Annotated in this window: 50 protein-coding genes and 1 pseudogene (2 of these 51 cut by a window edge); 46 read left to right on the top strand and 5 right to left on the bottom strand. The window is 65.0% G+C overall.

Annotation, left to right across the window (positions count from 1 at the left end; all coding sequences use genetic code 11):
- The 9 genes from QME70_04420 to QME70_04380 form a co-directional block, all read left to right on the top strand.
- Positions 1-730, top strand: the 3' portion of a protein-coding gene (locus tag QME70_04420) for a PucR family transcriptional regulator ligand-binding domain-containing protein (GenBank protein ID MDI6893849.1). Its footprint begins 533 nt before the window's first position; 730 of the gene's 1,263 nt are visible here — the last part of the coding sequence; the start codon falls outside the window, past its left edge; it ends in the stop codon at positions 728-730.
- A gap of 55 nt (positions 731-785) precedes the next feature.
- A complete protein-coding gene (locus QME70_04415; GenBank protein MDI6893848.1) occupies positions 786-1,796 on the top strand; it encodes an ABC transporter permease in 1,011 nt (336 codons plus the stop codon).
- An 81-nt stretch (positions 1,797-1,877) separates the two neighbouring features.
- Entirely contained in the window at positions 1,878-2,690 is an 813-nt protein-coding gene (locus QME70_04410; GenBank protein ID MDI6893847.1) for an ABC transporter permease, read from the top strand.
- Positions 2,691-2,777: 87 nt separating this feature from the next.
- Entirely contained in the window at positions 2,778-4,355 is a 1,578-nt protein-coding gene (locus QME70_04405) for an ABC transporter substrate-binding protein (protein MDI6893846.1), read from the top strand.
- A 27-nt stretch (positions 4,356-4,382) separates the two neighbouring features.
- Complete coding sequence (locus QME70_04400) at positions 4,383-5,651, top strand: ArgE/DapE family deacylase (GenBank protein ID MDI6893845.1); 1,269 nt, start codon at positions 4,383-4,385, stop codon at positions 5,649-5,651.
- A gap of 34 nt (positions 5,652-5,685) precedes the next feature.
- Positions 5,686-6,879 (top strand): DUF917 family protein, encoded by a 1,194-nt coding sequence (locus tag QME70_04395; GenBank protein MDI6893844.1) that lies wholly within the window; start codon positions 5,686-5,688, stop codon positions 6,877-6,879.
- A gap of 130 nt (positions 6,880-7,009) precedes the next feature.
- Positions 7,010-7,951: a DUF1177 domain-containing protein gene (locus QME70_04390; protein MDI6893843.1), complete on the top strand. Its 942-nt coding sequence runs from the start codon at positions 7,010-7,012 to the stop codon at positions 7,949-7,951.
- Between the two features lie 179 nt (positions 7,952-8,130).
- The gene (locus QME70_04385; GenBank protein ID MDI6893842.1) at positions 8,131-8,802 is read left to right on the top strand and encodes an AroM family protein; all 672 of its coding nucleotides are present in this window, start codon (positions 8,131-8,133) and stop codon (positions 8,800-8,802) included.
- Positions 8,803-8,952: 150 nt separating this feature from the next.
- Entirely contained in the window at positions 8,953-9,912 is a 960-nt protein-coding gene (locus QME70_04380) for an aminopeptidase (GenBank protein MDI6893841.1), read from the top strand.
- A gap of 584 nt (positions 9,913-10,496) precedes the next feature.
- Here the strand turns inward: QME70_04380 and QME70_04375 are convergent.
- The 3 genes from QME70_04375 to QME70_04365 form a co-directional block, all read right to left on the bottom strand.
- Positions 10,497-10,949 carry an RDD family protein gene (locus QME70_04375; GenBank protein MDI6893840.1) on the bottom strand — a complete coding sequence of 151 codons (453 nt, stop codon included), beginning with the start codon at positions 10,947-10,949 and terminating at the stop codon, positions 10,497-10,499.
- A 65-nt stretch (positions 10,950-11,014) separates the two neighbouring features.
- Positions 11,015-11,956 (bottom strand): HD domain-containing protein, encoded by a 942-nt coding sequence (locus QME70_04370; protein MDI6893839.1) that lies wholly within the window; start codon positions 11,954-11,956, stop codon positions 11,015-11,017.
- A gap of 128 nt (positions 11,957-12,084) precedes the next feature.
- Positions 12,085-12,459 (bottom strand): hypothetical protein, encoded by a 375-nt coding sequence (locus QME70_04365; GenBank protein ID MDI6893838.1) that lies wholly within the window; start codon positions 12,457-12,459, stop codon positions 12,085-12,087.
- A gap of 542 nt (positions 12,460-13,001) precedes the next feature.
- Between QME70_04365 and QME70_04360 the strand changes: the two genes are divergently transcribed.
- From QME70_04360 to QME70_04325, 8 genes are all read left to right on the top strand, one after another.
- Entirely contained in the window at positions 13,002-13,205 is a 204-nt protein-coding gene (locus QME70_04360; GenBank protein MDI6893837.1) for a hypothetical protein, read from the top strand.
- Between the two features lie 484 nt (positions 13,206-13,689).
- Positions 13,690-15,645, top strand: coding sequence for a sigma 54-interacting transcriptional regulator (locus QME70_04355; protein MDI6893836.1), 1,956 nt, complete (start codon positions 13,690-13,692; stop codon positions 15,643-15,645).
- Between the two features lie 197 nt (positions 15,646-15,842).
- A complete protein-coding gene (locus tag QME70_04350) occupies positions 15,843-17,039 on the top strand; it encodes a CoA transferase (GenBank protein MDI6893835.1) in 1,197 nt (398 codons plus the stop codon).
- A gap of 34 nt (positions 17,040-17,073) precedes the next feature.
- The gene (locus tag QME70_04345) at positions 17,074-18,012 is read left to right on the top strand and encodes a hydroxymethylglutaryl-CoA lyase (GenBank protein MDI6893834.1); all 939 of its coding nucleotides are present in this window, start codon (positions 17,074-17,076) and stop codon (positions 18,010-18,012) included.
- A 100-nt stretch (positions 18,013-18,112) separates the two neighbouring features.
- Positions 18,113-19,126: a tripartite tricarboxylate transporter substrate-binding protein gene (locus tag QME70_04340; protein MDI6893833.1), complete on the top strand. Its 1,014-nt coding sequence runs from the start codon at positions 18,113-18,115 to the stop codon at positions 19,124-19,126.
- Positions 19,123-19,563: a tripartite tricarboxylate transporter TctB family protein gene (locus QME70_04335; protein ID MDI6893832.1), complete on the top strand. Its 441-nt coding sequence runs from the start codon at positions 19,123-19,125 to the stop codon at positions 19,561-19,563. Before QME70_04340 ends, QME70_04335 begins: the two co-directional genes overlap by 4 nt.
- A gap of 38 nt (positions 19,564-19,601) precedes the next feature.
- Positions 19,602-21,116, top strand: coding sequence for a tripartite tricarboxylate transporter permease (locus QME70_04330; protein MDI6893831.1), 1,515 nt, complete (start codon positions 19,602-19,604; stop codon positions 21,114-21,116).
- Between the two features lie 700 nt (positions 21,117-21,816).
- The gene (locus QME70_04325) at positions 21,817-21,948 is read left to right on the top strand and encodes a hypothetical protein (GenBank protein ID MDI6893830.1); all 132 of its coding nucleotides are present in this window, start codon (positions 21,817-21,819) and stop codon (positions 21,946-21,948) included.
- A 10-nt stretch (positions 21,949-21,958) separates the two neighbouring features.
- Here QME70_04325 and QME70_04320 read toward each other — a convergent pair.
- A pseudogene (locus QME70_04320) lies at positions 21,959-22,324 on the bottom strand (type II toxin-antitoxin system VapC family toxin).
- Between the two features lie 583 nt (positions 22,325-22,907).
- Here QME70_04320 and QME70_04315 point away from each other — a divergent pair.
- The 25 genes from QME70_04315 to QME70_04195 all read left to right on the top strand — a co-directional run bounded on the left by QME70_04315 (position 22,908) and on the right by QME70_04195 (position 51,585).
- Positions 22,908-23,447, top strand: coding sequence for a GNAT family protein (locus QME70_04315; protein ID MDI6893829.1), 540 nt, complete (start codon positions 22,908-22,910; stop codon positions 23,445-23,447).
- A gap of 123 nt (positions 23,448-23,570) precedes the next feature.
- A complete protein-coding gene (locus QME70_04310) occupies positions 23,571-25,085 on the top strand; it encodes a tetratricopeptide repeat protein (GenBank protein ID MDI6893828.1) in 1,515 nt (504 codons plus the stop codon).
- 735 nt (positions 25,086-25,820) lie between these two features.
- Positions 25,821-27,752 (top strand): sigma 54-interacting transcriptional regulator, encoded by a 1,932-nt coding sequence (locus tag QME70_04305; protein ID MDI6893827.1) that lies wholly within the window; start codon positions 25,821-25,823, stop codon positions 27,750-27,752.
- 179 nt (positions 27,753-27,931) lie between these two features.
- Positions 27,932-29,008, top strand: coding sequence for an Ldh family oxidoreductase (locus QME70_04300; GenBank protein ID MDI6893826.1), 1,077 nt, complete (start codon positions 27,932-27,934; stop codon positions 29,006-29,008).
- A gap of 16 nt (positions 29,009-29,024) precedes the next feature.
- Positions 29,025-30,725: an aldehyde ferredoxin oxidoreductase C-terminal domain-containing protein gene (locus tag QME70_04295; GenBank protein MDI6893825.1), complete on the top strand. Its 1,701-nt coding sequence runs from the start codon at positions 29,025-29,027 to the stop codon at positions 30,723-30,725.
- Positions 30,722-31,696 carry a peptidase gene (locus tag QME70_04290; GenBank protein ID MDI6893824.1) on the top strand — a complete coding sequence of 325 codons (975 nt, stop codon included), beginning with the start codon at positions 30,722-30,724 and terminating at the stop codon, positions 31,694-31,696. The genes QME70_04295 and QME70_04290 overlap by 4 nt, the downstream gene beginning before the upstream one ends.
- Positions 31,697-31,708: 12 nt before the next feature.
- Entirely contained in the window at positions 31,709-32,677 is a 969-nt protein-coding gene (iolN, locus tag QME70_04285) for a 3-dehydro-scyllo-inosose hydrolase (GenBank protein ID MDI6893823.1), read from the top strand.
- 60 nt (positions 32,678-32,737) lie between these two features.
- On the top strand, positions 32,738-33,928 hold the full coding sequence (locus QME70_04280) for a nitroreductase family protein (protein MDI6893822.1): 1,191 nt from the start codon (positions 32,738-32,740) through the stop codon (positions 33,926-33,928).
- Positions 33,928-34,851, top strand: coding sequence for a CoA-transferase (locus QME70_04275; protein MDI6893821.1), 924 nt, complete (start codon positions 33,928-33,930; stop codon positions 34,849-34,851). The genes QME70_04280 and QME70_04275 overlap by 1 nt, the downstream gene beginning before the upstream one ends.
- Positions 34,829-35,596: a CoA-transferase gene (locus QME70_04270; GenBank protein MDI6893820.1), complete on the top strand. Its 768-nt coding sequence runs from the start codon at positions 34,829-34,831 to the stop codon at positions 35,594-35,596. The genes QME70_04275 and QME70_04270 overlap by 23 nt, the downstream gene beginning before the upstream one ends.
- A gap of 11 nt (positions 35,597-35,607) precedes the next feature.
- Positions 35,608-36,138, top strand: coding sequence for a cupin domain-containing protein (locus QME70_04265; protein ID MDI6893819.1), 531 nt, complete (start codon positions 35,608-35,610; stop codon positions 36,136-36,138).
- Between the two features lie 24 nt (positions 36,139-36,162).
- Complete coding sequence (gene dapA, locus QME70_04260; protein ID MDI6893818.1) at positions 36,163-37,062, top strand: 4-hydroxy-tetrahydrodipicolinate synthase; 900 nt, start codon at positions 36,163-36,165, stop codon at positions 37,060-37,062.
- A 15-nt stretch (positions 37,063-37,077) separates the two neighbouring features.
- Complete coding sequence (locus QME70_04255; protein MDI6893817.1) at positions 37,078-38,130, top strand: Ldh family oxidoreductase; 1,053 nt, start codon at positions 37,078-37,080, stop codon at positions 38,128-38,130.
- Positions 38,130-39,128 carry a hypothetical protein gene (locus tag QME70_04250; protein MDI6893816.1) on the top strand — a complete coding sequence of 333 codons (999 nt, stop codon included), beginning with the start codon at positions 38,130-38,132 and terminating at the stop codon, positions 39,126-39,128. Before QME70_04255 ends, QME70_04250 begins: the two co-directional genes overlap by 1 nt.
- Positions 39,129-39,271: 143 nt before the next feature.
- Positions 39,272-40,306 (top strand): tripartite tricarboxylate transporter substrate binding protein, encoded by a 1,035-nt coding sequence (locus tag QME70_04245; protein MDI6893815.1) that lies wholly within the window; start codon positions 39,272-39,274, stop codon positions 40,304-40,306.
- Positions 40,307-40,389: 83 nt separating this feature from the next.
- A complete protein-coding gene (locus tag QME70_04240) occupies positions 40,390-40,860 on the top strand; it encodes a tripartite tricarboxylate transporter TctB family protein (protein ID MDI6893814.1) in 471 nt (156 codons plus the stop codon).
- Positions 40,861-40,884: 24 nt separating this feature from the next.
- Positions 40,885-42,396 carry a tripartite tricarboxylate transporter permease gene (locus tag QME70_04235; GenBank protein ID MDI6893813.1) on the top strand — a complete coding sequence of 504 codons (1,512 nt, stop codon included), beginning with the start codon at positions 40,885-40,887 and terminating at the stop codon, positions 42,394-42,396.
- On the top strand, positions 42,393-42,959 hold the full coding sequence (locus QME70_04230; GenBank protein MDI6893812.1) for a 2-oxoacid:acceptor oxidoreductase family protein: 567 nt from the start codon (positions 42,393-42,395) through the stop codon (positions 42,957-42,959). The genes QME70_04235 and QME70_04230 overlap by 4 nt, the downstream gene beginning before the upstream one ends.
- A 3-nt stretch (positions 42,960-42,962) precedes the next feature.
- Positions 42,963-43,235, top strand: coding sequence for a 4Fe-4S binding protein (locus tag QME70_04225; protein ID MDI6893811.1), 273 nt, complete (start codon positions 42,963-42,965; stop codon positions 43,233-43,235).
- Positions 43,236-43,247: 12 nt separating this feature from the next.
- Positions 43,248-44,519: a pyruvate ferredoxin oxidoreductase gene (gene porA, locus QME70_04220; protein MDI6893810.1), complete on the top strand. Its 1,272-nt coding sequence runs from the start codon at positions 43,248-43,250 to the stop codon at positions 44,517-44,519.
- Positions 44,510-45,376: a thiamine pyrophosphate-dependent enzyme gene (locus QME70_04215; GenBank protein ID MDI6893809.1), complete on the top strand. Its 867-nt coding sequence runs from the start codon at positions 44,510-44,512 to the stop codon at positions 45,374-45,376. The genes porA and QME70_04215 overlap by 10 nt, the downstream gene beginning before the upstream one ends.
- 31 nt (positions 45,377-45,407) lie before the next feature.
- A complete protein-coding gene (locus QME70_04210) occupies positions 45,408-46,568 on the top strand; it encodes an acetate--CoA ligase family protein (protein MDI6893808.1) in 1,161 nt (386 codons plus the stop codon).
- 2 nt (positions 46,569-46,570) lie between these two features.
- Complete coding sequence (sucD, locus tag QME70_04205) at positions 46,571-47,437, top strand: succinate--CoA ligase subunit alpha (protein MDI6893807.1); 867 nt, start codon at positions 46,571-46,573, stop codon at positions 47,435-47,437.
- A 46-nt stretch (positions 47,438-47,483) separates the two neighbouring features.
- Positions 47,484-48,929: a CoA-acylating methylmalonate-semialdehyde dehydrogenase gene (locus QME70_04200; GenBank protein ID MDI6893806.1), complete on the top strand. Its 1,446-nt coding sequence runs from the start codon at positions 47,484-47,486 to the stop codon at positions 48,927-48,929.
- Between the two features lie 367 nt (positions 48,930-49,296).
- Positions 49,297-51,585, top strand: coding sequence for an ABC-F family ATP-binding cassette domain-containing protein (locus QME70_04195; protein ID MDI6893805.1), 2,289 nt, complete (start codon positions 49,297-49,299; stop codon positions 51,583-51,585).
- Here the strand turns inward: QME70_04195 and QME70_04190 are convergent.
- Positions 51,546-51,749, bottom strand: a complete 204-nt coding sequence (locus tag QME70_04190) for a hypothetical protein (protein MDI6893804.1) — start codon at positions 51,747-51,749, stop codon at positions 51,546-51,548. The two genes, QME70_04195 and QME70_04190, sit on opposite strands and share 40 nt — an antisense overlap.
- Positions 51,750-51,971: 222 nt before the next feature.
- Between QME70_04190 and QME70_04185 the strand changes: the two genes are divergently transcribed.
- The 4 genes in view from QME70_04185 to QME70_04170 are tightly spaced (at most 18 nt apart) and all read left to right on the top strand, a layout consistent with a single transcriptional unit that may run on beyond the window.
- A complete protein-coding gene (locus tag QME70_04185; protein ID MDI6893803.1) occupies positions 51,972-53,687 on the top strand; it encodes a hypothetical protein in 1,716 nt (571 codons plus the stop codon).
- Positions 53,684-54,373, top strand: coding sequence for an OmpA family protein (locus tag QME70_04180; protein MDI6893802.1), 690 nt, complete (start codon positions 53,684-53,686; stop codon positions 54,371-54,373). The genes QME70_04185 and QME70_04180 overlap by 4 nt, the downstream gene beginning before the upstream one ends.
- A gap of 1 nt (position 54,374) precedes the next feature.
- Positions 54,375-55,556, top strand: coding sequence for an EH signature domain-containing protein (locus tag QME70_04175; protein ID MDI6893801.1), 1,182 nt, complete (start codon positions 54,375-54,377; stop codon positions 55,554-55,556).
- A gap of 18 nt (positions 55,557-55,574) precedes the next feature.
- Positions 55,575-57,671, top strand: the 5' portion of a protein-coding gene (locus QME70_04170; protein ID MDI6893800.1) for a DEAD/DEAH box helicase. It continues 678 nt past the right edge of the window; 2,097 of the gene's 2,775 nt are visible here — the first part of the coding sequence; the start codon lies at positions 55,575-55,577; its stop codon lies off the right edge, out of view.

The raw sequence follows: 57,671 nt of genomic DNA, 5'->3' as shown, positions 1-57,671 counted from the left end.
CGCCGTCCCGGAGGGCGGTTCGAGTGCCGGTCGTGCACCGTTTGCCAACGTGGTGCCGGCTGTGAAGCGGGTGGTGGCCCGCGCGGATCGGGACGGGGTGGTGGAATGGTGCGGCCCGGGTCTGGTCTGCCTGGTGCGGTGCCCCGAGCCCGGGGCGTTGCCGGGCAGGAGATGGCTGGCGGAGCTGGCCCGGGCCCTGGTGAGGGCGGTGGAGTGGTGTTCGCAGGAGGTGACGGTGGGGATCAGCGGGGAGTGCGGGTCGTACGCGGCCCTTCCGGAGGGGTACCGGCAGGCTCGTCGGGCCTGTGTCCTGGGGGAGGCGATGGATGCCACGCGCAGGGTATGGCTTTATGAGGACGTGGCGTGGCTGGACGCCCTGGTCGCGCACCACACCTGGCCCTCGCCTGTTTCATATCTCAGAGAGTACGATCTCCGCCACGGCACGGAGTACTGCCGTACGCTCAGCGCGTTTCTGAGCAGCGGCGGCAACGTGAGGGAAACGTCCCGGCGACTGGGCCTGCACCGCAATACCGTGATGTATCGCCTCGAGAAGGTTGAGCAGATGCTGGGAATGCGCCTGCGGGCCTGGTCCGACCGTCTCGCCTTGGCGGTAGGGCTGATCGCCACGGGTAGCGCCTTCGGGCGGGTGGCCCAGGATAAGGCCACGGGTGGCGGCTTTGTGCAGGTTGCCCAAGGTAAGGCGCCGGGCGTTCGGTCTCCTGGCGGATGACTTCAGTGGTCGCTAGCCCATACAATGTACCCAAGTACCTGACAGGGGGACAACCGTGCGGACTTACGTATTGAGGCGGTTGCTGTACATGCTGCCGATACTGCTCGGGGTAACCCTGGTCGGGTTCGTGCTGGCCCGCGTACTGCCCGGTGACCCCGCCTTGATGGTGGCCGGCGAGCAGGCGCCCGACTATGTCCTGGAACGGATACGAGAACAGATGGGTCTTGATCGGCCCCTGGTGGTCCAGTACCTGGTGTACTTGAAGGACCTGGCGCGCGGAGACCTGGGGTTCGCCTGGCATACCGGTCATCCGGTAGCTCGGGACCTCGCGGTAAGGTTCCCCGCTACTTTCGAGCTCACAGTGCTCAGCCTGCTGTTGGCCACGTCGGTGGCCATTCCGGCGGGGATTGTGTCGGCCACGCACAGGGCCACCACGTTCGACCACGGCAGCAGGTTGGGCGCCCTGGTGGGGTCCAGCATGCCCATATTCTGGCTGGGGCTCATGCTCATCTACCTGTTTTACTTCCTGCTGCGGATCGCTCCGCCCCCGATGGGTCGGCTGGCCGTGGATGTGCCTCCACCTGCGCCCTACACGGGCATGATCCTGCTGGACTCCCTGCTGTCGGGAAACTGGGCGGCCCTGCGCAGTGCGGGCTCCCGCATTGTCTTGCCGGCATTATGCCTCAGCACGGGTTCCATGGCCATCCTGTCGCGCATGGTGCGGTCGTCGATGCTTGAGGTGCTCAGTGAGGACTATGTGCGGACTGCACGGGCTAAAGGCCTCGCCGAGCGAGTTGTGATCTACCGCCACGCCCTCAAGAATGCGCTTATACCCACCCTCACGCTGGTGGGGCTTCAGTTCGGCTACCTGCTGGGGGGTGCCGTCGTTACCGAAACGGTGTTCGCCTGGCCGGGCATGGGGCGGTACGCCACTGAATCCATCCTCTTCACCGATTATGCTCCCATCCAGGGGCTGTGCATGCTGGCGGCCTTTGTTTATGCGGCGACCAATCTCCTGGTGGATGTACTGTATGCTGCCCTGGACCCGCGGATCAGGTACCGGTGAACCCGGGATGGCGGCGGTGAGGGGGGAGGGACGGCGTTGAAGGACGGGAGCGGCGTGAAGGAGGTGGTCCGTAAGCGAAAGCTGAGGGTCACCGGCCTCTCGATCGCGGGTGGGGTGGTGGTAGCTGCGTGGGTGGTGGCCGCCATCCTGGCCCCCGTGCTGGCACCGTATGACCCGTTGTTGCCAGCCATGGACCGGCGGTTGCAGCCGCCCTCCGTGGCTCACCCTTTCGGAACTGACAACTACGGGCGGGACGTTCTGAGCAGGGTGGTATTCGGAGCCCGGCTCTCGCTTCCCATCGGTCTCATAGCTGTGGGCATTGCCGTGATGGTGGGACTGCCCCTGGGGGCGCTGGCCGGGTACTATCGGGGGAGCTCGGAGCAGGTGATCATGAGGACAATGGACGTCATCCTCGCTTTTCCGTCCCTGCTCCTGGCCATGGCGATCTCGACCGCATTGGGCACAGGGCTGATCAGCGCCATGATAGCCGTGGGTACCGTGGGAGTGCCCGAGTTTGCCCGCCTGGTGTATGGGCAGGTGCTCTCGTTGCGGGAAAGGGAGTTCGCGGAGGCGGCGCGGGCACTCGGAAATCCCGATCGCACCGTGCTCTTCTGGCACCTTCTGCCCAACGCGCTCGCGCCCATCGTGGTGCGTGCCACCCTGGGGCTGGGGTTCGCAATCCTCACCGCCGCCAGCCTCAGCTTTCTTGGCCTGGGGGTCCGGCCCCCGCTGGCCGAGTGGGGTGCCATGATTTCCGAGGGACGGGAGTTCATCGTCTCCGGGCAGTGGTGGATGGTCACTTTCCCCGGGCTGGCCATCGCCAGCGCAGTGCTGGGATTCAACCTGCTGGGGGACGGGTTGCGGGACATGCTCGACCCGCGCCTCAGGTTCTGAAGGGGTGAGGAGGGGGTGGTCCCCGGCGGCACGGAGACGCGAGTTCCATCCCGGGAGAGCAGGCAAGTAAGAGAAGGGGGGATTCTCATGAGCGCAAGGGTGATGAGTCTACTGGGTGTGCTGCTGTCCGTGGCGCTGGCTGTCACCGCGGTGGGGGGATGTGCTGGCGGTCAGGCACCGGAGCAGGCGAAGGAAAAGGTGGTGGTACTCGCATACAGCGAGGGCGGCCAGACGCTGGATCCGTCTCTGGCCAATGACCTGACATCGGACACCATGGTGCTGGCCTGCTACGATCAGCTGGTCACGTACGGTAAGAAGGACCTGCCCGATGGCCGGCAGGCGGGCGCCACAGACAAGATCCAGCCCATGCTGGCCGAGAAGTGGGATGTGTCGCCTGACGGCAAGACCTACACCTTCCACCTGCGCAAGGGAGTGAAGTTCCACAGCGGCAACCCGCTGGATGCCGAGGCGGTGAAATTCAGCTTCGAACGGGTGGCCAAGACGGGTGCCGGCCAGTTCCTGGTCAACACTGCCTCGATCGACATGTCGCAGTTCAAGGTCCTGGACCCCAATACCGTGCAAATCACATTGACGCGGCCCAATCCTCTGTTCCTGCAGATTATCGCCATGTACGTGTTTTCCATCGCGGACCCCAAGGTGGTGCAGGAGAAGGGAGACAAGTGGCTGGCCTCGAACACCGCCGGGTCAGGGCCCTTCAAGCTCGAGAGTTGGAATCCGGCTTCCGAGGCCGTGTTGGTGGCTAACAAGGATTACTGGGAGGGCCGGCCCAAGGTCGATCGGATCATCATGAAGTTCATCGCCGAAGCATCCAACCGCATCATGATGCTGAAGAACGGCGATGTGGACCTGGCGGTGGAGATTCCGCCCAAGGACGCGGTGGAGCTCAGGTCGGCTCAGGGTGTGAAGGTGCACTCCGACCCCAGCGTCCGCATCCTGTACTTTGGTATGAACCACAGTGTGAAGCCATTCGACAACGTGAAGGTGCGCCAGGCCATATCTTATGCAGTTCCGTACGAAGACCTGATCCAGAAGGTGATGTACGGGCAGGCCAAGCAACTGAAGAGCCCCTGCCCGAGCGGCATGCCCATGAGCTACCCCGACGCCTGGAACTACCGGCACGACCTGGAAGAGGCCAGGAGGCTGCTCAAGGAAGCGGGGTATGAGAAGGGGTTCGAATTCGACTTCACGCTCGGCTCGGGGTTTGCCGACTGGGAGGAGGACGCCGTTCTCATCCAGGCCGAGCTGGCCAAGATCGGCGTCAAGATGAACATCCAGCGCACGGCCCGCGCGCAGTTCCTGGAGCTCATGAGGCAGCGCAAGCTCACCGCGTATATCTCCAAGTGGACTTCGTTCGTAAACGATCCCGGATACCACCTGGGATTCCTGCTCTATGGTAAGGGGTCGAGCAACTATATCGGCTACAGCAACCCGCGCGTGGACGAGTTGCTGGAGAAGGCCATGGCGGAGACCGATCCCGCTAGGCGAGCTCCGCTGTACCGGGAAGCGCAGGAGATCATTGTGCGGGAAGCGCCCTGGGTATTCCTCTACGAGTACGCCCGTATCGTGGGTGTGAGGGATAACGTAACCGGGTATATGTTCTACCCCGACGAACTGATCAGATTCTATCCCCTCGACAAGAAGTGAGAAACGGCGACGGGGAGGGCTCGTGCTGTGTGGCGCCACGATATCGTTCACAGGGTGAGGGGCACCGTAGCCCAACGGCAGGGTGAGCTGGTAGACCTGGCACAGCGTCTCATCAGGATTCGCAGCGAGAACCCGCCCGGTGATACGACCGAGATATCGACGTTCGTAGTCGACTACCTCAGGGCGCACGACTGGGACCCCCACTGGCACGAGCCCTCTCGCGGCGCGGTGAGCCTGGTGGCAACTACCGCCGGCGGGCAGGGCGGGCACGTCATCTTGTGCGGCCACTCCGACACGGTGCCGGCCGGGGACCCTTCCGGGTGGTCGTTTCCGCCCTTTTGCGGGGATGTGGTGGATGGTGAGGTCCGCGGCCGCGGGGCCAGCGATATGAAGGGCGGCCTGGCAGCCATGCTCTTCGCCAGCACCCTGGTGCGTGAGGTCATCCCGACCCTGCCGGGACCCCTGACGGTGGCCATCGTGGGTGACGAAGAAACGGGCGGGGCGGAGGGTGCAGCCTGGCTCCTTGAGCAAGGCCTCATACGAGGGGACGCCTGTCTTATCGGCGAGCCAAGCCCCCCTCTCAATCCCACAGTTGGGCAGAAGGGTTCGTGCTGGCTGGAGATTACGGTGGCGGGAAAGGCGGCCCACGGTAGCACTGCCCCTCTGGGAGGCGATAATGCCATAGTGACGGCATCCCGGGTGGTCCTGGCCCTGCAGGACGTGTGGCACCTGGAGGTGTGGCTCCCGCCGGATGTGGAACCCCTCGTCCGCTCTTCGGCGGAGTGGATGATGAGGGCCGGCGAGGGGCGGTATGCGCAGCTTCTCGACCACATTTCCGTCAACGTGGGGGTGATCCAGGGCGGGCGCAAGATCAACATGGTGCCAGACCAGTGCGTCCTGCACGTTGACTGTCGCCTGCCCTTCGGCGTTGAGCCCGCTGACCTCCTGCGCAGGGTGCGGGCGCTCCTGGCGGGCCGGGTTCCTGGTGGCGACCGGGTAGAGGTGAGGTTACTGCGGGGAGGAACCGCCAGCTTCACCGCTCCGGAGGAGCTGATCGTGCAGGCCGTGCTGGAGGGGATACGCCTGGTGAAAGGCGCCGAGGCTCAACCCATCCTCCAGTGGGCATCCAGTGACGCCCGGCACTTCCGGCGTTTCGGCATTCCCACCCTGCAGTACGGCCCGGCACACCTCGAGACCATCCACGCCGTGGACGAACGGGTGGCAATTGCAGATCTGGTCGACGCTACCTGCGTGTACGCTACAGCCTTACTGAGATACTGGGAGCTGACCGCGTGAGGCTGCCTGTCGTGAGGTGGGGCATGTGAGCCGGATGCGGCTGGATCGGCATGCGGTAGAGGCAGCCGTCCTGGGAGGAGCGGTGCTGGGGGGAGGAGGCGGCGGCTCCATGGCCGAGGGGCGGCGTAACGCCCTCCTGGCCGTGGACATGGGCGAACCCGAACTGGTGGACGTGGACGACCTTCCACCCCAGGCGGTGCTGGTGACGGCCTCGGCGGTGGGGGCTCCCGCGGCCAGGACGGCGAAGGCCCTGCCGGTACATTACGTGAGAGCGGTGGAGCTCCTGGTCAGGGAGACCACCGTGGAAGGCCTGATCACCAACGAATGCGGGGGCCTGGCGGCCGTGAACGGGTGGCTGCAGGCAGCCGTGCTCGGCATCCCCGTGGTGGACGCGCCCTGTAACGGCCGGGCCCATCCCACCGGGGTGATGGGGTCCATCGGCCTCCACCGGGTACCCGGGTACGTATCCCGGCAGGCGGCCGTGGGCGGCGACCCGCGGGCGGGCACGTACGTGGAGGTGGTGGTGCGGGGAAACCTGGAGCGGGCTGCGGCTCTGGTGCGGCAGGCCTCGGTGCAGGCGGGGGGCATGGTGGCGGTGGCCCGCAACCCCGTGAGCGCCTCCTACGCCCGCGAGCACGCTGCGGTGGGCGCCATCCAGCAGGTGCTGTCCGTGGGCCGGGCCATGCTGCAGGCGCGGGGCCGCGGCCCCATGGCCATGGTGGAGGCCGCCTGCGGGGTCCTGGGGGGTGAGGTGCTGGGCACGGGCCAGGTCACCGACGTGCAGTTGCAGACCACGGGGGGCTTCGACGTGGGCCGGGTGGTCGTCCAGCCCTCAGCCGGTCCGGCCCTGGAACTTTACTTCTGGAACGAGTACGCCGTCTGCGAACGCCTGGCGGGGCGGCGGAGGCAGCACCCGGGCGAGCAGGCAGCGGAGCGCCCGGGTGAGCCGCCCCGCGGGCAAGCGACGGAGCGGGATGGTGAGCCGCCGCGCGGGGCGATGGGCGAGGGGCCAGGCGAGCGGCTGGCGACCTTCCCCGACCTGCTCGCCACCATCGACCTCTCCTCGGGCCTGCCGCTCTCGTCGGCGGAGGTCGCTGTGGGCAAAGAGGTGGCGGTCGTGTGGGTGCCGCGCCAGCGCCTCATCCTGGGGGCCGGGATGCGCGACCCCGAGCTGATGCGGCCCCTCGAGCAGGCTGTCGGTAAGGAGATCGTGAAGTACGTGTTCTAGGGCTGGGCCTGCCCGGGGAGCGCGGGGCTGCTGGCGGGGCTGGCGCGGGGTGCGCGGGGCGGCCGCGGAGCTGCCCGGGGTGCGCGGGGCGGGCCTGCGCGGGCGGGGCGACGACGTGGAGGTGACGAGTATGCCGTGGCGTCAGGTGATCGATGCCTTTGAGTTGCTGGACAGCGCCCGGGTGGACGGCGCCCAGGTGGCGGACTTCCTCCGCGCCCACGGGGTGGAAGATGTCACCGTCACCACCATCCGGGGAGAGAAGGGGAAGACCGACTTCGTGAAGGCGGTGATCCCGGGAACCAGGGGCCGGCGGGCGGGAGGCGACGCGCCCACCCTGGGGATCGTGGGCCGCCTGGGTGGCCTGGGCGCGCGTCCCGAGCGCATCGGGTTTGTCTCCGACGGGGATGGCACCCTGACGGCCGTTTCCTGTGCCCTGAAACTTGGTACTATGCGCCAGAAGGGAGACCTCCTCCCCGGGGACGTGACCGTCTCGACGCACATCTGCCCCGATGCGCCCACCCAGCCCCACGACCCCGTGCCCTTCATGGGGTCACCCGTGGACATGGCCGCGATGAACCGCTACGAGGTGGACCCGGCCATGGAGGCCATCCTCTCCGTGGACACCACCAAGGGTAACCGCATCATCAACGTGCGGGGCTTCGCCATCTCCCCCACGGTGAAGGAGGGCTACATCCTGCGGGTGAGCGAGGACCTGCTGGACATCATGCAGACCGTGACCGGCCGCCTGCCGGCCGTCTTCGCCATCACCACCCAGGACATCACCCCGTACGGTAACGGGGTCTTCCACCTTAACAGCATCATGCAACCCGCCACCGCCACGCCGGCGCCGGTGGTGGGGGTGGCCATCACCACGGAAGTGCCCGTACCGGGCTGCGGAACAGGCGCTTCCCACCTCGACGACGTGGAAAGCGCGGTGCGCTTCTGCCTGGAGGTGGCCAAGGCCTACGGGGCAGGGAAGTGCCGCTTCTACGACCCCGATGAGTTCCGCCGCCTGGTGGACCTGTATGGTCCCCTGACCCATCTCCAGACCATGGGCCGCCACACCCCTTAACGCGGGCGAGTACCGCCCTGGGGGGTGTGCCCTGACAGGCCCTGGCGGCGCTGATGGCGCGGGGGGTGGCGGTGCGGTGCACAGCTTGGCTGGGAACGGAGGGGCCGCAGTGCCGGTGACCGCGGCGCTACGGACGCGCGCGTGAGCCAGGCGGCGGGCGTGCAAGTGAGGTGATGTCTGTGGGTGCCAGGGTAGGGGCCATCACCATAGGGCAGTCACCGCGGACGGACGTGGTCCCCGAGATGGTGCCCCTTATGGGGCCGGACATAGAGATTATCCAGGCGGGAGCGCTGGACGGGCTCTCGGCCGGGGAGATCGCTGCCATGGCGCCGCGTCCCGGTGACTACGTGCTGGTGACCAGGTTGCGCGATGGTACATCGGTGCAGGTGGCCAAGCACCACATCGTGGCCCGCATGCAGGAGCAGATCAACGGGGTGGTGCAGGAGGGCGCGCGCGTGGTCGTCCTCCTGTGCACGGGGGAGTTCCCCGAACTGACCTCTCCCCGGCTGCTGGTAGAACCTCAGCTCGTCCTGCATCACGCCACTGCCGCGCTGGCCGGGGGCAGGCGGCTGGGGGTGCTGGTGCCGGCGGCGGAACAGGTGGACCAGGGCGTGGCGCGCTGGCAGGGACTGGGCGCCGAACTCCGGGTTGAAGCGGCATCGCCCTACGGGGAGGCCGACCGCATCAGGGAGGCGGCGGCGTCCCTGCGTGGTTGGGGCGCCGAGCTGGTGGTGCTGGATTGCATCGGCTTCACCGTGGCCATGAAGAAGGAAGTTCGCGACGTAGCGGGGGCTCCGGTCATCCTGCCGCGCACCCTGCTGGCCCGCACCCTGGCCGAACTGCTGTCCTGACACCGCGCCGGGCCGTGCGCCCGCCCGTGGCCTGCGGGGGACCGGTGCCGGATGCGGGCGCGAGCGGGCCGACCCGGCGCGGGGAGGGCCTCTACGCCGACGCCATCATTGCCCCGCCGGAGGCTGGCCGGGCCGGAGGTACAGGAAGGGATGGTGAGGGGGATGTCGCTGGTCCAGGTAGGTGCGCGACTCCTGCGCACGTGCATGGGATTGCGGGAAGGGGAAGCCCTGCTGGTGGTGACGGACAACCCCACCCGGGAGATCGGTGAGGCGCTGTTCGATGCCGGTGGGCAGGTGGGCGCCCGGGCTCTTCTGCTGCTGATGGCCCCCACGGGCAGGCACGGGGCCGAGCCGCCGGCCCCGGTAGCCGAGGCCATGAAGTGTGCCGACGTGGTGGTGTGTCCCACCCAGTTCTCCCTGACTCACACGCAGGCCAGGCTGGCCGCCAGCCGGGCCGGGGCCAGGATCGCCACCATGCCCGGCATCACCCGGGAGATGTTCTTCACCGGGGCCGTCTCCGCCGACTACGAGGCGGTGGCTGAGCGCAGCCGGCGGGTGGCCAGCATGTTGACGGCGGCCGGCACCGCCCGCGTGGCGGGACCCGGCTGGGAGCTGCGGATGTCTCTCGAAGGCAGGAAGGCGGTGGCCAGCACCGGTCTTTACCGGGAGAAGGGTGAATCGGGCAACCTTCCCTCCGGGGAAGCCTACATTGCCCCGCTGGAGGGGACGGCGGAGGGCGAGGTGGTGGTGGACGGATCCATTGCCGGCATGGGCAAGGTGCAGGAGCCTGTGCGCCTGGTGATCCACAAGGGGATGCTGGCAGCGGCCGAGGGACCGGTGGGTGCCAGGCTGCTGGAACTCCTGGGGAATGCCCCGGAGGCCAGGAACGTAGCCGAGCTGGGCGTGGGTACCAACGACAAAGCCCGGGTGTCCGGCATCGTGCTCGAAGATGAGAAGATCTACGGGACTGTGCACCTGGCCCTCGGCGACAACTCCACCTTCGGGGGGAACACGAAGGCCGGTGTGCACATCGACGTGGTCATGCTCCGCCCCGATCTCTACCTGGATGACCGGCTGGTGGCCTCGGGCGGCCAGCTTCTCCTCTCCTGATACCGGGGCCGGGACCATTCCTCTGCTAGGTTTGGGGCCACTTCCTTCGGCTGGCTCTGGACATTTCTTCGCCGCTTCTCGGGCGAGGAAGTGGTGAAAAGATGTCCAGTGTGGTGGCCCGCCGCCAGGCAAACGGCCCAGACTGCAACATAATCGGGACGGCAGGGGCTTATGTCCACACCGATGCGTCCTGCGCCCGTGTCGGGGGCACCGCTGCTGCATCCGGGTCGAGAATCTGGCAGGAGTTTACGCGTCTGCGTCCAAAGACCTGGCACACTCCGCCGAGGTGGCGAGAAAATCGCCGCTTGATTTGGGCTGGAGCGATGAAATCCTCGCCGCCTGTGGATAACCTGCCCCCACGCTCCTTCTTCCCGAAGGCGCCGGGGCCCGAACTGGTGGGCGGGCGCGTGGGGCTTGCATTGCCGTGCGGGCGTTGCGGTGTCATCGGCCCGGAGCTGCGCGCGTGTATTGGCAAACCGGGCGGGTAGCCGTGATTATCGGTCGCAGTTGGTGTGCTTATCGGGCGCGGCCGCGCGCGACGGCATCAGCCATCACAGCCGGTGCGCGCGGCGTCATGGGCGGCGTCATGGCTGGCATGATGGGTAACATTGGGCGTCGGCCTTCTCGGTGAGGACCACCACGGTGTCGGCCAGCCTGTCGTGCCAGCACTGCTTCTTGGCGTCCCAGAGCATCCACAGATAGCCGAGCAACAGGATCAGGCCTGACAGGAACTTCCCGATCACCTCGCGCAGGAAAGCCCGTCCGATGCCGGGCGGCCCGCCGCCGGGGCCCACCACCTTGATGCCCAGGGCCATCTTCCCGGGCGTCTGGCCGAGAAGCCCGGTGAACAGGGTTGCATAGGTGAGACCCAGGAGTAAGCCGATGATGGCCGTCGTCTGCTTGATGCTTTCGGGTGAGGCCCCTCCGGCAAGGCCCACACCTGCCAGAACAGAGGCCACGATGACCAGGGCTACATCGACGATGATGCCGTCGAGGATGTAGGCCACCAGCCTGCGACCAAAGGACGCGTATTTCACGGTATACCCCCCTTAGTCCCGAGATGCGGGGCCGCGGTAGAACTCACCTGGGGCCGCGGCGGAACTCAACTAGGGCCGCGGTACACCCAGCGGTCGAGGCGATCCACCCACTCCCAGCCTTCTTCGGGCGAGACCGCCGTGGGGACGAACTTATGGGCCTCGCCGTCCAGGAGATCGAGGTGGTGCACCAGGCAGGCCTCCAGGAACTTGGGCCGCTTGGGAGACTGCCACTCGTACCTGCCGTGGTGGCTGGTAATAATGTGGAGCAGCCTGTCGCGCAGCGTCTGCGGGAACCCGGGGATGGCCTCCATGCGGCGGCTCACGGCCTCCAGCCCCAGCACGATGTGACCCAGCAGGCGGCCCCGGTCGCTTACCCCGATGAAGCGATCCCAGGTGTATTCCTCGATCTTCCCCACGTCGTGCAGGATGACTCCGGTCAGGAGCAGGTCGCGGTCGGCCTGGGGGTAGTTCTGCACCAGCACGGGAACGGCCCGCGCCAGGTTCGCGGTGTGCTCGAGCAGGCCACCGATGTACGCGTGGTGGTTCATCTTCGCCGCCGGCGCGGTAGTGAAGGCGGCCACCCATGTCCCGTCCGAGAAGAAGGAATCCAGCAGGGCGGCAAGATGGGGGTTCTCCACCGTTGCCGCCGCGGCCCGGATCTCGACGAGCAGGGCCGTCCGATCACGGGGCGTAACCGGCAGATAGTCGGCGGGGTCGGCCTCTTCCCAGGGGACGGCGGCAAAGCCCTGGATGTGCAGCTCCAGGGCCTCCTGGTACGTGGTGACCTGCCCCACCACACTGATCAGATCGCCCACCGCCGGGACGGACTGCTTCTGCCAGTTGAAGTCCCAGAGCCGGGCTTCGATCTCGCCGGTACGGTCTCCCAGGCGCAGCCGCAGGAAGGCGCCGTCCCGGTTGCGGTAGGCCTGTACCGCCACCCGGCGCACCTGCATCACGGCCTCGACGGCGTCCCCATCCCGCAGCTGGTTCACAAACGTTCTGCTCAATCGTCCGCACCCCCGCACTGCACACTATCGCGGCGGCCGCCATCCCGGCGCGCTGCACGGACATGGTATCACACCTGTCCCGTCATCAGCCGTCGGCGAACGCCGCCGCTGGCGCATTGTTCTTGCGGTCAGCGACCGAAATAGTCCACAAGTCTGGCATACAGGACCGTGCAAACCGGCCACAGCAATGCCCCCGCTGTCGGATAGACCGCCCAGGTGATGCGGCCTTCCTCCCAGTAGTTCACGAGCAGCACGGTGGCGGAGATCACCGCCCAGCCGATCACTGACAGCAGCACGGGAGGCCTGGATGAGGGCTGGGACGTGATCTGACGCCGGTAGAAGACCAGGCTCAGGGGCCATAGCGCGACCGCTACAATCACCGGCACCAGGTAGAGGGGTGAGAGAGTGAGCTTCCAGATTACGACCCCCATGACGACTACGATCAGGACTCCGCTCACCACCGCGGTAAGGACCTGAGCCTTGAACTCGGCCTCCGGCCTCATGGACCATCTCTCCCTTTCCCGGGCAGGTGCGGCGGCTGGCGGTGGCCAGACTCGGCCGCACCGCGCAGTCGGCGCGGGGGGCTCGGTTCTCCCGGTGGTGCTTCTCGGGGCGAACCGTAACCTTCACTTCCTCCCGCTGACATGGTAAGCGCTGGCGCGTCCACGTGTCAACGACGCGTCCCGGCGGTGCGACGCGTCCCGGCGGCGTCCCGGCGCCCGGTCCACCTCAGAGGACGCCGTGTCCGGCCGGCCTCTTCTGCTACCCCTGTGGCCCGTCTTGGGAGGCTCTAACCCGGAGACAAGTTGTCTCGAACGGAACCAGTCGCGGGTGCCGGGTGAGCAGGGTCACCCACCTTTTGGCGTCCTGGTAGTTCTCCCCCAAGTGAGAGATAAGCGACAGACGTTGGTAGCCATGCTACGTGCCGTGGGCGACCTTCCGGTGCCAGTCGACGTCATTCCGACTGATCCGGACGAAATCAGGCGACGGGGGCATCTGGTGGGGTCGGTACTGCGAGCGGCCTTACGGGAAGGGAAGGTCGTATATGAGCGACGCTGAACACCTGGCAGAGGTGCGCAGGTGGCTCAGGTACGCAGAGGATGATCGCGTGCGGGGCGAAGCTTGGCCCGGGACCAGGGTGTGCCCCCACGTCAGGCCTGCTGGCTTGCTCAGCAAGCGGCAGAGAAGGCCGGATTCGAGCGTGTTACATTGGGGCGCCAGGAAGCTGCGCGACCCCCTCGTGAAGTAGCCGGACCCCCGCCTGCCTCCAGAAGATAGGACGAAGGAATGTAGGCCCCAGACGGGACCCAGCGAGACATGATAGGGTAGTTGGAGGCAAACGTGGCGGGGAGCCGCCCAAGGCTGCCAACCGGGGCCACAGGGACTCGAGAACCCGAGGGAGAGCGAGCAAGCACGGGCAATCCGCCAAAACACTGAGATGGGAGCACCTGGAACTGGCGAAGAAACACTTCCCCGAGCCGGATGCCATCAAGAACTACCTGGTCAGCCGCGGCGTCAAGGTCGAGGAACTGGCCTCGGGAGTTTAGCTGTTATCCTTCCTGCGGCCATTCGAGGCTGCTGTGCGGACGAAATGCAGACCCCGCATTTGTTGCGCGAATGTGGGGATTGCGTAGTGCGGTCACAAAGGAGAACGGGACGCCTGCGAAGAACCTCTCCCCCAACCCTGAGGGTGCGGCTGCCCATGCAGGACGAGTGAGGAGGACGCGTTGACGATGGTGGTCAGGGTGGCTGCCATGGGTTACCGCGAACTGGCGGATCTTTTCCGCAACGTCACGCCCGCAGCAGATCTGGGGGCTCAGGTGCAGGTGCGCGTCTACGATGCACGCCTGAATCGAGCTGTTGAGATCGCCCGGGATCTCGAGGACCGGGGCGAGGCGGACGTGTTCGTCAGCGGGGGAGCGAACGTCCGCCTGTTGAGACGGCACGTGCAGTTGCCCGTGGTGGGCATCCCGGTCAGCGCCTTTGACCTGATGCGTGCGATCAAGCGGGCTTCTTCCGCGGGCGGTAGCGTTGCTGTGGTCAGCTTCGAGCAGCCCATAGAAGGGCTTGCCGACGTGCTGGACCTGGTGCCTGTGCCAGTGGAAGAGGTGGTATACTGTGATCCCCGCGAACTGCACGAGAAACTGGCTGCGGCCCGCAGCAAGGGGTGTGCCACTGTCGTGGGATCCAGTTATCCGTGCGAAGTCGGCCGGGAATACGGCATGCGATGTTCCCTGATCTACTGTGGGGAAAGTATCCGGCTCGCCGTGAGGACCGCCGTAGAGGTCGCCCTTTCGCGTTATCGCGAACTGGCGAAAACCGAAGAATTACGGACTGTGCTCAACTTCACGTTTGGCGGTATCTTGGCCACTGACAAGGAAGGGGTCATCACCCATTTCAACCCCGCAGCGGAGCGCATTCTGGGCCTGCGTGCGACGGAGGTGATTGGACGCAAGGCCTCTCACGTTATAGACAATAGTCGTATGGATCGTGTTCTGACAACCGGCGAGGCCGAGATTAATCAGGTCCAGCAGGTTGGTTCCGTGACGATAGTTACCAATCGAGTGCCGGTAGTGGTGAGCGGCCAGCTCGCGGGTGCGGTGGCCACCTTCCTTGAAGCTTCCACTGTGGAACGGGCGACCGAGGAACTCAGGCGGTTGCACCGACGGAAGGGATTCGTGGCTCGCATTAGCCTGTCAGATATCGTTTACGAAAGCCAGATAATGCGGAAGGTTATTCGGATGGCATCTCAGTTCGCGGCGTGCGACCTGACCGTCCTGATAACCGGCGAAAGCGGTGTGGGGAAAGAACTTCTGGCCCAGGGGATTCACAACGCCAGCTGTCGAGCGGGCGGTCCGTTCGTTGCCATCAACTGCGCTGCCTTACCAGAAAACCTGTTGGAAAGTGAGCTGTTCGGATATGAAGAAGGAGCGTTTAGCGGAGCACGCCGGGGCGGTAAGGAGGGCCTCTTTGAGATGGCCCACCGAGGGACGATTTTCCTTGACGAGATCAGCGAGTTATCCCCCTCCCTGCAAGCGAAATTGCTGAGGGTTCTCCAAGAGCGAGAAGTGATGCGGGTGGGAGGGACCAGCCTTGTACCGGTGGACGTACGCGTCATTGCGGCCACAAACCAGGACCTCAAGCGCCGGGTACAGGGAGGGGCTTTTCGTGAGGACCTCTTCTATCGACTGGCGGTACTGCGCGTTCACGTACCGCCCCTGCGCGAGCGAATGGAGGACCTGCAACCTCTCATTGGACACCTTTTGTCCAAACGGCCGTCGGCTAGCACTGAACTCCTTGAGGCGGCTAGGCTTCAGGCGATCGCTTGCCCGTTGCGTGCGTACAGGTGGCCTGGTAACGTACGAGAGCTTGAGAATTTCGTCGACAACCTGGTCGTCATTCTTGATGGCAGGGTTCCGTCACCCCGCGACCTGGTATCCATCGTAACAGACCTGGCCGCGCAGCTGGGCATGGTTGCGTCGGGAGAGGGAGCAGGTAACAGGTACCCTCCCGGCGACCTCGACCGCCCCCGCAGCTTCGACCAGGCCGACTTGCGTAGGCTCAGGGATGCGTACTTGAGACAGGTTGCCGAGGAGGCGCTAGCCGCCGCGGGAGGCAATCGGCGGGTGGCTGCCCGCATGTTAGGGGTGAGCCGCACGACCCTGTGGAGGAGGCTCAAGGGACCCTAGTTTCATTACTGAAATGTTTCAGCTATGTGTGTTAACCGCCTGCAACATGGCGGTGCGGACGTCCATCTGTCGGACTTCTTAAACTGGTGCCGGCCAGGTGCGAACGGTACTGGCTGGGCGGCTCCGGCCGGCACGCTTCTTGCGCCAACCCGCAGCGGACGGAAGATCCGCCTGGGGCTGCTCAAGGAGGGTTCATCGTGGGTCCGCTCAACGGCGTGCGTGTGATTGAACTGGGTAGCTTCATCGCTGGACCGTACTGCGGGATGCTGTTAGCCGACTTCGGGGCAGAGGTTATCAAGATTGAACCTCCGCAGGCAGGGGACCCGATGCGCCAGTGGGGCCTCCCCAGCGGGGTTCCAGGACGGTCCTACTGGTGGTCCGTTATCGGGCGTAACAAGAAGTCGGTTACGATAGACCTCAGGCATCCGCGCGGGGTGGAATTGGTCCGGACGCTGGCGGGTGCCAGCGATGTTCTGGTCGAGAACTTTCGGCCCGGCACTCTCGAGAAATGGGGGCTTGGCTACGCTGAGGTTAGAGACTTGAACCCGGGCCTGATCGTGGTCCGCATCTCGGGATTCGGGCAAACGGGTCCCTATCGAGCCCACGCGGGCTTTGCAAGCGTGGCAGAGGCCATGGCCGGTCTGCGGTACATCGCCGGGTACCCGGACCGCCCGCCGGTCCGCGTCGGCGTGAGCATAGGGGACACCCTGGCCGGACTCTTCGGAGCACTGGGTGCGGTCCTGGCGCTCAAGACGAGGTCTGACCGGAAAGGGCAGGGTCAGGTTGTGGACGTGGGGTTGACGGATGCGGTGCTGGCCGTGATGGAAGGTATTCTGGTGGAGTGCTCCGCGCTAGGCGTCGTCCGGGAGAGGACGGGAGGGGTAACCGCGGGGATTGCTCCCTCCAACATTTACCCCACTGCCGATCAGAGTTGGGTGGTGATTGGAGCTAACGCAGATACAGTGTTCAGGCGGCTAGCGCAAGTCACGGGGCGGCCTGAGCTGTCGGACGATCCCCGGTTCGCGACCCACGTTGCCAGGGGCCAGCATCAGGCGGAGCTGGATGCCCTGATCGCCAGCTGGACCTCGTCTCACTACAGGGATGAGATTGTCGAGACGTTGCGGAACGCCGGTGTACCCGCCGGCCCGGTAAACTCGGCACGCGACGTCATTGAGGAGCCGCACTTTCGCGATCGGGGTATTATCGCGTGTGTGGATGATCCTGAGCTTGGCAGGCTGACGATGCAGGGAGTCGTTCCGTTTTTGAGCCTGACACCCGGACAGATCCGCTGGGCCGGTCCTACGCTGGGTCAGCACACAGACGAGGTGTTACGTGAAATTGTTGGGCTGGGTGTCTCGGAAATCGAGGACCTGAGGGTACAGGGCGTGATCTGAGTTGCCCGGGGCGATTGGCGTGGGGGGAGCCAGTATGGTGCTAAACTTACCCGGCCAGGCTGAGGTGATAGAGGTAGGGCCCCGCGACGGCCTCCAGAACGAGAAAACCCTGTTGGACCTGCCCAGCAAGGTGCGGCTGGTGAGTACGTTGTCGCGCTGCGGCTTTCGCAAGATCGAAGTTGGCTCGTTCGTGCACCCGGATCTGGTTCCGCAAATGGCAGACACGGACCGGGTCTTTGAAGTCATTGAGCGGCATCCGTCGGTGGGGTACGTGGGATTAGTAGCCAACGCCAGGGGCGCACAAAGGGCGGCCCGGGCCGGGGTTGACGAGGTTAACTTCGTAATCGCTGCTAGCGAGACGTTCAACCAGCAAAATGTACGCAAGTCGGTGGCACGGTCCCTAGCCGAACTCGGAGAGGTAGCGGGGTTTTGCAAGTCCCAGGGCATTTCCGTTTGGTGCAGTGTCGCCACGGCATTCGGCTGCCCCTTTGAAGGCCACGTGCCAGAGCAGCGTGTGCTGGCCCTGGTGGAATCAGCACTCTCGCTGGGCGTTGCGGGCATTACTCTCGCCGACACAACTGGGATGGCCAACCCGGTCCAGGTGGCTAACCTCGTGTCCAGCGTGAAACGGTGTGCGAGTGGACTGCCCCTGGCTTTACACTTCCATAACACCCGCGGCATGGGTGTGGCGAACATCCTTGCTGGCCTCCAAGCAGGTTGCATGTCGTTTGATGCCTCCATCGGAGGGTTGGGCGGGTGTCCCTTTGCTCCGGGTGCAACTGGCAACGTGTGCACGGAAGACGTGGTCCACATGCTCGAAGAGATGGGAGTCCAAACCGGGATCGACCTGGACATTCTCATCGCAGTGGCACGTGACCTGGAATCCATGGTGGGCCATCCCTTACCCGGTCAGGTCATGAAGGCGGGGAAGCGGTCACAACTCCAACGCGTCCCCTCCGCCTCCGGGAGGTGAGAGCAGACTCGAGCGGAAGCGGGTTCTCGGGAGGCGTGGGATACGGTAGCTCTTTGGTCGCGAAGTCACTTCCGTGCGGCATCACAAGGGAGGGTTTGGCATGAGAGAGCACAGAGGCCTTTTGCTGGTTGCCTGCGTGATACTTGCCATCGGCGTGTTGGGTTCGTCGTGCTCGCCCCAAAAGACCGAGGAGGCCAAGAAGCCTGCATATCCCGATCAGCCGCTCACGTTTATCGCACCCGCCAACCCCGGCGGAGGTTGGGACCTGACCTGTCGCGCTACCGCCAAAGTGCTCCAGGACACTGGCCTGGTCAAGGTCCCGATCACCGTCACCAACCAACCGGGCGGGTTCGGGGCGACTGCCATGGCGGATATCGTCAACAACCGCCGCAAGGACAACTACGTTTTGGTCGCCTTCTCGACCGTCTTGACGAGCCGGATGGCGTTGGGGGACTATCCGTTCTCGTACAAGGACATTACCCCCGTGGCGGCCCTGTTCGTCGACTACGGCACGATCGGTGTGAAAGCAGACGCGCCGTACCGCGGCATGGCTGACCTTCTGGAAGCGCTGCGAAAGTCACCGGACTCGATTTCCTTTGCGGGTAGCTCGCCGCCGGGGGGGCTCGACCACGTGCGGGTGGCCCGGTTGGGCAAGTTGGTAGGGATTGACCCGAAGAAGGTGCGCTATGTTGCCTTCCAGGGTGGCGCGGATGCGATAGCCGCTGTCATGGGTGGACACGCGACCGCCTTTGTGGGTGACGCTGGGGAGATTGCTGGGTACACGGAAGCGCACGCCCTCCGTCCTCTTGTCGTCCTCGGGAAGGAACGGTTGTCCGGTATCTATGCGGATACCCCGAGCAGTTCGGAGGCGGGGATTGATCTTATTTCCGGCAACTGGCGCGGTTTCTATGCCCCTCCGGAGGTGTCCCAGGATGTGCTGCAATATTGGGTGACTATGTTGCACCAGATGGTGGAGACCAGCGCGTGGAAGGAAGCCCTCCAGAAGTACAGTTGGCAGCCGTTTCTGCTGACCGGAGATAAACTCAAGGCCTTCCTGGAGGATGAACTGAACACGTACCGAAATACGTTGAAGGAACTGGGGCTGGGCAAATGAGTCCAGAGCGCTTGTGGGGGGCGGCCTTTCTCCTGGCGAGCGGGGGATACCTCTGGCTGGCGTTCCACATACGGTCGTTTTGGTCCGGCGACCCCCTGGGACCTCGCGCATTTCCAATTGTGCTGGGGGTCGCGCTCGCGGCCGGAGGACTGGGGTTATTGTGCGCGCCGCCTCGGACGGAGGGAACCAGTTCCCGGAGACTCGCCGCTCCTTTGGCGCTTTGGGTCCTGCTTGTCGCATACTGCTTGCTACTGCCCAGGATAGGTTACCCCGTAGCGACCACGTTGTTTCTCATCGTGGCGGCGTACCTGGCGGGAGAGAGATCGCCGGTGCGGTTGCTCTGCCTGTCAGTGCTCGTCGCGACCGGGTTGTTCCTCCTGTTCACTAGGGTGCTGGACATTTACCTGCCGCCGGGCGTCGCGCGGTTCCTCGGGTGAGATGTGGCCGCGTCGGGCCTTGAGGAGGGTCGGGGACCTTGATTCCGCACCTGCTGCACGGATTCCAGATCGCGCTCATGCCCCAACATATGCTGTACGCATTTCTCGGTGCGCTGGCTGGTACACTGGTGGGGATTCTCCCGGGACTCGGGCCAGCAGGGGCGATGGCGCTTCTCATTCCCGTCACCTGGGGTCGTGACCCAACGGCCGCCATGATCATGCTGGCCGGGATATACTACGGAGCGATGTACGGCGGCTCGACCACCGCCATCCTGTTAAACGTGCCGGGGGAAGCCGCTTCCGTGGTAACTACTCTGGATGGTTATGAGATGGCACGCCGGGGGAGAGCGGGGCCGGCCCTGTGTATAGCAGCCCTGGGATCGTTCATCGCCGGGACGCTAAGCGTGGTTCTCCTGATGGCGGCCGGGCCCCCACTAGCCTCATTTGCTCTCCGCTTTGGCCCCGCGGAAAACTTTGCCCTTATGGCGTTCGGACTCAGCACTGTGGCCGGTCTCACCGGCAAGTCGCTGCTGAAAGGGATTGCCGCGACCGTGATCGGGCTGATGCTCGCCACAGTAGGAATGGATCTTCCGAGCGGCGCACCGCGGTTCACCCTCGGCATCCCGAAGCTGATGGACGGAATCGACATCGTGGTTGCGGCCATCGGATTGTTCGCGGTTTCCGAGGTGATGCTAGCTTACGAGGAAGTGGTCACAGGAGCGCTCGAGCGCGCAAGGGTCTCCAGAATATGGATTTCCATGCAGGAGTTCATGCGCAGCCTGGGCTCCATACTTAGGGCGACGTTCCTGGGCTTCTTCGTAGGAGCAGTCCCCGGAGCCGGTCATGTCACGGCACCCTTTATCGCTTACACCGTCGAGAAACGAATCGCGCGTGACCCGGACAGTTTCGGCCGCGGGGATATCCGGGGGGTGGCAGCCCCCGAGTCCGCAAACAACGCTGCTGCTTCGGGGGCTCTGCTTCCCCTGCTCACGCTGGGTCTGCCAGCCTCGACCGTCACAGCGGTCACGTACGGCGCTCTCCTGATGCTCGGGATTCGGCCGAGTCCGCTGCTGTTTGCGAGGCACGCCGACATGGTTTGGGGCCTCATTGCCAGCATGTACATCGGAAACGTGATCTTGCTCATCCTGAACCTACCGTTGGTCGGAATCTGGGTGCGGATTCTCAGCGTTCCGCCCCGCTGGCTGCTACCGATCGTTCTCGCGGTTTCCTATGTGGGCGTGTACAGCGTGGACAACTCTCCGTTTGACCTGGTCGTGGCTAGCCTCCTGGGGATGCTGGGTTACCTCATGCGCAAGTCGGACTTCCCGCTCGCCCCCGTGATACTTGGGTTGGTCCTGGGCGGATTGATGGAGCAATCCTTGAGGCAAACCCTCATGATCACCGGAGGAAGCCTTAAGGTGTTCACGGGCTCGCCCATCGCACTTACCCTGTTCGGGATGGCCGCGGCGTTGCTGGTTGGCCCCACTGCCTTCCGGCAAATCCGAGCTCGGATCGGGAGGTGTCGCGCAGGCACTGTGCGAGGCGCTGTTTAGTGGGGTGCCATCTCGCTGCGGGCCCCGGTGGCAGGTCCTGCCCCCAGGGCTGCGCCGCTGCGGTCAATCCGGTCCGAGGTACACCCGGCGGTGGAGGCGATCCACCTACTCCCAGCCCCGCGGGGGAGGTCGGCGCGTAGGCCCTCGGAACCCGGATCTCTTGGGAGACTGCGATTCGTACCTGCCTCGTGGCTGGCGATGGTGTGCGGGAGCCTGTAAAGCAGCGTCTGCGGGAATCCCGGGATGGTCTTCGTGCGGCGGCTGACGGCCTTGAGTCCCAGCAACCGAATGGGTCGACAGGTGGTTGAGGACGGACATCTTCGAGTTCTTACCATTCGCTGGTACCACTTCCATGACCCCCTCCCCTCGACCACCGAAGAGCAGCCCCGGCCAGGAAGTTTCTTTCGCGGGTTTTGTCTGGGGTCATCCGACTGAAACCACTTTGCGCCATCGACCCGCAAGGGTTCTACCTTTGCTAGATCCTTTCGGGCAAGGCGGCGATCGCGCTCGCGTCCCCCCATTTGATGTGCTGTTGGTTGATGTGCGCGGGTTTCCACTTCCTTGCCAGCAGCCAGGTTGGCCGTCTCACACGTCAATCCGTACTTTGTCTGCTAAGCCCAGGTCAACCAGGATGTGGTGGAGACCTGCCAACAGGGTTCTACTGAGGCGGGCATCCACGACGACCGAGAAATCGAGACCGATGCGGAGGTCGGAGCCCGACCTCAACTTCGGTAAGACCCTCGTGCCCAGGCGATTCCGCATTTCCGGGGGAAGTGGCCCCAGCGGCCTGTATGACACCGAGACCGGCGAGCTGGTCCCGGAGGAACGCTGATTTCTTTTCCTCACCCGGGCCCGGACACCGGGTGAACAAGTGCATAGCCCTTGCCCTGAGCGTTGCGCAGGAACCGCTCGTCGAGCGTGAACAACTGACATCCGGCGTGGATGGCCAGGGCCAGATACGCTGTGTCACGAGCGCGCGAAGCCCCCAACTGACGGGTCAGGCGCAGGGCCTCCAGGTGCAGGCCGGGTGGCGTCCACAGCCGGACGCGGAGTATGAGGGCCTCCCTCAGAGCGCTTTCTGCCGTCTCCTGGGTGATTGCACCGGCGAATTCGAGGTGTCTGATAGTCATGGCCACCTCAAAGGGCATAAGGTGGGGTGCGTAGAGCTCCCGGATGGACTTGAGCCAGTTGCGCACCTGGGCATGATGTGTCTGGCCGGAGCCGAACGAGCACGGACGCGTCCAGGACGGCCTTCATCGCTCGTCCCCGAGGATGACACGAGTCCGCTCTTCGTCCGCCTTATCTGCACGTATGATCTCACCGTGTCGAGAGAGACGCCCCTGGCAATCAGTTGCGCCATCAGGGGTTCGGTTGCCTCCACCCCTGCGCGTGGTGAAAGCGTCCCTTCGCCCTCTCTTGCTTCCTCGAGAAACCGGCGGACCGCCTCGCGGACCACGGCGCTGGCGCTGGGAGGGATGCTGAAGCTCTGGCGATACTCGTCCAGGGCGCGGTACAGCTCCTCGCCCAGGTACAGCGTTGCTTCAGCCCTCCGCTTCACGACCGCCATCACCTCCACCCCGTTGTACCGTACGTGTGGTATACGTGGTAGCTGATGCCTTCCGGCGGTGCGGGAGGCGGGCGGAAGGGTTCGGTTGCCGGGGGAAGGGAAGTGGGGCGAGGGGAAGTGGGCGGGAAGGGAAGCGGCGGGAAGGCGAAGAACAGAACACGAGATTCTTCCGGTGAAGGTGGCCGGTGCCTCCGGGTGGGAAGCCGGCTGCGCGTGACGGGCGGATGGGGGGAGATGGCGTTGTTGGTGGGAGAGAAGGTGGTGCTCAGGCCTCCCGAAATGGAGGATCTGGACACGCTCCTGCGCTGGATCAACGACCGCGGGGTGGGCCGGTACCTGATGCCCCACTTCCCCTATTCGCGTGCCCAGGAGCGCGACTGGCTGGAGCGGGTTTCCCGCAGCGAGAGCGACCGCGTTTCATCATCCAGACGCGCGACGGAAGGCCCATCGGCGTCATGGGTCTGCACCGCATTGACCAGGTTCACCGGGAGGCCGAACTGGGGATCTTCATCGGCGAGAAGGATTGCTGGGGGCGAGGGTATGGCACCGACGCCATCCGTACGCTGCTGGGTTTCGCCTTTGAGGAGATGAACTTCCACCGCACCTACCTGCGAGTCAACGCGGACAACTTGAGGGCCCAGCGTTGCTACGAGAAGTGCGGCTTCGTGCGGGAGGGCACGTTGCGCCAGGCCGTGTTCGCGGATGGAGGCTGGCGCGACCAGCACCTCATGGCCGCGCTGGCCGACGAGTTCCGGCAAAACTGAACCGCCACCGCCTGGCGGCTCAGTCCTGACAGGCGCGGTCTTGCGGCGCCAGAAAGCCATCTGGGGCGAGAAGTGCATGGTGGGCCCGGACAGGCGCGAAAGGTGGCGAGCCCTGTGCGTGGGATGGGGCGACAAGGGTCAGGCGAAGCAGCGAGAACCGGGGACGAGGCCCGGGCATGGGCCCTCGCCGAACAGGCCAGGGCCTGCCTGGGTCAGAGGAAGCTGGCGGAAGCGGAAAAGCTTCTGCGCCAGTCCCTGGAGGTGGCCTTCACCCGCGCGGCCGCCAACAACCTCGCTCTCTGCCGGTACGAGCAGGGTGACGCCGAGGGCGCTCTGGAGACCCTGGAGCAGGTGTTTCAGGGCGACGAGCTGTCTCCCTACGCCCATGCCCTGGCCTCTCTGGCCTGGTCCCGGCTGGGTGACACGGAGGCGGCCAGGAATCACGTCCGCCAGGCAGTCGCCGAGTTCGACTCCGGCCTGCGCGCCCTGCGCAACGGGCCACCCGAATCGGTGCAGTCCTGGCGGGAATACACGGTGCTGATCAAACGTGCGGCGGCCGCCCTGGAGGATCACCGTCTGGTGTACGACCTTTACCGCCGCTGGGAGAATCTCCATGAGCAGCCCGAAGACCACTTCCTGGGAGGCGTGGCCGCCTTCAACCTGGGCAAGTACCGGCAGGCAGCACGTATCTGGCGACGGGTGCGCGATCCCCAGTGGGAGTTCGTGCGCGCGTATGTGGCCGCGGCAGACGCGGTGGCCGACGGAGTAGTGCCGCCCTTTCCCATGGAGTACGACTACGGGTATGACGAAGAGGCTTTCCGGGAGGACGTGCGGGTCCTCTCAGACCTGAGGGAGGCAGACCCGAAGCAGGCGGAAGCGTACCTGCACGACAGGATGCAGCAGGCCCGCCTGCGGGTGCGGTTCCTGGGGCTGGCCTTGGCGGATCAGGGGGAAAGCAGCCGGCAGGCGCTGGAGCAACTGGTGCACTACGGAGGAGAGTGGGGCATTGCCCTGGCGAAGCAGGTTTGCAGGGCGCCCACCCTCCCCGTGGACCTCAAGATGGCTGCCGTGGAGGCTCTGGTGAAGCTGGGCGTGCAGCCGTCCGACCAGCCGGCCGAGATCGTCCACGACGGCAAGCCGGTGCAGGTCCAGTTGAAGCAGATGGAGCTCATCATGGGGGAGGACCCCGAGCTCGCGCGCCTCACCCAGAAGGCGATGGAGCTGCGGGACGCCGGCCGCCGGGACGAGGCCAGGGAGATCCTGGAGTCGATGTTCGCAGGTGGTCAGGCCTATCCTCCCGCCATGCTCGCGCTGGCCAACCTGTACCGCAGCGAAGGGGACCTGGACCTGGCACAGCCCCTGCTGGAGATCCTGGGCCGGGCCTTCCCCAGCCACCCCATCGTACAGTTCAACGTGGCCGGGTTCTGGCTGCAAAAGGGCGACCCCGGGAGGGCGCTCTCCTACTTCCGCCGGGTGGATCGCACCGCCCTTCCCGCCGAAGCCCGGCCCAGGTACGACGCCCTTGCCGCCCACCTGCGCGAATGCTCCCACCTCGACCCCCGTCCGGCGGGCCGCCACACCCGCGCCAGAAAGAAGCGCAGAAGTAACGCCCCGCGCCGGGGGGAGTGGCCGTGCTGAATGAATACCCGATCGATTTCCCGGCCTGACTTGCACGACCAACAAGAGATCGTCGTCGCCGAGGGCCCCGTTGACGCAGCTTTCGACCCGGTGCAACTCAATGAAATGATTCCCGGTTACGAGGCTACCGGCCAGGTCAGGCAAGAGCCGGAGCAATTCACCCCGCGCCCGGTCATCCAGCCGAGACAACCCTTTGTCCGGAACGGGCCGCACCTGTGGGCGAGATCCGAAAACGCCCAGGGGCTCGAAGGGGGTTCTTCAACGTCATGTCCCATGGGCGGTGAACCGCCGCCACCCCGCGGCGGTCATGGCCCTTGTCGCCCACCCCAAGGCTGCGCACCACGCGAGCCCTATGCCCAGAGAGGCCCCCAGGTCCCCGGGGGCTTGAGGCTGTGTCAGGGCTTGCACTGGGACGTAAAGGGTGTACCCGAAAGGCAGATACCTGAGAGCGGAGGAGAACCAGCCCGGGAAGAGGAAGAGCGGCAGGATGGCCCCAGACAACAGCCGCTCCACCAATCTGAACAGCCGGATGGTTCCCATGTTCTCCCCGGATAGCCCGAGGGAGCTCGGGATTGGGGGCAGGAAGCCCTAACAGTCCAATCCAAGAACCGCGCCGTGAGTGGCCGGCGGGGCCGGCGGGGCCGGCGGAGGAAACGGCCGACCCAATGCAGAAATGTGAAATCAATGCTTTGCGCGTCCCACCCCGTGTAAGCAGTACGGGGCAGGTGACCGAACGTGGGTGTATCGTTGATCGCCCCGAACAAAGGGCTGGCCAGTCTCGCCCGCCAGGTTGCTTCCGAGCTGGGCAGGGATGTCCGCGTCGTGCAAGGTCTGTTGGACGAGGCGGTGGCGGTTGCCCGCGCCGAGGTTGCCCGCGGGGCGGAGGTGCTTGTCAGCCGCGGGGGAACGGCCACTCGAATCCGAGCGGCGGATCTGGGTGTCCCGGTAGTCGAAGTCTCGGTGACCGCCCACGACGTTTTGCAGGCGGTGAAGAACGCCCGGGGGCTGGGCTCCGATATAATCTTGGTTGGTTTCGCGACCATCGCCACGGCTGCGGAGGGTTTCGCCCAGGTGTTCACCGAGTTGACCGGCATCCGCCTGCGGGTGGTGCGGGTAGACGATGAAGCCTCCTTTCTTGAGGAAATGGTGATCGCAGCCCGGGCGGCAGCTGCCGGGCCGGTGTTCGTGGGCGGACACCGGGTGATCGAGCTGGCGGGCAGAATAGGAGCACCGGCGGTGCTCCTGGAATCATCTCATGAGGGTGTTCGCCAGGCTCTCCTGGAGGCGCTCAGGGTTCGCGACGCTATCCGGGCGGAGAAGCGCCGGGCCAACGAGCTAAAGGCCATTCTGGATTTCATCTGGGATGGGGTCGTAGCCGTCGACAGGGACAACCGGGTGACGCTTTTTAACCCGGTGGCCGAATCGATCATGGGGATTCCGACGCGGGAGGTAATAGGTCAGGATGTCCGCCGGGTGATCCCCGACACCAGGCTGCCGGAAGTGGTGGCCAGCGGTCGCCCCCAACTGGGAGAGCTTCAGGAGGTTGGGCGAGGGGTTACCATAGTGACCAACCGCGTGCCCATACTGGTGGACGGCCAGATCATGGGGGCGGTAGCCACCTTTCAGGAAGTCAACAAGCTGCAGAAGCTGGAGCAAAACGTCCGCATTCGTTTGACCCAGGGTCAGAGGGGTCTGGTGGCCAAGCACGCGCTCGAGGATGTGTTGGGCGTCAGCGCGAACTTCCGGGCCACCGTGGAGGCGGCGCGCAAGTTCTCGCAGTCGGACGCGTGTGTCCTCATCACGGGCGAGAGCGGCACCGGTAAGGAGATCCTGGCTCAGGGGATTCACCTGGCGAGCAAGCGAGCCGCCGGTCCCTTTGTAGCCGTGAACTGCGGTGCCCTGCCCGAGAACCTCCTGGAGAGCGAGCTATTTGGCTACGTGGAGGGGTCGTTCACCGGGGCCAGGAAAGGCGGTAAGCCTGGCCTGTTCGAGCTGGCCCACGGGGGCACCATATTCCTGGACGAGGTTTCGGAGGTGAGTCCCTCCCTACAATCGCGGTTTCTCAGGGTGATCCAGGAGAAGGAGGTCATGCGCCTGGGGGATACCAGGGTTGTGCCCGTTGACGTCCGGGTGATCGCCGCCACCAACCGGCCTCTGGAGGATCTGGTGGAAAGGGGCGAGTTTCGGCGCGATCTGTATTACCGGTTGAACGTCTTGCGGATCAAAGTCCCGCCGTTGCGGGAGAGACCTGAGGATGTTCCCCTGCTGCTGGAACACTTTCTGCGCAGGAAGGCGGAGATGGTGGGCGCCAGGCCCAAGAGACTGCGCCCGGATGCGGTTTCCCTCCTTATGACTTACCGCTGGCCCGGGAACATCCGCCAGCTGGAGAACCTGGCCGAGCGCTTGTGCCTGCTGGTGGATTCCGAGCTCGTCGGAGTGGAGGACCTTGCCCGGGCGGCGGACGACGAGTTGCAGCGGCAGGTAAGCCCATCGCTTTCGTCGCGGGGCCTTCTGGCGCAGACCGAGGAACTGGCCATCATGCAGGTATTGCGGGAAGTGGGTTGGAACCGAGCGAAAGCGGCGGAACGGCTGGGAATCAGCACCACCACGCTGTGGCGTCGCTTGAAGAGGCTACAGTTGCACCCTGAAACGAGGGAATGCCCCTAGTAATTCAATGTGAAATCCCAGCGGTGTTGCGGACACCGGTTTCCGGCGGCGTACACGCCGGATGACGGCCCCGTGCCCGGCCAATGCCAGCCCTTTGCGCGATCTACGTGTCTGTCTGGGTGGCCGGTGCGGCGGGTGGCACGCCTCTTGCACCAGTTGCTGTGCAGGAGGCGGCTGGTGTGCCGGGTGAGGTCGGGGTCCGGGTAGATCCCGGAGAACTGGAAGAGTTCGGGCGGCGTGTGCTCGCGGCGGTAGGGCTACCCGAGCCACACGCGGGTCTGGCTTCGCGGGCCATCGTGGCTGCCGACTTACGGGGCGTGTATTCCCACGGCGTTTCCCGGCTGCCGGCGTATGTGGCCAGGATTCAGAGGGATCTGGTATCCCGGCGTCCCTCCATCCGGTTGGTGAAGAAGGGGGGTGCGGTCGGGCTTATTGACGCCGGCAATGCCCTGGGCCACGTGGCGGCCTCCCTCGCCATGATGATCGCCACCGGTTTGGCAGCAAGACACGGGGCCGGAGTGGTGGGAGTCCGGAGCAGCAACCACTTCGGGATGGCCGCCTATTACGCCATGATGGCGGCCCAGCGCGGCTTCATCGGGATAGCCCTGTCCAATTCCGCCCCTGCCATGGCTCCCCTGGGAGGGACGGTGCCCATGTTGGGTACTAACCCCATGAGCGTGGCGCTGCCCGCCGGAAATCACGGTATGGTGGTGCTGGACATGTCCACCTCGGTGGTGGCCCGCGGGAAAGTGCGGGTGGCAGCTCTCGCCGGCCGCAGGATCCCCCTGGGCTGGGGTCTCGATCGCCAGGGGCAGCCCACCGACGATCCCACGCAGGTCTTGCTGGGCAGCTTGCTACCGGCAGCGGGGGCCAAGGGTTACGCCCTGGCGGTGGTGATCGACCTGCTTTCCGGGGTGCTCACGGGTTCGTCGTACGGTTCTGAGGTCCGGGAGAGCACCGACCTGTCCGGTCCCGCCGGAGTCGGACACCTGTGTGCGGCGTTGAAAGTTGAATCCTTCAGTCGTTATGACGAGTTCATCGAGCGGATGGAGCAGTACGCCAGGAGCCTGAAGAACTGTCCCCGTGCTCCCGGCATAGAGCGTATCTACCTGCCGGGTGAGATAGAAGCGGAAACGGCCGCCGCTCAGCTCCAGGGTGGGATTCTCGTGGGGAGCGAAGTCTGGGAGCAACTCGGTGAGATTGCTGCCGAATGCCGGATTCCTCTCCCGCGGTGCTGTGTGGAAAAGCCCGCTTAGGAGGAGGTCTCGTGCGGTGCCCTACGTGGTGCGGGTAGACATGACCGGCAAACGCGTTTGGACTGAGTCCTGTCCGCAGGATTGGGCCCAGTTGGGCGGGCGAGCCCTCACCTCTACCATCGTGGCAACCGAAGTTCCCCCGGGGGCCGACCCCCTGGGTCCCTCCAATCGCCTGGTGCTGGCCCCTGGCCTGTTGGCCGGTACTGCTCTTTCCAGTTCGGGCCGCCTCTCCGTGGGAGGCAAGAGTCCCCTCACCGCCGGCATTAAGGAAGCGAATGCGGGAGGGACGGCCGGGCACAAACTGGCCCAGCAAGGGATCAAAGCCGTGGTGGTGGAAGGGGCGGCCGAACCCGGCGAGTGCTGGGTGCTGGTGGTGGGCGACGAAGCGCGGTTGCAGCCAGCTCCCCAACTTGCCGGGCTGGGGGTGTATGAGACCCTGAGCACGCTCCGGGACACCTTCGGCGAGCGCTCGGCCGCGGTCTGTATCGGGCCGGCAGGGGAGCTGCGCATGCGAGGAGCCGCCGTGGCCGTTTCAGACCTGGGGTTCCGACCCCGGTTTGCTGCCCGGGGTGGCCTGGGTGCCCTCATGGGTAGCCGGGGTCTGAAAGCGGTGGTGGTGCTGGACGGATCCGGCGACGCTCACGGTGGTGGCAGTCAGGAGTTCGCGCAGTTGGCGCGTTCGTTCAACCAGGCGCTCCTGTCAGATCCCAAGACCGGTCAGGTGTATCCCAAGTACGGGACGGCTTCCATCGTGCGGGCAGTCGATGCCTGCGGTGCTCTCCCCACCAACAACTTCTCTCGAGGTCAATGCGAAGCGGTAGAGGAATTGAGCGGGGAACGAATGGCAGACTTGATCGCCGAGAGGGGTGGCGAGGGGAAGACGGGCATCCCGTGCATGCCCCGATGCGTGATTCGCTGCGGCAACGTGTTCCCCGATGGCAGGGGTCGGATGCTGGTCAGCAACCTCCAGTACGAAACCATCGCCCTGCTGGGATCCAACTGCGGGATGGGGAACCTGGATGCCGTGGCCAGACTCAACTACCTGTGTAATGACCTCGGCCTGGACACCATCGAGACCGGAGCGGCACTGGCTGTCGTCATGGAAGCGGGCGCGTTGCCCTTCGGCCACGTCCAGGAGGCCGCTGCGCTCATCGGGGGCCTGGCCCGCGGGGAAGCGGCTGCCCGCCTGGTGGCCTCTGGCGCCGCCGTGGCCGGTGCCGCCTACGGGGTGGCGCGGGTGCCCGTGGCCAGGGGGCAGGCCATGCCCGGGTACGACCCCCGGGCCATGAAGGGAAACGGGGTCACCTACGCGACGTCGCCCATGGGCGCTGACCACACGGCGGGGAACGCTTTCGGGTCGCGCGGCAGAGTCAATCAACTTCTGGCCGAAGGGCAGGTGGAGCTCAGCCGCGACCTGCAGATAACGGCCATGATAATCGATACCCTGGGTCTCTGCCTGTTCGCACGGCCGCCTCTGGTGGCCAATCCGGGGCTTGCCGCTGATTTGCTCCGGGCCCTGTACCGCTGGCAGGTTACCCCGGAGGAACTGGGGGATCTGGCTCTTTCCGTGCTGCGTCTCGAGCGGGGATTCAACGAGCGCGCGGAGCCGGGTGTCCAATGGGACCGGCTGCCCGAGTATTTCTACCGCGAGGCGTTGCCGCCCTACGGGGTGGTGTTCGACATAGACGAAAGTGCGATGGCGGAGGTATGGCGATGAACTGCACCGCCCGGGGGTGCGGCTGGCGGGAAATGGACGCGCGACGGGAGGTAGGGGAGATGTTCGAGAAAACCAGAGAGATGATGCAGCAACTGGGCTTGCCCAAGGGCGACCTGCACGACCTGCCCACCTCGGGGCAGACGTTCCCGGATGGCGCCCACTACCGACTGGAGATACCCACTGTGAACTCGGCCGCGGCCCTGAAGGCCCTCTTGGAAACCGCCCGCGAGCTGGGGGTGGTGATCAACCGGGTGGACGAGACTTACGGGGCCTTTCGGCACACCTTTTCAGAGGTGAAAGAATACGCCGCCATGTGTCGCGACTACGGAGTCGAACTGAACATGTCTGTTGGGCCGCGGGCCACGTATGACACCAGCGCCACCCGGCTGTCCACCCAGGGTGTGCGCATCGGATATCGTCTCCGGGGTATGGAACAGGTGGTGCGGGCAGTGGAGGACGTGTTCCGCATCCTGGAAGCGGGCATCCGCGGCATCCTGGTGTACGACGAGGGGCTCCTCTGGGTTCTCAACGAGCTGCGGTCGGCGGGCAAGCTGCCGGGGGAAGTCAAGTTCAAGGTGTCCGCCCACTGCGGACACGGCAACCCGGCCTCCTTCAAGGTTCTGGAGCGCATGGGGGCCGACAGCATCAACCCGGTGCGGGATCTCAGCCTGCCCATGGTGGCAGCCCTGAGGGGGGCGGTATCAGTCCCTCTTGATGTCCATACTGACAATCCACCCGCTTCGGGAGGGTTCATCCGCACCTACGAAGCCCCCGAGATGGTCCGCATAGGTTCGCCCATCCACCTGAAGTGCGGCAACTCCGCCCTTTCCGCGCACGGGGAGATCACAGGACCGGCGGAAGGGGCGGCCATGGCCAGGCAGGCGGCCATCGTGGCCGAGTTCATGCGGCGGTACTTCCCGGAGGCCAGGCAGAGCGAGTCGGCTCCCGACATGGCCATACCCGTGAAGTAAAGGAGGTAGAGGATGGGGCGCTGGAAGATCCCCCCCGAGGGGGGGCACATGGACCGGGCCACAGGCGTGTACTTCCAGAATATGACCGGACGCCAGGTGGCAGATCGGTTGCGGAAGAACGACCTCATCATCGTCCCCATCGGCAGCACGGAAAACCACGGTGCGGGAGGACCATACGGGGAAGACACCTTCCTGGTGACGCGCATGGCCGAGGCGGTTGCCCTGGAGACTGGTTGCACGGTGGCCCAGCCCATCTGGTACGGTTCCCATCCGGCCCAGCACCTGGGCATGCCGGGGACGGTGGTCATCCCCGAGGACGTGTTCTGCGCTTACTTGCGGGCGGTGGCAGCGGGCCTCTGGAACGCCGGTTTCCGGAAGCAAGTCTGGATCAACGGGCACGGCCAGGAATACGTGATCCCCGTCGCCATTCACCAGTTTGCTAAGAAGTACCAGGTACCGGCCATCATCGTGTTGCTCAACTGGCCTACCGCCATAGTGCCCCATCTCAAGGATCGGGCTCACGGGGGTCCGTTCGAGACGCCATTCCGACACGCGGACGAGGCGGAAACGTCGTTGTCCGTGGCGCTGTTCCCGGAGATGGTCAGGGTGGAGGACGCCGTGGACACGCAGCCGCGGGGGTTCGTTTCCGAGGGGCACGTGGACAAGGGCGGCGACATCTACCAGTATCCCATCCCGGGTCATTGCCAGGTGGGTCTTTCCGGGCTTGAGGTGCTGGTGTATCCCGAGGGCGTAATCGGACGTCCCACGCTGGCCGACGGCGAAAAGGCCCGCCCCGGGTTGGAGGCGCTTTTTGACTACATGGTGAAGTTCATCGGCGAGATCATGGAGCGCTTCCCTCCCGGGCAACTACCCCCGATCGAGCTGGTGACCCAACGGCCGCGCGAAGAAGTGGAGGCGGTGCTGAAAGGGCCGCTGGCTCCGGGAGGTCGCCACCTGTACACTCTGGGCTACCCGCCCTGATGGCGGAGGCAGAGCGCTCCAGTGGTCGACCGAATCTTGGGTCGCGCGGGAGGTGCGGGGATGGACAGCAGGCAGGCGACCGACTTAGGCCAAGCCGCCATGGACATCGTGCTGCTGAGGAGGAGCGTGCGCAGGTACCTTCCGGATCCCGTTCCAGAGGAGGTCTTGCGCACCGTGCTGGAAGCGGGAAGACAGGCCCCTTCCGGTGAAGACGCGCAGCCGTGGCGGTTCATCGTGGTGCGCGACAAGGCTACGATAGCGGAGCTGGGGCGGATCTCGGGGAGGGGCAGCGGTCGCCGGTTCACAGGTGAGTACGTGACCAAGGAGATGGACAAGCGGTTCGCCGGGCTGCAGGATCCCGAGAAGCGCCGGGCCGTCTTCCAGAAGCTGACCTCGGGGGCGGTTTCCGCCTTCGTGGCGGAAGCCCCGGTGGTCATCGTCGTGTGCGGCCGAAAGGAGGTTTGGGACCTACCCTACGATTGCTCCGCCGCCATCGAGAACATGCTGTTCGTTATCGCCGGGATGGGCCTGGGGGCGTGCTGGGTGATCGCACCCTGCATAGACATCCGGGACGAACTCAAGCTCAAGGAGATGCTGGGAGTGCCGCCCGGGTATAAGGTGATAAGCATAATTCCCATGGGGTACACGGATCGCATCCCCAAGCCCCGCCCCCGCATTGCCCTGGAAGAGCTGTGCTTCTCGGGGCGATTCGGAAATCCGCTGTTCCCGCCCGGACCCGTCACAGTGACCCCCGGCACCGGGGAGGCGGTTCCCACGGCGCTACCCTCTCCGCCGGCGGGGAGCTTCATGGAGGCGGTGGTACACGATCTGGAGGCGGCTTTCTGGGACGAGCGGGGGATGGGGGCCCGATATCGCACCACCCTGGTCGGCACAGAATACCTGCGGCGGCGTCACCCCGCCCTGGCGGATGCCTGCGACCCGGAAGGCGCGCTGGCTGCAGCGGCAAGGGCACTGGGACAGGAGGGGGTGGCGGACGAGGTTTCCTGGGTATCGGATGAAGACAATGTGCTCAGGATCTCCGTACGGGGCTGCTGCCTCTTGCGAGCCCACCTGGCGCTGAGCCAGAGTGGCCGGCACGTCTATTGCTGTCCTTGCGGAAACGTGATCATGACGGCCATCGACCAGGTGGCGGGTTCCGTCAGCGAGCTGGCCCGGATAGAGGCCGGCGAGTCCGGTTGTCGGCTGGTGGTGGTGCCGTATGGTCCGGGCTCCCAGGGGGTGGCAGGCTGATGAAGGTCACCACCCTCCCGGAGGCAGTGGCGTCGATCCCCGACGGAGGTCACCTGGCGCTGGGCGGGTTCGCCATCGCCCGCAACCCGATTGCCTTCGTGCGCGAGTTGATCCGTCAGGGGAAGAAGGATCTCACCATTTCCCAACCCATCGCCGGCATGGATACGGACTTGCTTGTGGCGGCCGGCGCAGTCAGGCGCCTGCTATATGGGGGTGGGTCGCTGGACAGGTTCGGGCCTAGCTGGAACGTCAACAGGGCCATCGAACGGGGCGGGGTGGAAGTCCAAGAATACAGCGGGCTGGCCATCACCTTCCGTTTCCTGGCCGGTTCCCTGGGCATCCCTTACCTGCCCGCCCAGACCATGCTGGGATCCGAGATACTGGAGAGGCTCTGTCAGTCCCATCCGGACCAGGTACTCATGGGGACTTGTCCCTTCAGTGGGAGCCGGGTGATGTTGCTGCGAGCTCTACAGCCCGATGTGGCGGTGGTGGTGGCGCAGCTGGCGGACCCCGACGGGAACTCATGGGTTTTCGGTCCCCGGTGGGACGAACAGCAGGTGCTGGCCAGCGAACGGGTGATAGTGCTGGCGGAGGAGCTGGTATCTACTGAGTGGACGGAGCAACACGTGGACACCGTGGTCATCCCGGGCTTCCGGGTGTCCGCCGTGGTGCCCATCCCGTTTGCCGCCCATCCCACTTCGGTGTACAGGTGCTACGACTACGACGCCCAACACCTGAAGCTGTACGCCGAGTATGCGCGGCGGGGAGAAACCCGAAGATACCTCGACGAGTACGTTTTGGGGTGCGATCACTGGGGTTATCTGGAGAGAGTGGGCGGGCTGAAGCGGATGGCGGCTCTGCGCGCCGACCGGGCGCTCGGCTATGCCGGGGGTGAAAACGGTGGCACGGTACTCGAGGGCTGAACTGATGGCGGTCGCGGCGGCCCACGAGCTGAGAGACGGCCAGGTGGTGGTCGTGGGTCTGGGGCTTCCCCAGGTAGCGGCGGTACTGGCTAAGATGACCCACGCACCCCGGTTGACCATCGTGCTGGAAATCGGCGTGGTCGATCCCAGGCCGATTCATCCTTCCGTGGGCATTGCCGACCCCCGTCTCTGGTACGGGGCCACCTGCTTCACCTCCGGCTTTATCGGCACCCTTGCCTCTATCCTGCACCGGGGTCTGGTGGACGTAGGTTTCCTGGGCGGGCTGGAGGTGGACCAGTACGGCAACGTCAACACCACGGCTGTTCCCTTGCCCGAAGGGGGAATCAGGCATTTCACCGGCAGCGGTGGAGCCAATGATATTGCCTCCCTAGCCCGGGCTACCCTGATCGTCATGCGCCACGAGAAACGAAAGTTCCCGGCCCGCGTGAGTTACCTCACCTCGCCCGGGTTCCTGAGGGGGGGAAGGGAGAGGGAAGAGGCGGGGTTGAGAGGGGGTGGGCCGTCCAGGGTGATCACCGATCTGGGGACGCTGGGTTTCGACCCGGTTTCGCGCCGGATGCGGGTGGTTGCCCTGCACCCGGGGGTCACGTGGGAGGAAGTACAGGCCAATACGGGGTTCTCCCTGGGGGAGCCGGAGCCGGTGCCGCGCACCCCCGAGCCGACGGAAGAGGAGTTGCGGCTCTTACGGGACGTGATTGACCCAGTGCGAGCCTACATCCGATAGGAGGTCATCCGGTGTACCGAGTGGACCCGAGCAAGTGCATAGGGTGCGGAGTCTGCGTTGCTTCGTGCAGCCAGGGTGCACCCCGGCTTGAGGGCGACACGGCGGTGATCGACCCTGGCCTGTGCATCGAGTGCGGGACCTGCGCCACTTTGTGCCCGCAGGAAGCCATAGGGGAGGGAGATGCAGAGATGGAGGTGGTAGTTCACGAGAGCCAGGTGCAGGGGGTGCACAAGACCCCGCCTCGTACCTCGAAGCTGCTCATCTCGGGAAAGAATGCTGGCGCTCAACATCTTTCCCTGGGGCTGAACGAGACGGCGGTGGGGAGCCGCATCCCCGAGCACGTGCATCCCGAGCAAGAGGAGGCCATGTTCATCGTGTCCGGTCGCGGCAAGTTCAGGATTTCGGGGAGCGAGTATGACGTTGGGCCGGAGACGGCGCTATTTGCACCGCCCGGTGTTCCCCACGAGTTGGTGAATACGGGAGATGAACCCATCCGTCTGGTCTGGTGCTATGCGCCGCCTTTGCCCGAGCACCGGTCATGATGACCGGACCGAGGAGGAGTTAACGTGCAACCGGAAGAGTTGAGAAAGCGTTTGCAGGGCGTGTTTACGGTAGTGGTCACTCCCTTCCGTCCCGACTACGAGCTGGACACGGAAGGCCTTAAGCGCAACCTCGATTTCCTAATTGCTAACGGTGTGCACGGGCTGATCATCGGGGGCAGTCTGGGGGAGTTCTCCTCCCTCTCTATGGAGGAACGGAGGCTCCTTTTCCGCACGGCCGTGGACCACGTGGCCGGCCGCCTGCCGGTCGTGGTCTGCACCTCCCACAGCAACACCCGAGAGGCGGTCGAACTGACGTCCTACGCCCATTCCATCGGGGCGGACGGGGTAATGGTTACTGCGCCCTATTACGCGCACCGGCCGGAGGAGGGCATAGTCCGCCACTACAGGGCGGTGGCCGATGCGGCAGACATCGGCATCCTGGTTTACAACACTTCCCGCGCCGGAGTGAACCTGAGCCCCAAGCTCATATCGCGCCTGGCGGAGATACCCCGGGTGGTCGGCGTCAAGCAGGGTACCCGGGACATCTCCGAACAAGACGCCACCGTGCGGCTGGTGGGCCATAAGATCAGGGTGTTCTCGGGGTCGGAGGTCATGATGCTTCCGTGCTTCGCCCTGGGAGCGGTAGGGACCACGTCGGTGAGTTCCTCCTTCATGCCTCAGGTAATGCTGGAGTGCTATAACGCGGCCATGGAGGGGGATCTATGCCGGGCGGTCCGGGCGTTCGATGGCTGGGCGGAGTATCGCCTTTTCGCGTCAGCTCACGGTCAACCCGCCACGGTAAAGGCGGCCATGCAGATGGTGGGCCTGGCGGCGGGGCCTGTTCGCCTTCCCATGCTCGACCTGCCGGAAGAGGCTCGCGGGCAACTCAGGTCGATCCTGCGGAATATGGGGCTGATCCCGTAGACGGGAGTGCTGGGCATGGTCGTTTCCACATCGGAGCCCGGAAACGCCGGCGTGCGCGTGAGGTGGGAAGAGCTGGAGGCCGCCGTGGCGGCTGCCCTGGTTGCCCGCCGGGTTCCTGCCGCCAGCGCCCGCCTGGTGGCGGAGTCCCTGGTGCTTGCCGATCTGCGCGGGGTAACCTCGCATGGGGTGCGGCGTCTGCCGGTGCTCCTCAGGAAGCTAGACCTGGGGGTCATAGACCCGCAGGCGGGGCCGGTGGTGAAGGAGCTGGCCCCGGCTGCGGTGGCCGTCGATGCCCGGGATGGTCTGGGGCAGGTGGCGGCGGTCCGCGCTATGGAAGCCTGTGTTTCCAGGGCCCGCCACCTGGGCCTGGCGTGCGCGGTGGTGCATCGTTCCTCCCACTTCGGCATAGCGGCGTATCCCGCCCTGGTTGCTGCCCGGCAGGATATGATGGGGGTGGCCCTTTCCAACGCGGAAGCGGCCGTGGCGCCCTGGGGCGGCAGGCGGCCTGTGCTGGGTACCAACCCGCTGGCAGTGGCCATCCCCTGTCCCGGCCGGGACCCTGTGGTGCTGGATATGGCGACCAGCGTGGCGGGCAGGAGCCGCATAAGGCAGGCAGCGCAGAGGGGCGAGGCCATTCCACCGGGGTGGGCCCTGGACGAGGAGGGCCGGCCGGCCACAGACCCCGTGCGAGCCCTCCGCGGGGTGCTGCTACCGTTTGGGGGCGCCAAAGGCTATGGACTCTCCCTCGTGGTGGAGGTCCTGTGCGGGGTCTTGTCGGGAGCGAGGTTGTCTCACCGGGTCCGGGGCCTGGAGGACACCACGGGGCCGGGCGGAGTAGGGCATTTCCTCATGGCCCTCGACGTGGCCACCTTCGTGCCCGTGGAGGAATTCCGGCAGCGAATGGAGGAGCTGGTGGGCCTCATCAAGGCCTGCCCTGCTCTCCCCGGGGTGGAGGAGGTCTACCTGCCGGGAGAAATCGAGTCTCAGGCTGAGCGAAAACACCGGACCGAGGGAATTTCCGTACCAGCCGAGCTGTGGCAGCAGATTCTTGCCGGGAGGTGCTTGTGATGAAGGAATTGACGGTTAGGTTGGCGGGCCTCGTACTCAAGAACCCTCTCGTACTCGGGTCGTCCGACCTGACGGTGTCCGAGCAGGGCATGCTCACTTTCGCGCGGGCGGGATTCGGAGCCATAGTCAGCAAGACTACCACCATCGAACCGTTGGAGGGGAACCCCAAGCCCCACCTGTATTTCGAGAAGGACAGGTACCTGCTTGTATCCGGCGGACTCCCCAACCCGGGCTACAAGGTTATGGCGGAGAGGATAAGCGCGGTCAAAGATGCTGTGCACGGCGAGGGGTGCCTCATAATCGCCAGCCTGGCCGGCCGGTCGCCGGAGGAACATGCGGTGATCGCCCGCGAGCTGGAGCAGGCGGGGGCCGACGCCATTCAGGCGAACATCTACTGCCCGCACCGGGGACCCCTGGTGGGGCAGGACGAGCCCATCGGCAGGTATTGGGCGCTGGACCCGGACCGGGCGGCGGAGGTTACCAGGGCAGTGAAGGCGGCAGTGCGGATTCCCGTGTTCATGAAATACCCGGGGGAGTACGTTTGGGATTCTCCTCGCCTGGGGCTGGCCATAGAGCGGGCGGGGGCCGACGGGCAGGTCATCCCGCCTCACCCGGGTGGGATGCTCATCGATCCCGCCACGGCCAGGCCGCGGATCGGCAATCCCGAAGGGACGGGCGCCGTGTGTGGAGAGGTATTCAAGCCCATGGGCATCAAGTGTGCCGCTGACATGGTCCGGGTGTTGAAGACGCCGGTGGTGGGTTCGGGAGGGGTCACCCGTGGTTTGGATGTGGTGGAGTACCTCATGGTGGGAGCGAGGGCTGTGGAGCTTTGCACCGCCATGTACTGGTACGGGCCTGGCTCGCTTCCCGAGATGCTACGGGAGTTGCAGGCTTTTCTCGATCAATCGGCCTACTCCTCGCTGGAAGATATGATAGGCGCTGCCTTGCCCAATCTGCCCCGCATCCCGTATGCCTGCAGGAAGCTCGGCCTGGCTTAGGGGGTTAGCTTGAGTGCGCAGCGGAAAGGGGGGTGAACAAGAAGTGGCCTTCCGCCAGTTGCGAGCGCGGTGAGGCCGGCAGAACTGTCAGAATGGCAGCCGCACGCCCATGAGCATGAAAATTAGGAAAGTGGGGGGTGGACATGAACAAGAGGATCGGGTTCTTGCTGACGGCGGCGGTGCTGGCGGTGGCGATGCTGGTCGGGGCGCTGGGCTCAGGTTGCGCTTCCAAACAGGAGCCGAAATGGCCGCAGAACCCGGTGAAGGTGGTGGTTGGCTGGCCGCCAGGTGGCATTACCGACGTGCAGGCCAGGGTCATCGTTCCCCTCATGGAGAAGTACCTGGGCGGCACCTGGGTGGTTTCCAACCAGGCTGGCGCTGCCGGTTCCGTGGGCGCTTCGGATGTGGCAAAGGCGCCCAAAGACGGGTACACCCTGCTGTTCGGCTCGGAAACCATGTCGGTGTGGCAGGTCATGGATGTTGTGAATCTTAGCCCCACCAAGGACTTCGAGCCCATCGGTATCGCTGCGGAAGGGATAGTGGGGCTGGCGGTGCCTGCCAACAGCCGCTTCACCAGTGTGGAGCAGTTCGTTAACGAAGCAAAGGCCAACCCGGGCAAGATCCAGGTTTCCACCGCGGGACCCGCGGCCATGGCCCACGTCAGCGGTCTGGTCATGGAAAAGTACCTGGGCACCAAATTCACTTACGTCCCCTTCCAGGGCGGGGCGCCGGCCGTGATGGCCGCCATCGGAGGACAGGTGGACGCAACCATGGAATCGGTGACCAACGTGATCGAGCACCACAAGGGGGGCACCCTGAAGCTTTTGGCCATACTCGATAACCAGCGTCATCCCGACCTACCCAACGTGCCGGCCCTTGGGGAAGTGTTCCCGGAGATGAAGCCCTATCTGCCCTACGGGCCCTATTTCGGCCTGTTCGCCCCTGCGGGAGTGCCCCGTGACGTCAATAAGGCACTGCTGGACGGTATCAACAAAGCGTTTGCCGACGAGGAGTGGGCTAAGAAGGCCAAGACGATGTTCCTGCGCCCGGTGAACAAGGTGGGCGACGACGCCCGCAAGTACCTGGACGGCTGGACTAGCAGGGCTGCCTGGCTTCTCCAGGACGCTGGTGTGGCCAAGAAGTCGCCTGAGACCTTTGGTATCCCGAGGCCCAAGTAGAACGGGTCTGCCCTTTCTCCGGCCGGGGGTCGGTGCCGCACCCCCGGCCGGGGTGGGCAGTCCGGTTGGACGGGGGGCTGGGCATGGAGGCCTTGGTTTTCTTGGGCGGGTTACTGCTCGGTATCGGGGTCTACGGATTGAGTGCTGCCCGGCTTGACCTGGGCAACGTCTCTCACCCGGGTACCGGCTTCTTCCCTCTCCTGGTGGCCGTTGCGGCCGGCGTGCTCGCGCTGCTGTGCTTCGGGCAGGCTTGGGGCGAATGGAAGGCGGCTGGCGCTCGAACGCCGGGGAAGGAGCCGGTCCCGTCGCCGGAGGCCAGCCGGGGTGTGCGCCGCGTTTTGGTTTTTGCTGCGGCCTGCGGGGCATACATTCCCCTTATGTCCCGCTTTGGCTATGTGGGGCCCACCGCGCTCCTGGGGGTCGGGCTCCTCAAGCTCACGGGGGTCGGTACGGGGCGTGCCCTGGTAATCGGCGTCCTGGTGTCGGCGTCACTGTGGCTGGTGCTGGGCTGGTGGTTGCGCGTCCCAGTTCCATTGGGGCCGTGGGGATTCTGAGCGGATCGGGAGGTCGTCTTTGACATGCTGGGACACCTTCTGGCGGGATTCAGTCTGGCGCTTGCTCCCCACAACCTGGTGGCTTGCTTCGTAGGAGTGCTGGTGGGCACTCTGACCGGGGTGTTGCCCGGTTTTGGCACCCCCACGGCCATGGCAGTGCTGTTGGCCCTTACCTTCGGAATGGACCCCACCACCGGCATAATCATGCTGGCCGGGATCTATTATGGCGCCATGTACGGCGGCTCGACCACAGCCATCCTTGTCAACATGCCGGGCGAGGAGCCCGCCATCGTTACCACCCTCGACGGCTACCAGATGGCCAGGAGAGGTAGGGCCGGAGCGGCCCTGGCCGTGTCCGCCCTGGGTTCGTGGGTGGCAGGCACCCTGGCCGTGGTGGGCCTGATGCTTTTCGCCCCCCCTCTTGCCCGGCTGGCCGTGAGCTTTGGGCCTCCCGAGTACTTCGCCATAGCCGTGTTCGGCCTGGTGGTCCTCAGTACTATCACCAGCGGGGCTCCCTCCCGTTCATTCCTGATGATTCTCGCGGGGCTGATGATGGGAACGGTGGGCATGGACACCGTGAGCGGGGGTATCCGTTTCACCTTCGGCATTTCCGGCCTGGCAAAGGGCCTGGAGTTCGTGGTGGTGGCCATCGGACTGCTGGGACTGGGAGAAGTGTTCTCCGTGGTATGTTCCCCTTACCAGGTGGGACAGGTTCCCAGAGTTCGCTATCGCGATCTCTACCCCACCCGGCGAGAGCTGGGGAGGTCGGCAGGTGCGTGGTTGCGGGGCGCTCTGGTGGGTTTTGTGACCGGGCTGATCCCGGGCCCGGCCGGCACCATGGCCACCCTGGGTTCGTACGCCCTGGAGAAGGGGATATCCCGGCGGAAGGAGGAGTTCGGCAAGGGTGCCATCGAGGGCGTGGCGGGTCCGGAGGCGGCCAACAACGCGGCCGGCACGGCTGCATTCATCCCCCTTCTTTCCCTGGGGATACCTTTCTCGCCTCCGGTGGCCGTCCTGCTCAGCGGGCTCATGATCCACGGTATCACGCCCGGTCCGCTGCTCATTCCCAACCACCCCCAGATTTTCTGGGGTGTGGTGGCCAGCATGTACATCGGTAACGTCATGCTCTTGATCCTGAACCTGCCCCTGGTGGGGGTGTTCGCCTCCCTGCTCAGGGTTTCGCCCCGCATCTTGATGCCGGTGGTGGCGGTAGTGGCCCTGGTGGGGGCGTACAGCATCAACAACAGCTTCTTCGACGTATGGGTCTGCCTGTTTTTCGGGTTGCTGGGTTTTGTCATGAAGCGGTGCGGGTTCGAGCCCATACCTATGGTAATCGGACTGGTGCTGGGGCCCATCGTGGAGCAGTCCTTCCGCCAGGCCCTCATCATGGGCCGGGGCAATCCCCTCTTCTTGCTCAGCCGTCCCGTGTCAGCCGCCTTCCTGATCGTATCCGCCGGTGTCATAGCGATCCGGGTCTGGTACGGCCTGCGCAGCGCCGTCACCATACGGCAGCATCAGGAAGGAGAGGTCCTGTGATCCAGGTCAAGCTTTACGGTCTGGGCGGTCAAGGAGTGGTCACGGGCGCCCGGGTGCTCGCCGCAGCCATTGCCCTGTATGAGGGTAAGTATGCGGTGGCCATACCCGCTTACGGCCACGAGCGGCGAGGGGCGCCAGTATCGGCCGACGTGATGGCGGATGAGGTGCCTGTCCTGAGCAGGTGCTTTGTCTACCGCCCGGACTTCGTGCTGGTGTTCGACCTGGCCCTCAGCCGGCACGGCGTTAAGGTGGATGCGGGCGCGACTACCGGCACCCTCTTTGTGGTGAACGGTTCTCCTGAATCGTGTGCCTCGGCAATGGGATGCTGGCCGGGCGCCCGCCGCCTGGTCTGCGCCGACGCCTCCGCTATAGCGCGAGAGGTTTTGGGCCGCGATATCCCCAACTCCCCCATGCTGGGACTGCTTGCGGCTACGGGCGGGGTGAGTCTGGAGGCGGTGGTCGCAGCCCTCATGGACGCATTCCCGGGCCCGCGAGGAGAGGCCAACGCGGAGGCCGCCCGGCGGTGCTACGAGGCGGCGCGCCCTCTGGCGAGGGAGGGTTGACCCATGTCATGCTCCACCCCGAGGTTGCTCGGTCCGGTGGCGGTGAGCTTCAACAACTGGGAAACGGGGGCCTGGCGTAGCACTCGCCCCAGCATCGAACCGGCTGAGTGCGCCGGTTGCCTGCTGTGCGCCAAGTACTGTCCGCCCGGGGTGGTAACGGTGGCCGAGAGCGGGGGGACATACGAAGTGGGGGTCGATCTCCGTTACTGCAACGGCTGTGGGATTTGCGCCCGTGTCTGCCCGCGGCGCTGCATCGCCATGATACCGGAGCGGTGAGAGGTAAGGAGCATGGTGCAGGTCAGGAAGATGCTTGACGGGAACGGCGCGGCTGCCGAAGCCCTGCGCCTGGCGCGGGTGCGGGTCGTGGCTGCCTACCCGATCACCCCGCAGAGTCCCATCGCCGAATCGCTGGCAGGCTGGGTTCTGGAGGGGTCTCTCGAAGCTAGGTACGTAAGGGTGGAGTCTGAGCACAGCGCCCTTTCCTGTGTCATCGGGACTCAGCTCACCGGGGTCAGAGCCGCAACGGCCACGTCTTCCGTGGGCCTGGCATACATGCACGAGGTGCTAGGGGTCGCGGCCGGGTGCCGTCTGCCCATCGTCATGCCGGTGGTCAATCGCGCTCTGGTTTCGCCGTGGAGTCTGTGGTGTGACCACGGAGACGCCATGTCCGTGCGGGAGGCGGGTTGGGTACAACTGTACGCGACCAACGCCCAGGAATGCCTCGATTTAGTCGTCTTGGCCTATCGGGTCTGCGAGGATGAACGGGTTCTGTTGCCAGCGATGGTATGTATGGACGGGTTCTTCGTTTCCCACGCCACCGAGCCCGTGCTTGTCCCCGACCAGGCTGCAGTCGACCGCTTCGTGGGGAGCTATCTTCCCCGCAACCTGGTGTTGGACGTGGACCGCCCCATGTTCGTGAACGACCTTACTCCTCCAGAGGACTTCACCGAGATGAGGTTTCAGCAGAAGTGCGCTCTGGAGGCCGTGACATCCGTCTGGCCGGAGGTGGCGGGCGAGTTCGCCCGCCTGTTCGGAAGGAGCTACGGGTTGATCGAGGCAGACGGAGTGGAAGGCGCCCGCGCAGTGCTGGTGGTCCTGGGCTCTGCGGCGGGAACGGCGCGCCAGGTGGCCGGCGGCCTGCGCCGGCAGGGGAAACCGGTCGGTGTGCTCAGGATTTGCTGCTTTCGGCCCTTTCCTTTCCGGGCTCTGCGCGAAGCTCTTGCGGACGTGCCCGTCATCGGGGTGCTCGACCGCAGCGCCGGCTTGGGGGCTGAGGGTGGACCCGTGCTGGTAGAGACCAGAAGTGCCCTTGCTCCTCAGGGGGGTACTGGCGGGGGGCGGCCGCAGACCGTGGTGGGGTTTGTGGCGGGTCTGGGAGGCCGTGACATCACACCAGCCACCCTGGAGAGGGCCCTTTCGTCCCTTCTCGAGGTGGCGGAAGGCGCCCTGCCCTGGGAAGGTTCGCGGTGGATGGACTTGGGACCCGATCCCTTCGCCATCCGTGTCTTTCCGCCGGGCGGTACCGGGGGCCGTGAGGGAGGTGGGAGCCAGTGTCTGTGACGGCGGTGGGGAGCCTGGTCGCCCACGGGGTGGGAACCTGCCCGGGGTGCGGGCTGGAGATCGCCTTTCGGAGCGTCGTGAACGCCCTGGGACGACGGACCATAGTCGTGATCCCGCCGGGGTGTGCCGCAGTGTTCTCGGGGTATGGCAGGCAAACCGCGGTACGCATCCCGGGGTTCCAGGGCAACCTGGGGAGCACAGCGGCCTACGCGTCCGGAATCCGGGCCGGTCTGGATGCGCAGGGGAAACACGATGTTACAGTCCTGGGCTTCGCCGGCGACGGGGCAACGGTTGACATAGGGTGGCAGGCCCTCTCGGGGGCTCTCGAGCGCGGGGACCGCATCATGTACGTCTGTTATGACAACGAGGGATACATGAACACCGGGGGCCAGGCCAGTGGCTCCACCACCAGCGGAGCTGTCACTACCACCACCCCCGGTGGCAAGATGGGCGGCGGCAAAGACATGCTCAGGCTGGTGGCTGCCCACGGAATACCTTACGCTGCCACCGCATCCGTGGGCTACGTGGACGATCTGGTCCTGAAGGCTAACAGGGCCAGGGATTGCGGGGGCCCAGCATACCTTCACGTCCACACCCCGTGCCCCACGGGGTGGGGGTTCGGCCCCGACCTGACGGTCGAAATGGCGCGGCTGGCAGTGCGTTCCCTCAGCTTCAACCTGGTCGAGGTAGACCGCGGTCGATGGCGCCTGACGTTCCGGGTGCGCGATCGGGTACCGGTTTCCGAGTACATCTGTCGCCAGCGGCGGTTCAGGCACCTGCCTGACGAGGAAGTGGAAAGGATGCAGGCCGGCGTAACCGCGGCGTACGCGGCGCTCGAGAAGATGTGCGCGGGGTAGTAGCCGCCATCCTGCGCGGGAAGGTGATGGCTTGACGTCACTTGAGCACGAGGGAAAGACCCTGCTCGCCCGGGCTGGTTTGGCGGTGCCTCGCGGGGGAGTTGCTTTCACCCCCGCCCAGGCGGGCGCCATAGCCACCGAGCTGGGCGGCGCGGCTGTGGTGAAGGCGCAGGTACCCTTCGGTGGACGCGGCCGGGCAGGGGGAGTCGTAGTGGCAGAGTCCCCGGATGATGCCGAGAAGGCGTGCGCTCGGCTCCTGACAGGATTCGGCGGCAGTGCCGTACGGGCGGTCCTCGTCGAGGAAAAGATCGCGGTGGAGAGGGAGTCATACTTGGCGGTGACCGTGGACGGCGGGGTCGGGGGGGCGGTGCTCATGTTCGCCCCCCGGGGTGGAGTCGATGTGGAGGAAGCGGTAACTTCCGATCCGGGTGGGCTCGGGGGCTCCCCCGGGGAATCGGGCATACTCACGCTACCCCTTGTCCCCGTCGACCGAGTACGCGAGCACCAGGTGAGGAGCTTCCTGTGGGGGGCCGGGTTGGGCGGGAAGGTCCTGGCAGAAGTGGCCCGGTTTGGTTGGGGCCTGTACCGGCTTATGCTGGAGTTTGACCTCACCCTCTTGGAGATCAACCCCCTCGGGCTGACACCTGACGGCCGGGCCATTGCCCTGGACGCAAAGGTGGTGGCCGACGACGCGGCCGCGTACAGGAGGCCCGCCTGGCCTGCCCGCGAAAGCGAGCCAGCCGATCCGTGGGAGCTGGAAGCGCGAAAGCTGGGCTTGCGTTACGTGCGCCTGGACGGAAACGTGGGCATTGTGGCGTCCGGTGCCGGGTTGGGCATGTGCACTATGGACCTGGTCCGTGATCGTGGCCTGAAGCCGGCCAACTTCCTGGAGACGGGCGGAGGCATAACCCGCCAGCTCATGGCCGGCGCGGTTCGCCTGGTGGCCGGACAACCCGGTGTGCGCGGGATCATAGTCAACGTGTACGGGGGCGTCAACTCCCTGGTGGCCGCTGCGGAGGGTGTCGTGGATGTCCTGGGTTCGCTGCCCGGGGATGTTCCCGTGGTAGTGAAGGCCCTGGGAAACGAGCAGGAAGCGGCGTGGGCCATGCTGCGTGCGTGCGGGGCCCATGTGGTGGAATCGGTTCACACGGAAGCGGCCGTCGACTGTCTGGCCGATCTGATGGGGGGCTAGGAGTGGCGGTATTCCTCACCCAAGACACCAGGGCCATCGTTCAGGGCATTACCGGCCGTGTCGCCCGCGTGCAGACCCGCTGGATGCTGGAATGCGGGTCGCCCGTCGTGGCGGGCGTGACCCCGGGCAAGGGCGGTGACCGCGTACATGGGCTTCCCGTCCATGACGTGGTAGCTGAGGCGGTGGAAAAATACGGAGCAAACGCCAGCGTGATTTTCGTTCCGGCCGCCCGTGCCCTGGCAGCTGCAGAAGAAGCTGTTGACGCGGGGCTACGGCTGATAGTGCTCATATCGGAAAACGTCCCCATTCTCGACGCGGTGAGGGCCCGGGAACGTGCGCGGGCAAAGGGGGCGACTCTGATCGGGCCCAATACCCCCGGCCTTATGTCCCCGGGCATCGGCAAGCTGGGGCTCATGCCGGTGAGCCTCTTCTCTCTGGGTCCCGTGGGCATAGTCTCCCGCTCGGGTACGCTCGCGTACGAGGTTGCGGGCCGGCTGACCGAGGCACGGTTGGGCCAGAGCACCGTGATCGGCATAGGGGGCGACCCTGTGGTTGGTCTCGACCTGGGGGAAGTCCTCGGGGCGTTTGAAGATGACTCTCAGACGGAGGCGGTGGTCATAGTCGGTGAGATAGGTGGGGTTCAGGAGGAAATGGCTGCTCGCGTTGTGGCCGCAATGGCCAAGCCGGTTGTGGCGTACGTGGCGGGACGTACTGCTCCGCCGGGAAGGCGTATGGGGCATGCCGGAGCCATTATAGCGCGTGATCGAGGCACAGTGGAAAGCAAGGCCCGCGCGCTTTCGGAAGCGGGAGCCCGCGTGGTGAGTTCGCCGGCAGAAATCGTGCCCGCCCTGGCGGCGGCCCTCAGATGAGGGGCTTTCCCGGCTGACGATGGGAGGTTGGGAGGCATTGGACCTGATTGGGAAGGTGCTGAGAAACTACATCGCAGGGGAGTGGCGTCCTTCCGCGGCGACCCACAGTCTCCCCGTGCCCAACCCTGCGACGGAGGAGTTGCTCGCCCGCGTACCCCTTTCGCCGGCAGAGGAGGTGGACGCAGCAGTGGTAGCTGCCGCCCGGGCTTTCCAGGCATGGCGGGAAACGCCAGTGGTGGAGCGCGGGCGCAAACTGATGCGGTACAAGCGGGTGCTGGAGGACCATCTGGAGGAGCTCGCGCGGCTCACGGTGCACGAAGCGGGCAAGGCACTGGAAGAGGCCAGGGGTGACATCCGGCGGGGGATAGAAGCGGTTGAGTTTGCGGCCGGGATGCCCACCCTGATGATGGGCCGGGTGGTGGAGGATGCCGCCCGGGGCGTGGACCAGGAGCTATTCCGGGCTCCGCTGGGGGTGGTGGCGGGCATATGCCCGTTCAACTTCCCGGCCATGTTTCCCCTGTGGCTGATGTCCATTGCCGTCGCGTGCGGTAATACCTTCGTACTCAAGCCGTCGGAGCGCTGCCCCCTTTCTGCTGTTCGCCTAGTGGAGTTGCTGAGGGAAGTTGATCTCCCTGCCGGGGTGGTTAACCTGGTGCACGGGGAGAAGGAGGCGGTGGACGCCATCCTCGCTCACCCGGCGGTGAGGGCTGTCTCCTTCGTGGGGACGGAGCGGGTAGGACGCTACGTGTATTCCCAGGCGGCGGCGAACGGTAAGCGGGTTCAGTGCCTGGTGGGAGCAAAAAACCACCTGATCGTGATGCCGGATGCGGTGCCCAAGCAAACGGTGGGCGCCATCCTGTCCTCGGCCTTCGGCAACGCGGGTCAGCGGTGTCTGGCGGGCTCGGTCCTGGTGGCCGTGGGAGAGGCGGGGGAAGTCATTCTGCCCCTGCTGGTGGGGGAGGCAGGCTGCCTGCGGGTAGGTAACGGGATAGAACCCGACGTGCGGGTGGGCGCGCTCATCAGGCGGGAGCATAAGGAGAGAGTCGAGGCTTGGATCGAGCAAGCCGTGGCTGAAGGGGCCAGGCTCCTCCTCGACGGCCGCCGGGCGGACGTGCCTCCCCACGGCTACTTCGTCGGTCCTACCATATTGGATGGCGTGAACCCGGACATGGCCATTGCCCAGGAAGAGATATTCGGGCCGGTGCTGGTGGTCATGAGGGCGGAAACTCTGGAGGAGGCCATCGACCTCGCCAACCGGTCCCGCTACGGTAATGCGGCGGTCATCTTCACCCAAAGCGGTGCCGCTGCCCGGACATTCCGGTATCGCATCCAGGCCGGCATGCTCGGCGTAAACGTGGGGGTGCCCGCCCCCATGGCCTTCTTCCCTTTCACGGGCTGGAAGGCCTCCTTTTTCGGAGACCTGCACGCTACCGGTATGGATGCCGTGGAGTTCTATACGGAGAAGAAGGTGGTCACCATCAGGTGGTGGTGAAGCCAGCGACGTAAGGGTGGGGCCACCCGTCATACGGCCTGGTCTGGGATGGAGATGGCCAGCAGGTGGCGTTCCCTGCTCCAGATACGTACGAGAGGCAGGACATTCAGTGCGGCACCGGTCTCCACCCGTCGCCCGCGTTGCGTGGGTGAAGCCATGGGGCGAAAGACGACGGGCGCCGGAAAGCAGCCACTTGCGCGCGCAGGGTGAGACGCGATATAGTTCCGTGCGGCACCCAGGTGCCGGGGAAAGGGGGTCTTCCTCAGTGATCGAGCGTTCGAACGGAGTGGTCATGCAGAGCCGCGCTTAAGCTGCCGGCGCTGATTGTGCCCTTCCTATCGAACACCTGATCGAGGGGGACTCAAAGGTGACCATCCTGATTGTGAGTGATCTGGGCAAGTACTTCGGTGCCGGCCCGGTTTTCAGGTTCGTTTCCTTCACCGTCAGCCAGGGAGAGAAGGTCTGCGTGGTCGGACGGAATGGCCAGGGTAAGACGACGCTTCTTCGCATTATCGCAGGCGAACTGGAACCTGACGAGGGCCGGTTTGCCGTAGTCGGGAAGAAGGGCATTGGGTACCTTTCGCAGGACCCGCCCGCTTTCCAGGGCACCGTGCTTGAGGAGGTCCTGGCCTCCAGGCGGGACATCCTGGAGCTGGCAGCACGCATGGGGGCCATCGAGCAGAAGATGGCCCACCTCCACGACGACGCAAGACGCCGCGCGGGCGAGGGCGAGGACTCCTCGGTGGAGGGCGAGGACCTCGCGGGCGGGGGCCAGGATCTCGCGGCGGAGGATGGGGACAGCGCGGGCCTTCATGCGGGAGAACGCCTTATGGAGGAGTACGCGCGGGTGACGGCCAGGTTCGAGGCGGCGGACGGCTACCGCCTTGAGCATCGGGCGAAAGCGATCCTGGGGGGCGTGGGCTTCACCCCCGATGCCTTCCACAAGGTGCCCGACGTGCTCTCGGGCGGCGAAAGGATGCGCCTGGCGCTGGCCAAGCTACTCCTCGCGCAGCCCGACCTGCTGCTCCTGGACGAACCGTCGGATCACCTGGACGTGAAAGGCGTGGAATGGCTGGAGGCTTTCCTCAAGGATTACCCCGGCGCCGTCCTCATGGTGAGCCACGACAGGTACTTCATCGACCGCGTGGCCGACAAGGTCCTGGAACTGGAGGGGGGAGAGGGGAAGCTCTACCCCGGCAACTACTCCGCCTACCTCGCGCGGCGGGAGGAGGAGCGGCGGACGCAAGGTGAGGCGTACCGGCGCCAGCAGGAACTCATCGCCCGCACCCGGGCTTTCATCCAGAAGTGGAAGGCCACGCCCACCCGGAAGGCACAGGCCCAGAGCCGCGAGAAGATGCTGGAACGGCTGGTGACGGTGGAGAAACCCAGGCGGGCTAAACGGGCCATGGGCATCAGGTTCGACCTCGGGCGGGAGTCGGGGGAAGAGGTGCTCCAGGTGACCGGACTGGGCAAGAGCTTCCCACTCCCCGGATCACCCGGTGACGGGGCGGGGCCGGACGCTGACCATGGCGGGGAAGATCCTCGCGCGAGAGTCCTGTTCCGCGGCTTCACCTGGCAGGTGCGCAGGGGCGACCGCGTCGCCCTCGTTGGCCCCAACGGGTGTGGCAAGACGACCCTCCTCCGGTGCCTGTCTGGCATCGACCGGGAGTTCGACGGGGAAGTCCGTATCGGTCACCATGTCGTCACCGCCTACTTCTCTCAGGGACTGGACGATCTGGACGACGAGAGCACGGTCCTTGAGGAAGTCACAGCCCTCGGCCTCACCAACCAGGAGGCCAGGGATCTCCTGGGCCGGTTCCTGTTCTCGGGCGAGGTCGTGGAGAAGAAGGTTTGTGTCCTCTCCGGGGGCGAGAGGAACCGGCTCATGCTCGCCAAGCTGGTGGTGAGCAGGGCCAACCTCATCTTCCTTGACGAGCCCACAAACCACCTGGACATGGCCTCGCGCGAGGCCCTTGAAGACGCGGCCAGGGATTTCCCGGGCACTCTCATATTCGCGTCCCACGACCGCTTCTTCATCGACCGCCTGGCCACCCACCTCTGGCTTTTCCAGGACGGCAGGATCAGGGTTTTCCGGGGCAACTACTCGGACTACCGCAGGAAGGTCGAAGCCGGCGAGGCGGTTGTCTTCGAGGACGACCTACCCTCGTTTGCCCTCAGGACGGACAAGGCAGGAGCTGCGGGCGGGGCAGTGGCCAGGACGCGGCCGGACCCGTCCCCAGGCCCCCGGAGCGAGCGAGGCGGCCAGGGCAGACCGCGCGCGCCCGGCGTCGATCCGCCGAGGGAAGGCGGCCAGGGCAGGGCGCGCATGGCCGCGGGCGCTCCACCGGAGGACGCACAGCGCAGAGCGTTACAGGCCGAGATCCTGCGGCTCGAGGACGAGATTGAGGCCCTGGAAAAGAGGAGGGGCGAACTGCTGGAACTCTTCAAGGACCCCGCCTCGTATGAGAACCCCGAGACTCTCCCGTCGAAGGAATTCGGCCGGGTGGAGAAGGACCTTGCCGCGCTCTACGAGAGGTGGGAGTCCATGGTGCGGCTCGCCACAGAAGCGGAGGACACCGCGGTCGACCGCAGAAACGGGGGACAACGCGGTCGCTCTCAAACTGCAGCCGGCCCGGCCGATCGCGAGGGGAGATAGGCCCACGTTTCCCTGAGCCGTTCTCCCCTCTCGTCATACTCAGTGATCACAACACGGGTGGCAACCGACTTGTCCACCACGTTCTCCTCGTCGTCCATGTACACGGCCACTGCATAGGCCCCGCCGGCCGGCGTCGGCCCGTCTTTACGCTCGACCTTAACCATAGCCCAGACGCCTCCTGACGAATGGGGTTTCGTGACACGCATGTGGAGAATGTGTGGGGCCGCCGAGAACTAGCCTTGTGGCGGAACGGGCCATGCCCAAGCTGGATTATAATCCTTAGGTCCGACAGTAGGTGGCGGACCAGGAAGACGAATGTTGCGCGTCGTACGAACACTATGACATTGTTTATCTCCCGTAGGAACCTTCCGCGGAGGTGGAAGCGCGTGGGCCTCATGGATTGGTTCTTCCGCCTGCTTCAGTCGGTTGGGCTAAGCAAGGTTACGTCCATCTGGGTATACGTCACACTGGGCGGGGCCGGGGTTGCAGCGCTCTGTTTCTGGAACCCGCTATGGCGGCTGAGGCGGCAGATCAAGGCCTTTCTCGACCACACCAAAGATTTGGCCCCTCGCTCGCCCGCCAATGCGGAAGCCCTCGATCAGTACTTCGCGAGCGACCAGGGAAACCTGGCCACGTGCTGGGCGTCGTATCGCCAGGCGCGGAACGACCCGCTCCTTCAGTGGACTGACAGTCGCTATCCCGACGTCACCGGCTTTTTCCCCGCGACCTTCCTGATAGAGAGGATGGGTCGGAGGAGGCTGGCCGAGGCGATCCCCGGAATGCTGACGGCATTTGGGATTCTGGGCACGTTCGTGGGGCTATCGGTAGGACTGCGCGGTCTGGCGGTAGCGGATGTAGAACATATCCGGACCAGCATAAACACACTGCTGGGCGGGATGAATGTGGCCTTCCATACCTCCGTGGCAGCGATCTCTTGCTCCATTGTATGGCTGGGGGCGGATCGTAGCTTCCTGGGAAAGGCCATGGCGGAGGTAGACCAGCTCCATGACCGCCTCCTGAGGCTGCTTCCGGCGCCGGCGGAGCCGGAACTCCTGCAGCAGATGCTGCAGGCCCAGCAGGAGCACGCCAGCACGATCAAGACCTTCCTGAGCGATTCTTTGCTACCGAAACTGGTGGAAGGCTTCAGCACCGCGGTTCAGGAAACTTTGGTTCCGGAGCTGGAGAAGAGCACGAAGTCCCTGGCAGAAACGTTGCCCGGAATCGCGTCGGTCTTCCGCGAGGCGGTGGAGACCTCTCTCGCGCCCCACGTACGCGCAACTGCGGCAGCCGTCGAGGAGTTTGCCCGGGCGGGAACGGCGAAACAGGTCGAAGGCGTGCAGCAGATGGCGACCGAGTTCTTGCATGCTCTGGATGGGAAGGTGCGGGACCAGTTCGATAACCTGGCATTGCTGGTGCGTGAACTCATGGACGCCAGTACGAAGCTTACGGCGGACGCCTCGGTATTCGCCCAGCGCATGGAGGAGTTCGCCATTCTGAACGAGAGCGTAGGTGGCAAGGTGGGCGACATGCTGTCCGTTTTGGGCGCCTACACGGAGGAATTCCGTCACTTTCACGGATCGCTTGAATCTGCCATGCGGGGAATGCGGGAAGCCGCCGAGCAGGCCCAGGGGTTTCACGTGCAGCTTAGCGAGCATCTTGCGAGCATGGCGGGTATCCAGACCAGCTTGAACGATACCTGGTCACGGTTGTCGACGGACATGCAGCCCAGAGTTATTCAGTTGGCCAAGGTGTGGGAAGAAACCCACGAGAAGCTTGCCACCCTGAACGGTAGCCTGGAGCATAGTGCAGAGGCGTTCGCCAGCAACTTGCATGCGGGTTTGACGCGTACATTCGAAAGCTTTGATGACAACCTGGCCCGAGCCACCGCCCACCTCGCCGGCTCCCTCGGCCAGATGAACGAGACCGTAGAGCAGATCTCTGGTCAGTTGGGGCAGTTCCGCCGACTGGTGACAGACATCTCAGGGGCCCTGACCGGCTTGCAGAAATCGGTCGTAGAGATGTCAGGTGGGCTCACCCAGTTTGAGCGCACGGTTGCGCAGGCCATCGCTGTCGTCGGGCTGCGGGAGGAGGGCACCAGATGAGGGCCTCGGCCAGGGTAAAGCTGGGGGCGTTGAAGGAGAGCGAAAAGGCCGATTACTGGATGTCATACTCGGACGTGATGGCTGCCCTCATCCTGATGTTCGTGCTGCTGCTAACCCTGGTAATGCTCGACTATGTCGTGGAAAAGCAGAAAGGCATCGAGCGTGTTCTGGGGGTGCGGGCGCAACTCATCCGCGATTTGAGCGAGGAATTCAAGGACAGCAAGCTGAAGATGAAAATCGACCCGGGCACCGGTGCTGTGACATTCCCGGCCGGCGTCTTCTTTGCCTTCGACAGTGATGTGATTTCCCCCGAGGGCATGGCTCACCTCGAGGACTTCGTACCCAAGTACGTAAGAACCATCCTGAAGCCCGAGTACGAGGGGTACTTGGCTCAGGTGATCGTGGAGGGTCATACTGACCGGCGAGGATCGTATCTGTACAACCTTGACTTATCCCAGCGCCGTGCCTATGCAGTGGTCCGGGCCATTTTCAGTGAGGATTTCCCCGACTTCCCCGGTCGGCAGAAGCTTCAGGAGTACATAACGGCCAACGGCCGCTCGTACACACGCCCGGTTCCGGGAGAGGACGACCCACAGAAGTTGCGGCGGGTGGAGTTCCACTTCCGGCTCAAGGAGGACGAGTTCATCAAGGAACTCAAGGCTTTGCTGGGCGAGGACGGGCAGTAACATGTTGTGGCCTGACGCGCGGCGGTGGCGTTTCGTTTACCGTCCGGCCAAGCTGGAGGCCGCGGTGGAGGAGATATCCCGGCGGTACAGCCCCGCAGCGGTATTGGAGCGTCGGCGGCACAAGTCCGCATCCGTGGACGTGAAATCGCTGTTGGAGACCATTGCGCGCACCCCTTCCGACGAAGCCCTCCGGGAGATCGCACTGTCGCTCAGCGCCCCCGAAATCACCGCCCTCTTCTTTGCCGTGCCGGAGGTGCCCGAAGCCGAGGTGGCCGTGAAGGTGGCGAAGGTCATCATCTGGCGGCGCCAGCGGTGTCTGCTCGGTCATGCCTGGCCGATGTTCAAGGGTCACCCACGACACCCCGGGTGCCGCATGTTACTGGCTGAGGCGCTGGCCCAGCGCGCGGGCCCTGAGCTACCGGACCGGTACCGGGCCCTTCTGGAGAAGAGCGTTCGAACGGACGACCCGGCGGGAGCAATGGCCTCCTACCTGCTATCGGCGGACGACCTGTTGTTCCCCGACCTGGTCGGGAACATGGGTGTGGAACGGGAGTGTCCCCTTGCCGCTGAGGTGCTCCAGCACTACGTGCTGCGTTCGACCAAGAAGCACTTCTTGCGGGAGGGCGGTGCGGTCCTGGCTTCCTACGCGCGGTCGCTTCAGATGCCGCCCTTCAGGCGGTTTACGGAGCGGTACTTGCTCGAGATGGAGCCCACGTTCTTTCAGGAGGACGTCACCACACTGATTGTCAGCAGACTGGGGAAGCCGGGTGACCCCCACAACCGGCGCTGGGAGGGGATCGATGAGGGGGCCAGGAGGAAGTTCCAGCGCTGGCTCGTTGAGTCGGAACTCAGGCTCTTCTTCGATGAGATTGCGGGAGATCCGGCCCGTTGGCGGTACTGGATGCGACAGGCCGACAGGATTCGGGATGTAATCCGCCGTGATGACCCTCCCATCCTGGTGATGTTCTTTGCGCGCGGGGTCGCGGTGGAATTCGGGCAACCGGGCAACGCCGCCTACCTGTACACCCACGAGGTGTGGAAGGCGATTTACCAGGACCACCTCCGCTGGCGCACCCTGTGGAGACCACAGGACCTCAAGTACCGCGAGCGGTGCGTGGACAGGATTGAACACCGCGGATGGTGGGAACTGGTAGCCGATGAGACGCTCGAGCAAATCCTCTGAGACGGGGGCGGGCGCTGAATGCTCAGATTGGGATCGACGCGAGATGCCCTGGGGATACAGAGGTCTTACAAGCAGGATGGAGTCGCGTTCGCCATTCACGTGACCAAGGGGACCGACCGTGTCACCCTCTGTTTTCCGATCAACTTCGGACCCTACATGTCTCTGCGTGACCTGCTCCGGCAAAGCTGCATTACCCAGCTTGAATGCCTGGAAGACCTGTGGATGAGCGGCGAGCTGGCCGACCGCGAGGGGGCCTACATCCTCTCGTACGATAAGCTCTATGGCCTCGACCCGGAGGTGCGCCGCGGCCTGGGACTTCCCGAACGCGCGGGTGTGGACGTATCCCTGCGCTCGGTGGGGGCGGTAGGCCAGCCTCATTTCCAGATCCAGTGCGTCCTGCGCCACCCGGAACACGGCTACCTCGACGCATCGTGGGAACGCCGGGGATGCGTGATGGTGCGGGGCGAGGTTGCCGTGCTGCTACCCCCCGAGGTGTTGGTCCTGCTGGAAGCGCTCGCGGATAGGCCGGTCGCATGGGCGGGACACATGGCGAGGCAGGTCGAGTACGTTGCCAGGGTACGGACCAGGGCTCTGCAAGCAGGGGCCAGGCTCGACCCCTATCTAGAACGGGAAGAGTACCTCTTCCCCGATAAGGTGAGCGCGGACGTGAGCAGCCCGGCACCCGGCACGATTGGGCTCAGGCCCGTCCTGCGGGGTGTGCCGCCAGAAGTAAACCAGCAACTGGACACCGTGCTTCCCCCGGGCAGGAAGTATGGCACGTGTATCTCGCGCGATGGCCGGAGGCGCATCCGAGTCTTCGTGGGAGACAAGGTGGTGGACCAGCTGCGGGCTGTGCGCAGAAACCGGGTCCTGCGGGGACCTGAGGCGGCCAGGTTCGTCCAGAACCCGGCTGCCTTCCTCCCCGAGGATCTCGATCTTGACCTGACCGATTTCAGCGATCGGGTCAAGGGATTGGCGCTCCGCGTTTACCGGGCCCAGCCCTTCATTTCGGCCAACCCCAGCGGCAGGGGCTGGTTTGACGTGCATACGGGTGTCAGGCTCAGGGATGTGTCGGACCTGGGTGAGGATATCGACATACCCATGAGCGAGTTTCGCGACATAGCCGAGAAAGCGCTGCAGTCGGGTCAGGAGTATGTGGAGTGGAACGGCAAGTGGATACACTTACCGGCCTCGATGCAAACCTTCCTGGCGGGCGACGACAAGCTCAGACGCCTGGCCCCTGCAAGCCGTGTCGACGTTACCCGCCTCCCGTACGTCCTGGAGATCTTCGAGAACGTCGTCGACCTGGAGTACAGCCCAACTCTGGTTGAGGAGAAGGCAAAGCTGGAGACTGAGGTCGAAGCCGGTGATGCTGTCCCCGCAGCATTTAAGCTGGAGTTACGACCGTTCCAGCGGGCCGGATACGCCTGGATGAGGCGGCAGCGCCTGCGCAAGCTGGGGTGTCTGCTGGCCGACGAGATGGGTCTGGGGAAAACCATTCAGACACTGGCCTTTCTGTGCCACCTCCACGAGCGGGGGCAACTCAGGCCCTCCCTAGTGGTGGCACCGCTGGCCATCATCGACAACTGGGTGGCGGAGTTGGAGCGTTGCCTCCCCCCGGTGATTTGCTACAAACACCTGGGGCCCAATCGGTTGAAGGATCTCGATTCCATCAGCAGGGCCGACCTGGTTTTCACAAGCTACGAGACCCTGGTGAGAGACCAGTTGTTGCTGGGTCAGGCCGACTGGCGGGTGGTGGTCTGCGACGAAGCCCAGAAGATCAAGAACTACACCGCCATGGCAACGCAGGTCGCTAAAGCACTCAAGGCCACCATTCGCCTGGGCCTGACCGGGACCCCGGTGGAAAACAGCCTGAGCGAGTTGTGGTGTATAGGGGATTTCGTGCAGCCAGGGCTGCTGGGCAGCTACCGGGAGTTCCGGTCTGAGTTCGAGCTTCCCCTGGCCAGGGCTGCCCCGGCGGAGAAGGGGGCCGTGGAGTCGCGCCTGTTTGAGAGGCTGATTCCCATCTACCTCCGCCGGACCAAGAAAGAGGTGCTCGAGAACTTACCGGCAATCAGCGAGCACGAGTGGACGGCCGAGATGACCGACCTGGAG

It is taken from the genome of Bacillota bacterium (assembly GCA_030019365.1).
Lineage (GTDB): Bacteria > Bacillota > Sulfobacillia > JACIYH01 > JACIYH01 > JACIYH01.
Note: the sequence above shows the minus strand (reverse complement) of the source record. Positions and strands in the feature narration are given on the sequence as shown.

Bases quoted from the DNA above. Each gene is read 5' to 3' on its own strand.
- QME70_04280 (MDI6893822.1), top strand. From the start codon at position 32,738: ATGGACAGCAGGCAGGCGACCGACTTAGGCCAAGCCGCCATGGACATC.
- QME70_04380 (MDI6893841.1), top strand. From the start codon at position 8,953: ATGGTGAGGGGGATGTCGCTGGTCCAGGTAGGTGCGCGACTCCTGCGC.
- QME70_04390 (MDI6893843.1), top strand. From the start codon at position 7,010: ATGCCGTGGCGTCAGGTGATCGATGCCTTTGAGTTGCTGGACAGCGCC.
- QME70_04365 (MDI6893838.1), bottom strand. From the start codon at position 12,459: ATGAGGCCGGAGGCCGAGTTCAAGGCTCAGGTCCTTACCGCGGTGGTG.
- QME70_04335 (MDI6893832.1), top strand. From the start codon at position 19,123: ATGAGTCCAGAGCGCTTGTGGGGGGCGGCCTTTCTCCTGGCGAGCGGG.
- QME70_04275 (MDI6893821.1), top strand. From the start codon at position 33,928: ATGAAGGTCACCACCCTCCCGGAGGCAGTGGCGTCGATCCCCGACGGA.
- QME70_04240 (MDI6893814.1), top strand. From the start codon at position 40,390: ATGGAGGCCTTGGTTTTCTTGGGCGGGTTACTGCTCGGTATCGGGGTC.
- QME70_04395 (MDI6893844.1), top strand. From the start codon at position 5,686: ATGCGGCTGGATCGGCATGCGGTAGAGGCAGCCGTCCTGGGAGGAGCG.
- QME70_04290 (MDI6893824.1), top strand. From the start codon at position 30,722: ATGAACTGCACCGCCCGGGGGTGCGGCTGGCGGGAAATGGACGCGCGA.
- iolN (MDI6893823.1), top strand. From the start codon at position 31,709: ATGGGGCGCTGGAAGATCCCCCCCGAGGGGGGGCACATGGACCGGGCC.
- QME70_04405 (MDI6893846.1), top strand. From the start codon at position 2,778: ATGAGCGCAAGGGTGATGAGTCTACTGGGTGTGCTGCTGTCCGTGGCG.
- QME70_04235 (MDI6893813.1), top strand. From the start codon at position 40,885: ATGCTGGGACACCTTCTGGCGGGATTCAGTCTGGCGCTTGCTCCCCAC.
- QME70_04190 (MDI6893804.1), bottom strand. From the start codon at position 51,749: ATGGTTAAGGTCGAGCGTAAAGACGGGCCGACGCCGGCCGGCGGGGCC.
- QME70_04255 (MDI6893817.1), top strand. From the start codon at position 37,078: ATGGTCGTTTCCACATCGGAGCCCGGAAACGCCGGCGTGCGCGTGAGG.
- QME70_04250 (MDI6893816.1), top strand. From the start codon at position 38,130: ATGAAGGAATTGACGGTTAGGTTGGCGGGCCTCGTACTCAAGAACCCT.
- QME70_04315 (MDI6893829.1), top strand. From the start codon at position 22,908: ATGGGGGGAGATGGCGTTGTTGGTGGGAGAGAAGGTGGTGCTCAGGCC.
- QME70_04310 (MDI6893828.1), top strand. From the start codon at position 23,571: ATGGGGCGACAAGGGTCAGGCGAAGCAGCGAGAACCGGGGACGAGGCC.
- QME70_04180 (MDI6893802.1), top strand. From the start codon at position 53,684: ATGAGGGCCTCGGCCAGGGTAAAGCTGGGGGCGTTGAAGGAGAGCGAA.
- QME70_04345 (MDI6893834.1), top strand. From the start codon at position 17,074: ATGGTGCTAAACTTACCCGGCCAGGCTGAGGTGATAGAGGTAGGGCCC.
- porA (MDI6893810.1), top strand. From the start codon at position 43,248: ATGGTGCAGGTCAGGAAGATGCTTGACGGGAACGGCGCGGCTGCCGAA.
- QME70_04325 (MDI6893830.1), top strand. From the start codon at position 21,817: ATGCGGAGGTCGGAGCCCGACCTCAACTTCGGTAAGACCCTCGTGCCC.
- QME70_04225 (MDI6893811.1), top strand. From the start codon at position 42,963: ATGTCATGCTCCACCCCGAGGTTGCTCGGTCCGGTGGCGGTGAGCTTC.
- QME70_04355 (MDI6893836.1), top strand. From the start codon at position 13,690: ATGGTGGTCAGGGTGGCTGCCATGGGTTACCGCGAACTGGCGGATCTT.
- QME70_04245 (MDI6893815.1), top strand. From the start codon at position 39,272: ATGAACAAGAGGATCGGGTTCTTGCTGACGGCGGCGGTGCTGGCGGTG.
- QME70_04340 (MDI6893833.1), top strand. From the start codon at position 18,113: ATGAGAGAGCACAGAGGCCTTTTGCTGGTTGCCTGCGTGATACTTGCC.
- QME70_04175 (MDI6893801.1), top strand. From the start codon at position 54,375: ATGTTGTGGCCTGACGCGCGGCGGTGGCGTTTCGTTTACCGTCCGGCC.
- QME70_04360 (MDI6893837.1), top strand. From the start codon at position 13,002: ATGAGCGACGCTGAACACCTGGCAGAGGTGCGCAGGTGGCTCAGGTAC.